Here is a 57,671-nt window from a genome sequence, read left to right as displayed (position 1 = left end):
TGGTCCGGGGCGCCCAGTTGAGGCAATGTGGAATGCTTCTGCAATTGCGCGTGGAATTTCATCAGCGTCACGCACTAAATAATTATGTTTTGTGATTGGCATCGTAATGCCCCGAATATCAGCTTCTTGAAAAGCGTCGGTACCAATTGCTGGCCCAGGCACCTGTCCAGTTATGGCAACGAGTGGAACTGAGTCCATGTGGGCATCGGCGATTGGGGTAACTAGATTAGTTGCTCCCGGCCCACTGGTTGCCATACATACGCCAACGCGACCGGTTACTGATGCGTAACCTTCAGCAGCATGGCCAGCGCCTTGTTCGTGGCGCACCAAAATGTGGCGGACTTTTTTAGAATCCATTAAAGGGTCATAGGCTGGCAAAATTGCCCCGCCTGGAATGCCGAAAACAACATCAACATCGGCATGTTCGAGTGAGCGAACTAGGCTCTGTGCGCCAGTGATTTGTTCAGACATAAGTCTTCTCCATTTCTTCGAAGGATCGCTTCGACGTCTCGCGCAATGCTGGCTGGCTGGATAGTAAATCTCTGCGCCGAATCGACTTGTAACAGAAACCTGCCTGTAGTTCGCTCTTGGCTTGCTACCTGCGTACTATCCCCACCACTGCGGTGTTGATCGTCTTAAAAGTGTATGTGAAAATGCAAAATATGGCTAGATGACAATTTTCGCGTAACAATCTTGCGAAATCGCGTAAGTTTCAATTAATCGCAGACAGCGCCTTGAGCGGCTGAGCCAACAAGTTTTGAGTACTTTGCTAGCACACCACGGTTGAACTTATGTGGAAGTGGCTGCCACTGTGCTCGACGGCTCTCAAGTTCGGTTTCAGAAACAAGCAGATCCAAAGTCTGATTTGGAATGTCAATGCGCACTCGATCGCCATTTTGCACCAGGCCAATCGGGCCGCCAGCCAAGGCTTCTGGAGCTACGTGACCGACGCACAGTCCGGTTGTGCCACCACTGAAGCGGCCGTCAGTAATCAATAGGACATCTTTACCAAGTCCAGCGCCTTTGATTGCTGCAGTAATCATCAACATCTCGCGCATGCCTGGACCACCTTGCGGCCCCTCGTAACGAATGATGACAACATCTCCGGCTTGGATGTCTCCGGTTTCAAGTGCGTCCATGGCCGCCCGCTCGCGTTCAAAAACTTTTGCCGGACCTTCAAAAACATCTACTGGGATACCAGCTGCTTTACAGACAGCGCCGTCTGGGGCCAGCGAGCCTTTCAAAATTCGAATGCCACCGACGCCACCGAGCGGTTCTTTGATTGCATGCAAGATTGCGCCGTCGGGATCTGGTGAATCAAGTTTTTCTAAATTCTCGGCAACGGTCTTTCCAGTAACCGTCATGCAGTCGCCATTGATCAGTCCGGCGTCAAGAAGCGCCTTCATTACAACCGGCACGCCGCCGACTGTGTCGACATCGCTCATCACATAGCGACCAAATGGTTTCACATCAGCAAGTAATGGCACCTTGGCACTTACTCGTTTGAAGTCGTCGAGGTCTAAATCAACGTCTGCTTCGTGGGCAATCGCCAAAAGGTGCAGCACGGCATTTGTTGAGCCGCCGAAAGCCATCACGATTGAAATTGCATTCAGTAAGGATTCACGAGTAATGATGTCTCGGGTAGTAATTCCCTGGCGAATTAATTCAATAACAGCGTGACCCGAAGCAACTGCGAAGCCATCCCGCCGGCGATCAACTGACGGAGGTGAGGCAGAACCTGGAAGTGACATTCCCATCGCTTCCGCAGCTGATGCCATGGTGTTTGCGGTGTACATACCGCCACACGCACCTTCACCTGGGCAAATCGCCCGCTCAATACGATCAACATCATCTTCGCTCATCAAACCTCGAGCACAAGCACCCACAGCTTCAAACGCATCAATGATAGTTACATCTCGATTGCTACCATCACTCAAAGTTACGTTACCCGGCAAGATCGAACCTGCGTAAACAAACACACTGGCTACATCTAGTCGCGCCGCTGACATCAACATTCCTGGGAGCGACTTATCGCAACCGGCGAAAGTCACCATGCCATCAAGGCGCTCTGCCTGCATCACAGCTTCAACTGAGTCGGCAATGATTTCACGACTCACTAACGAAAAGTGCATGCCTTCATGGCCCATAGAAATGCCATCTGAAACTGAAATTGTCCCGAACTGCATTGGAAAGCCGCCTGCTTCAAAGACACCGTCACGAGCTGCTTTTGCCAGACGATCAAGTGACAAGTTGCAAGGCGTAATCTCGTTCCAAGATGAGGCAATACCGATTTGTGGCTTCACCCAATCCTCATCGCCCATGCCGACGGCGCGTAGCATTCCGCGCGCCGCAGTGCGCTCTAGGCCATCAGTAACTTCCCAACTTCTTGGCTTCATATTGCTCATGTGACTAATTTACCTCTCCGAAGTTGGTGCTGATGTTACGCCTGTGACTTTATGGGCGATTCGTTACTTTTCTGAAGTGACACAGACGCACTTATCTGCCACGCTAATCAAATGAGTGACCCAAGTGTTGATACTGCAGATTATGGATTTGCTACCGCTACCGAACTCCTTGCTGATTTGCAGGCGGGTGCCCTATCCAGTGTTGAACTAACTGAGGCACTCATTGTTCGAATCCAAGAGTTAGACGACACTGCTGATGGCCTCAAATCAGTGCTCGCAATTAATCCTGATGCTCTTGCGCAGGCGCAGTATGCGGATGCAAATCCCAGCACAAAGCCACTACATGGTCTGCCGGTTTTAGTAAAAGACAACATTGAAGCGGTTGGCTTGCCAGCAACAGCGGGCTCGCTGGCACTGGCTGGTCGAACAGTTGTTGCTGATGCCCCATTAGTTAAAAACCTTCGTGATGCCGGCGCCATCATCCTTGGGTCTACAAATCTTTCTGAATGGGCCAACATCCGCTCGTTCAAATCAACTAGTGGTTGGTCCGCCGTCAATGGCGTTACTGCCAATCCATGGAAATACCAACACAATGCGGGTGGATCATCATCCGGTTCTGGCGCTGCAATTGCGGCGGGGCTTGCACCACTTGCCGTGGGTACCGAAACTGATGGCTCGATAGTTTGTCCATCTTCGCTCAACGGGGTAGTTGGCATCAAGCCAACGGTTGGCTTGGTATCTCGAGAAGGAGTAATCCCAGTTGCTGGCTCCATGGATTCGCCGGGTCCAATGGGTAGGAATGTGCCAGACATCGCACTCATGCTTGAAGTAATGGCTGGCGTGCGCAACCTTGTTCAGCTTTGTGATGACGAATCTCCACTTCGTATTGGCGTTGTAGACCAATGGCGCACGGGCGAAGAAGAAACCAATGCGGTTTTAGAGCAGGCCCTTAACGCAATCTCGGCGGCCGGCATCGAGTTGGTGCACGTCAAGGTAGCGCCACATACCGAACAAGTTGGCGAAGCAGAACTCACAATTTTGCTCAGCGAACTAAAGGAAGACTTAACCAACTACCTAATTGGTCGTTCCGGTGCTGGGGTACAGTCACTTGCTGATGTTGTGCAATTCAATCTGGATAACGCCGATACCGAGTTGGCACATTTTGATCAGTCGTTATTTGAGTTGGCATTGGCTACTGGCGGTAGGGATGAGAAGTATCGTTCAGCTAAAGAAGTCGCTCTGAATTGGGCAGTTGAACAAGTGCTTGCTCCTGCAATCAGTGATTGTGATGTATTAATCGGCGCTTCCTATGGGCCAGCTTGGAAAAGCACACTAGGTGCGGGCGATGACTATGATGGTGCCAGTCCAATTACCTGTGCTCCAGCTTTGGCCGGTTGGCCAATTGGCTGCTTGCCTATGGGTTTTGTGGATGGACTGCCAGTAGGTCTCGGTGTCGTCGCCCGTCCGCGTAATGAGGCGGGACTGGTTCGAGCAATGGGTCAATTGGAGCGAGTTCTCGGTTTCTCTGACCTGCGACCGTCGTTTATTCGCTAACGCCTAGTCGCTCAAACAACAGTTCTCGCACACGAGCTGCGTCGGCTTGACCCCGAGTTGCTTTCATCACGGCACCAACAACCGCGCCAGCCGCCTGCAATTTACCGCCTTGAATCTTTTCCGCAATGGTTGGGTCAGCGGCGAGTGCTTCATCGATAGCGGCAAGCAATGGGCCATCGTCAGAAACCACAGCAAGACCACGACCAGCAACTACTTCGGCAATACTTCCTTCGCCTGCCAGCACACCTTCGATTGCCTGGCGAGCAAGTTTGTCGTTTAGCGCACCTTCCGCAATTAACTTTTCTAGATCAACTAGATGTTGATGAGTAATCGGCAATCCTGAAAGCTCAATCTCCTGCTCGTTAGCTAAGCGAGCAAGTTCGCCAGTCCACCACTTTCGGGCGGCAGCAGAATCCACACCGGCAGCGATGCTGTCCTGGACCAAATCAAGGGCACCAGAGTTGACTAAGGTTTGCATATCAAAATCGCTGATTCCCCATTCGCTGGCCAATCGAGCGCGTCGAAGTGCTGGATTTTCAGGCAACTCGCTACGAAGTTTTTCTACCCACTCCCGCGAAGGAGCAATTGGAAGCAGATCTGGCTCTGGGAAGTACCGATAATCTTCAGCTTGCTCTTTCGAACGTCCTGATGTTGTTACACCAGTATCTTCATGCCAATGGCGAGTTTCTTGTATGACGCGCTGTCCGTCAGTTAGACGCGCAGCTTGTCGAGAAATTTCATAACGCACTGCGCGTTCTACTGAACGAAGGGAATTAACATTCTTGGTCTCTGAACGGGTACCGAGCTCAGATTCTGGGGTATCCCGAAGCGACAAGTTAACATCGCAACGCAATGAGCCTTGTTCCATCTTGACATCGCTCACTCCAAGGTTTCGTAAAATGTCACGAAGCGCTGCAACATAGGCTTTGGCAACTTCGGGAGCGTACTTCCCAGTACCCGTTATTGGTTTGGTAACAATTTCAATCAACGGAATGCCAGCGCGGTTGTAATCAACCAATGAATAATCGGCACCGTGAATTCGTCCAGTGGCACCACCAACATGTGAGTTCTTTCCGGTGTCCTCTTCCATGTGAGCGCGTTCGATTTCGATTCGGAAGGTTTTGCGACCTTCATCTGTTTCAACATCCACATCAAGGTAACCCTCGAAGCAAATAGGTTCGTCGTACTGCGAAGTCTGGAAATTCTTAGGCATGTCTGGATAGAAATAGTTTTTCCGTGCAAAGCGACACCAATTAGCAATTTCGCAATTTAATGCCAGACCGATGCGGATTGCAGATTCAACGCCAATCTCATTAAGTGCGGGTAGCGCACCTGGCAAACCGAGACATACCGGGCAAACATGGGTATTTGGGGCGGCACCAAACTCAGTACTACAACCACAAAACATTTTGGTTTTGGTGCCCAGCTCAACATGCACCTCGAGCCCAATTACTGGGTCGAACTTTTCAATTGCCTGCTCAAAATTCATAACTTTTTCAGCCATCACGCACCTACCAAATCTGGGGCTTGGCTAAGAATTGGTGCGCCCCAGTTAGCTAACAAGGCCCGCTCAAGGGCCGCGCCAACATTGTAGAGTCGATCATCAGCCATTGCCGGAGCCATAATTTGCAATCCAACTGGCAGGTTATCTTCTGGCGCAAGTCCAATTGGCAAACTCATACCTGGCAAGCCAGCTAAGTTCAATGGAATTGTGGCTACGTCATTGAGGTACATAGCCAATGGGTCATCCAACTTTTCGCCAATCTTGAACGCAGTTGTTGGCGCAGTAGGCGAAATCAGAACATCAACTTTCGCGAATGCATTAGCAAAATCACCAGCGATCAGAGTGCGAACTTTTTGTGCTTGACCATAGTAGGCGTCGTAATATCCCGCCGACAGTGCATAAGTGCCCAGAATCACTCGACGAATAACTTCACTGCCGAATCCAGCAGCACGAGTCAGGCTCATAACCTGCTCGACTGAATGGTTGCCATCATCACCTACCCGAAGACCGAATCGGATTCCATCAAATTTCGCGAGATTACTTGAACATTCACTTGGCAAAATTAGGTAGTAGGCAGCAAGTGCGTATGGGAAGTTAGGGCAAGAAACTTCAACCACATTTGCGCCAAGACTCTCAAGGACAGCGACCGCTTCTTCAAAGCGCTGTTTAACGCCTGCCTGAAAGCCCTCGCCACTTATTTCTTTAACAACACCAATGGTCATGCCCTTAATTTCGCCAAGCTTTGCAGCTGCCACTACATCTGGCACCGGAGCGTTAATTGAAGTTGAGTCCATCGGGTCATGGCCGGCAATAACGCTATGCAATAAAGCAGTGTCGAGCACATTTCGACCACAAGGGCCAACCTGATCAAGAGAAGATGCCAAGGCAACCACACCATAGCGGCTGACCCCGCCGTAAGTTGGCTTTACCCCAACTGTTCCAGTTACTGCTGCTGGTTGCCGAATTGAGCCACCAGTGTCGGAGCCAATGGCCAACGGAGCTTCAAATGCCGAAATGCAAGCAGAGGAACCGCCACCCGAGCCTCCTGGGATGCGGGTCAAATCCCATGGGTTGTGTGATGGTCCGAACGCTGAGTGTTCAGTTGATGAACCCATCGCGAATTCGTCCATGTTGGTTTTGCCAAGTACGACAATGCCCGCTGCGCGCAGTTTTTTAACAACCGTGGCGTCGTATGGTGGCTGCCAACCAGCTAATACTCTGGAGCCACAAGTTGTTGGCATATTTTTTGTTGTGAGAATGTCCTTCAGGCCAAGTGGCACACCGGCAAGCACTGGGAGGCGCTCGCCTGCCGTACGACTTTGATCAATCTCTTTTGCATGCTGCAAAGCGCCTTCGGAATCCACATGCAAGAAGGCGTGGACATCAGCATCTACCTGAGCGATGCGCTCTAAATGTGCAGAAACTACCTCAACCGCGGATACCTCTTTTGCCGCTAATCTGTTGGCTAGCTCTGAGGCTGCAAGTTTTATTAATTCAGACACCGCTTACTCCTCGTCCAGAATGCGTGGCACTCGGAATCGGTCGTCCTCAACGCAGGGGGCACCGGCCAAGGCTTGTTCGGCAGTTAGTGATTGAGCTGGGACATCCGCTCGAAAAACATTGGTCATTGGCACCGGATGGCTCATGGCGGGCACATCTTGCGTTGGCGCCGAAGCTACTTGAGCAACCGCATCCAAAATGGCATCTAATTGCTGGGCGTAATGGGCTAATTGCTCTTCGGGTATCTCTATCCGAGCTAGCTTTGCCAAATGTGAGACATCATCACTGGAAATTTCGGACATGAGCCAATTCTATTGACATCTGGTCATCGGCTAAACCGCAGTAGCGATCGGTAAAAGTCTGCAGAATTAATTGGTTCGCATCGCCAGGGCTGCTTGCGGACCCTGCTCTAAGAGGGCAACAAATCCATCCTCGGCCAAAATTGGTCGTCCAAGCTCGGCAGCTTTGTCTGCCTTTGAACCAGCCCCAGGTCCTACCACTACAAAATCGGTCTTTGCCGAGACGGAGCTTGCGGCCTTGCCACCCCTGCTCGTGATAGCCTCACTTGCTCCTTCACGGGTGAATCCTTCAAGAGTTCCGGTAACCACAATCGTCAGTCCTGCCAATGTCTGAGGTAAGGACTGAGTTTCGGTATTAACCAAAGACAATCCGCCAGCGCGCCACTTTTCGATAATTTCCTGATGCCACGACTCACTAAACCACTCAGCTATTGAGGTTGCTATTACCGCACCAATGCCTTCGACAGCGGCAAGTTCATTCGCATCCGCTTTCGCTAGCTCGTCAATACTGCCAAACTTGCGGGCTAAAGCTTGGGCGGTCGGCGGCCCTACATGACGCATTGACATCGCGGCAATTACTCGCCAAAGCGGCTTAGTGCGAGCTGCTTCAATCTGGGCAAGAAGTAGTTTCGCATTCTCGCCAAGTTCACGGTTAGTCCCTTTTACAAAGAAATCACTGCTTTGCAATTTCTCTTCGGTTAGCAGGAACAAATCCCCTTCATCCTCGATGATGCGATCTTCGAGCAGTGCTCGGGCCGCTTTTTCGCCAAGGCCTTCGATATCCAAAACAGCTCTGGAACCTAGATGCTCGAGGCGACCGCGTAGCTGGGCTGGACAACTTCGTGAGTTTGGACAACGAATGTCAGCATCACTTTCTTTTTCGGGAGCTAGAACACTGCCACATTCGGGACATTTCGTCGGCATGACAAAAGGCTGTTCGGTACCAGTTCGCACCTCAACTACTGGACCAAGGATTTCGGGAATGACATCTCCAGCTTTGCGCAAGAACACCATGTCACCAATTAGCACACCTTTGCGTTCCACTTCAAAGGCATTGTGTAGGGTCGCAAAAGAAACTGTGGAACCAGCAACCAAGACCGGTTCTACCTTGGCACGCGGAGTGATGCGTCCAGTTCGCCCAACCTGGACTCCAACATCTAACAGCTTCGTGCGGACAACTGTCGGCGGATATTTGTACGCAACTGCCCAACGTGGAGCGCGAGCAGTAAACCCAAGTTCTGCTTGTTCGGCCAAATCATCAACTTTAATTACTACCCCGTCGATATCGTGGGCTAAGTCATGTCGGTGTTCACCAAAGTCAGAGATGTAATCAAGGACTTCCTGTGGGGTATTGACAACCTTGACTTTGTCTGAAGTCGGCAAGCCCCATTTCTGTAATAACTCGTAGGCATGAGACTGGGTCTTGATTTCAATGCCTTCGTGCACACCAATTCCGTGCACGATTAGTCCAAGTCGACTTAGAGATCGAACTGCCTCATCAAAATCTTGTTGTTTGCGCTGCACGCTAGCCATGGCTCGAGAATCTGACTCTTTGCCTTTAGCTTTTTGTTTAGCAAGTTCCAAAGCCTCAATGCGCTTATCAATACGCAGGCGCAAAGTTCCTGCCGCTGCATTTCGTGGATTAGCAAATGCAGTTCCACCAGCTGTTGTCACTTCAAGATTTAGCGCATCAAAATCAGCAAGTGAGTAGTACACCTCGCCCCGCACCTCAAGTAGCTCGGGAACTTTATCCTTTGGCCCAAAGTTAAGTTTTAGTGGAATGCATTTCATGTGTGTCACATTCGACATCACATTTTCACCAACAGTGCCACTACCTCGGGTGGCGACAGTTTCTAATTCGCCATTTCGATATACAGCATTGATGGCTAGGCCATCAATCTTTAGTTCGCAGAGGTAGCTATGTTGGCCCACACGATTAAACCAGGCATTTAGTTCCTGATCGTCAAAGACATTATCCAGACTCCACATTCTTGAGGGATGGGTAAATTCGCCAAACTCCTCGGAAACCTCTCCGCCAACGGACTGGGTCGGCGAATCTGAAGTAACAATTTCTGGGTACTTAGTTTCAACTTCTAACAGTTCTTTAAATGCTGCGTCATATTCCGCATCCGAGATCGTCGGCTTATCGTGCTGATAATAATCAGTACGAGCCTGCTCAATCACCGTAACCAGTTCATCCCGACGTTGGCGAACTGCCTTTGGGATACTCACACACTCTCCATGCGCCGTGATCTTGAAATGGTGGCACTTCCAATCACTCGAGTGCCTTCGTAGAGCACAGCTGCCTGACCAGCAGCTACTCCTCGCAAATAATCATCAAGTACTACTTGAATTCCATCGGATGTCAGACTTACTTTTCCTGGCAGGGCTTCACCATGTGCTCGCACCTGAACATGAATCCGCTGACCATTAACTGGTAGTGGTCCGCCCCAACGCGGATTCACTGCTTCAATCAAGTTGATGTCAAGCAGCATTGGTGGTCCGATTAGAACTGTGTTGTTTTTTACATCAACATCGACGACGTAACGCCGTTCGCCATCGCCAGTTGGATTGCCCAGGGCTAATCCACGACGCTGTCCGACCGTGAAAGCTTGTGCGCCTTTATGGGTCCCTACTTTTTGGCCAGTTTCGGCATCAATCACATCGCCTGGCACCGTATCTATCTGGCGAGCAAGCCAGCCAGCAGTGTCACCATCAGGAATGAAACAGATGTCGTGACTGTCCGGCTTTTGTGCTACCAAAATGCCGCGTGCTTGTGCTTCTGCGCGTACTTCGACTTTGGTGCTGTTACCTAGCGGGAACATCGAATGGGAAATTTGTTCTGCAGTCAAGACGCCTAAAACATAAGACTGATCTTTGGTCGGGTCAACTGCTCTATGCAGTTCGTGGCCGTTGGGTCCTTCGATAATTTGTGCGTAGTGCCCGGTGCACACAGCATCGAAGCCTAGGTTCATTGCCCGATCTAATACTGCCTCAAATTTGATGCTCTCGTTGCAGCGCAGGCAAGGATTTGGCGTGCGCCCTTCCGAGTATTCATGAATAAAGTCGGCAATCACTTTCTCTTGAAACTCGGCAGACATATCCCAGACATAAAATGGTGCACCCAACATGTCCGCGGCCCGAAATGCATCGTTGGAATCTTCAATCGTGCAGCAACCACGAGCACCCGATCGATGTGACTGCGGGTTTCGAGATAAGGCCAAGTGCACAGCCGTTACGTCATGACCTGCTTCAACAGCGCGGGCAGCGGCTACTGCCGAATCAACCCCGCCCGAAAGTGCTGCTAGAACTTTCATGCGCTCGCTCCAGCGGTTGCTCGAGGAACCCCGGCACGTCTTGCTCGTTCCAAGGCCGAAGGAAGCGCTGCTATCAGTGCAGCTACATCGGCCTCAGTTGAAGTATGGCCTAGCGAGAAGCGCAATGTGCATCTGGCCAAATCTGGGTCGGCCCCCATTGCAAGTAAGACATGCGATGGCTGTGGAACGCCAGCACTACAAGCGGAGCCTACTGAGCATTCAACATCCTGAGCGTCAAGCAGCATAAGTAGTGAATCACCTAAAGCGCCCGGAAATGAGAAGTGTGCGTTGTTAGCCAGTCGATTCGAGGTTGCACCGTTGAAGTTTGCATCTGGGGCGATTTCTAAAACTTGCTTGACTAAGGAATCACGTAGTTCTTTAACCCGCGCGACAATCTCTGTGCGCTGGTTCGTTGCCTGAGTGAGTGCGCTAGCCAGCCCGACAATGCTTGGCGTATCCAAAGTTCCGGAACGAAGATCCCGTTCTTGGCCCCCACCATGAATAAGTGGAATGGCCTTGCAGTCCCGACTCATTATTAAAGCGCCAGCTCCTGTCGGTCCGCCAAATTTATGTGCTGAAATAGACATGGCACATACGCCAAGCCGAGCAAAATCAACCTCTAACCACATCGGGGCTTGCACTGCGTCGGTATGAAAACCAATCCCCAAGCCACGAGTTACTTCTGTTAACGCAGTCAAGTCGTTAATGGTGCCAACTTCATTATTAGCCAACATCACACTTACTAGCGCAACATCACTTGGATCGGCCCCTAAAGCTTGAGTTAAGGCAGCAGCGGTAATTTCACCGTCAGCAGTGGCCGGTATCCAGGTGACCTCAAACCCCTCATCAGCAACTAACCATTGGATTGGATCGAGAACTGCGTGATGTTCAATGCTGCTCACAACTAAGCGATTTTTCTTCGGGTTATGTTTACGGGCGGCCCAAGCCAGGCCCTTAAGTGCGATATTGTTTGCCTCGGTTCCACCTGCGGTAAAAATAACTTCGGTTGGTCGTGCTCCAACAGCTTTGGCAACTTGTTCCCGAGACTCTTCAACATGGCGTCTGGCTCTGCGGCCAGCGGCATGCAAAGATGACGGGTTGCCAGGGTCGGCTAATAACTCACTCATAGCGGCTACGGCTTCAGAAAACATGGGAGTCGTAGCAGCGTGATCTAAATACGCCACATGCCTAGTCTAAAGCAGTTATCAGACCGAAGTGATGGGATGACTTTGGCGCGAAGAGAGATTTAGCTACCGGCTACAACAGGTTAAATTAAGCGACACGGAGGCCCGAATAAAGTGCGTTTAGCCCCACTGTCCTACACAATTGATGGAATGCGGGTAGATCTAGTTGCTACCAAATTAGACCAAGGAGGCCAGAAGTGAGTTCTGGCATGCAAGCTGGTCTACCAGATCCACTCGGCGCAACAGTTCGCGATGGTGGAACCAACTTCGCCGTTTGGGCACCGGATGCAATTCGAGTTGAGCTTTGTCTAATCAATGAGGATGGTAGCTACTGGTCTTTTGACTTGCCCAGTTTCTCCAAAGGCATCTACTTCGGCTTCTTACCAGAAGTTGGCCACGGGCAACAGTACGGATACCGAGTTCATGGCGAGTGGGCTCCCGAACGTGGGATGCGATTTAATCCAGCGAAGTTGTTGATTGACCCGTACGCAAAAGCGGTGACGGGCGAGCTAGTTTTGCATGAAGCTATTTATGGACATGTTGCCAATGATGATCTAATTTTCAATGACCAGGACAGTCGACCTTATGTACCCCGAAGCGTAGTTGTAGATGGCAGCTACGACTGGGAAGACGATAAACGGCCAAACATCGCACCAGAAAAAACGATTATCTATGAAACACACGTAGCAGGATTAACTGGAAAACACCCATCAATTCCAGAGGAGCAACGTGGCACCTACGCTGGCATGGCACATCCAGACGTGATTGCCTACCTTAAAGATTTGGGTGTGACCACCGTAGAACTCTTACCAGTACAACATTTTGTTAGTGAACCATTTCTGCTGGCCCAAGGTAAAGAAAACTATTGGGGTTACAACACTCTGGCTTTCTTCGCTCCGCACGCGAAATATTCCGCTTCTGGAACTATCGGTCAACAGGTACGCGAATTCAAAGACATGATCAAGGCCTACCATCGAGCGGGCCTAGAGGTTATTTTGGATGTGGTTTACAACCACACTCCCGAACAAAACGAATTAGGTCCGACTTTGTCACTTCGGGGTTTTGACAATAAGGGTTACTACCACTTGACCGCAGATTGCCGACGGTATCTAGACTTCACGGGGTGCGGAAATTCCATTCGCGCATCGCATCAATCAACGCTGCGACTCATCATGGATTCATTGCGATATTGGGTAACTGAGATGCACGTTGATGGGTTTCGTTTTGACTTGACCACCGAACTCACCCGCAACTCACAAAAAGATGTTGACCTTGAGGGTGGATTTATTTCAGCCACCGCTCAGAGTTCGACGCTTCGAAACATTAAGTTAATTGCCGAGCCATGGGATGTTGGCCATAACGGCTATCAGGTCGGCTCGTTCCCGGAACCTTGGAGTGAATGGAACGACCAATTCCGCGATACCGTTCGCGACTTTTGGCGCGGCATGAGTGGCGGAGTTGCTGAACTTGGTTGGCGCCTAACGGGCTCGGCCGACCTTTATTGGGATCAAATGAATGGACCGCGCGCCTCCATTAACTTTGTTACTGCGCACGACGGATTCACACTGCACGACCTTGTCGCGTACAACGACAAACACAACTTGGCCAATGGTGAAGAAAATCGAGATGGTGCCGACACAAACCGATCGTGGAACTGCGGAGTAGAAGGCGCTACTGACGATCCGGCAATCTTGGAATTACGACGTAGGCAAATGCGCAACTTTATTGCCACGACTTTCTTGAGCGCTGGAACTCCGATGCTGCTTGGTGGTGATGAAGTTGGCCGAAGCCAACAAGGTAACAACAATGCATATTGTCAGAACAATGACATCGCCTGGAATCACTGGAAGTTCACGCAAGAGCAGCAAAACATTTATGATTTTGTTCGTCATGTGATTCACATTCGGCAAGAGCATACGGTTTTTCAGCGCAATGGTTACCTCAATGGTGAAAATGTAAATTTCATGAATGTGCCTGATCTTGCGTGGTTCCGTGCGGATGGTCAACTCTTTACTCACGAAGAATGGGCCTGCGTTAACACTAGACAGCTCGGTATGTATTTGGCTGGCGCAGTTAAATCTCATAACCGCCATGACATCGTGGACAACGGCTTCTATTGGTTCCTTAATTCATCTGCCGAAGAGGTTGATGTGACCTTGCCAAATGGTGAATTTGCATCAGAGTATCTCCTGCGGTTCAACACAGCTGATGAATTGCACTGGCAGGCAAGTGAGCCAATCTCGGCAAATTCAGTGGTTACCTTAAAGCCTTGGGCTTGTGCACTCTGGATGGTAACTCGGCGCGACTAAAGCCTCTTGTTTCTCGCGAAATAAACAGGAAATATCCAAGCCTGATGTGCACAATTAGGGCAGTTGTCGCTACGGTTAAGTTATGGCTAGTAAGCATTTGGACGGTGCCAAGCACCAACTAAGCCAGTTACCCAACCTCGAATTTGGTCGAATTCCAGTATTGGATGTCTCCCCTGTAGTAGGTGGCGGTGCCCGCCCAGTCAAAGCGGTCCTGAACGAACGATTTCTAATTAGCGCTCGGGTGTTTCGTGAAGGTCACGATGCGGTTGGCGCTGAGGCAGTATTAATCAATCCTGCTGATCAAGAAACCGCTCGAATCAGCATGGCGCAGCATGGTTTTGAGGCAGAACAAAAAGGTGCGGAAGTTTCGCTCGGTGAGCTCGGACTTTGGCACTACCGCGTCGAAGCATTTAGCGACCCAATTGCTACTTGGATTCATCGGGCCACAGTTAAGATTCCTGCAGGTGTGGATGTAGAAGTGGAATTCCAAGAGGGCATAATTTTGCTCAATGAAGTTTTAAGCCAGTGTCCTAACACAGATAAGCCAGATATCGAAGACCTAATCGCAGTATTACAGGATGGTAAAAAGTCTCTGACTGAGCGGCTCGCTCCCCTACATGACCAGAATGTGCTCGCACTACTAGACCGCAATGTAATCCGCCAGTTTGTCTCCAGTTACGGACCATTTCCGGTTTATGTCGAGCGACCCCGCGCATTATTCGGTAACTGGTACGAATTTTTCCCACGCTCTGAAGGAGCTGTTAAAAAGAAAGATGGCTCTTGGCAGAGCGGAACTTTCAAGACAGCAGGAAAGCGTCTAGCCGCTGTTGCCGCAATGGGCTTTAATGTCCTTTACCTGCCGCCAATTCATCCAATTGGTTACACAAATCGCAAAGGTCCAAACAACACATTAAATCCTGGGCCTAATGATCCTGGCTCCCCTTGGGCAATTGGTAGCAAAGATGGAGGCCATGATGCGATTCATCCTGACCTAGGCACGGAACGCGATTTTAAAAAGTTCGTCAAAGAGGCGAGTGAACTTGGAATTGAAATTGCGCTTGATTTGGCGCTGCAAGCAAGTCCGGATCACCCATGGGTGAAAAGCAATCGGAAGTGGTTTACCGAGCGAGCAGATGGCTCCATTGCATACGCAGAAAACCCACCAAAGAAATATCAGGATATTTATCCAATAAATTTTGATCGTGACCCCGAAGGTATTTTTGCTGAAGTCGAGCGAGTTGTGCGGCACTGGATGAGTTTGGGAGTTCGAATATTCCGAGTCGATAACCCGCACACTAAACCAGTGGCTTTTTGGGAGCGTCTGATTGCCAAGGTAAATGCAACTGACCCTGATGTAATTTTTCTAGCAGAAGCGTTCACAAATCCGTCAATGATGCGCGCATTAGGTGAGGCTGGCTTTCAGCAGAGCTACACCTACTTCACCTGGCGCAGTTTTAAAGGTGAAATCATTGACTACTTAACTGAGTTATCTGGTTCGGCTAGTGCTTATTTCCGCCCAAACTTCTTCGTTAATACTCCAGACATTCTTCCCCAAAATATCCAAACCGGAAGTTATCGCAGCTTCGATATTCGCGCCACACTAGCGGCAACCCTGTCGCCAACTTGGGGTGTTTATGCAGGCTTTGAACTGTACGAGGCCGAACCAACGAAACCTGGTGCGGAAGAATATCTGGATTCAGAAAAATATGAATACCGACCACGCAATTGGGATGACCCGGGTCTACCAACGCTAGCCCCATATCTCACCCAGTTAAATCAAATCCGAGCCAAGAGTCCTGCACTTCACTACCTGCGCAATTTGCGCTTTCACAATATTGATTCGGATGCCATGTTGGCGTACTCCAAGCGCGAAGGCGACAACATTGTTTTAGTTATTGTGAATCTCGATCCACACAGCGCGCAAGAATCTACAGTGCATTTGAACATGCCCGAACTCGGCAAAGACTGGAATGACACCTTCACAGTCAAAGATGAATTGACCGGTCAGACAATGAAGTGGAGTGAACACAATTTTGTTCGTCTTGATCCCTCAATAGGTTGTGCCTTGATTTTGACGGTTTCAGCAAATGCCTAAGCTAACTTTTCCCTTCAAGTTCAGGCCAAAAACTAGAATCCCAAACCCGCCTAACCAATTAGATCGGGTCATTGACGGCTGGCATCACGACCCACACTCTGTGTTAGGGTCACATTCAACTGAAACCTCAACCACAATCACAGTTCTGCGTCCTTGGGCAAACTCAGTTGCCGCAGTGGTTGGTGAAACAGTTATTCCACTGGTGCACCAAGACAGAGGCGCTTGGGCAATCACAATAGAGCAACCAGGACTGTCTGAGTATTCTTTGCAAATAGATTATGGTCAAGGCGTTCTTGACATCCAAGATCCCTATCGATTCTTGCCAACCATCGGCGAGTTAGATTTACACCTGATTTCAGCCGGTCGGCATGAGGACCTCTGGAAAGTTATGGGCGCTCACTATAAAACCATTCAAGATGTAACTGGTGTGGCATTCACCGTATGGGCACCAAGTGCTCAAGGCGTTCGCGTAATTGGCGACTTCAACATGTGGAATGGCGTGGCCCATCCAATGCGTTCTATGGGTAGTTCTGGAGTTTGGGAGTTATTCATTCCAGGTCTTGAACCTGGTACAAAATATAAATTCAGTATTCTGGCACAAAATGGTGCGTGGTTAACCAAGTCAGACCCGATGGCCTTTTATGCCGAAGTTGCTCCAGCCAACGCCTCTATAGTTTTTCAATCTGAGTACCAGTGGAATGACCAAAACTGGCTTGACCAGCGAACAAGCTTTGAGCCCCACAAAGCTCCGATGTCGGTTTACGAAGTGCATCTCGGTTCCTGGCAGCCAGGAAAAAGTTATCGCCAACTTGCTGTTGATCTTGTTAATTACGTAAAAGAGCGTGGGTTCACCCATGTTGAATTTATGCCAGTTGCCGAGCACCCATTCGCTCCTTCCTGGGGATATCAAGTAACTGGCTATTACGCAACAAGTTCTAGATTTGGCACACCTGATGACTTTCGCTACCTAGTGGATGCATTTCATCAGGCAGGCATTGGGGTAATTGTGGATTGGGTTCCGGCTCACTTCCCCAAGGACGAATGGGCTCTTGGTCGATTCGATGGAACAGCCCTTTACGAACACGCCAATCCGCAGTTAGGTGAGCATCCGGACTGGGGCACTTACATCTTTGATTTTGGTCGCAATGAAGTTCGAAACTTTCTGGTTGCCAATGCAGTTTTCTTGCTCAAGGAGTTCCATATAGATGGGCTCAGGGTTGATGCAGTTGCTTCAATGCTCTATTTGGATTACTCACGTGAAGATGGTCAATGGACCCCGAACCGGTTTGGCGGACGGGAAAATCTGGAAGCAGTTGAGTTCTTAAAAGAGATGAACGCTACCGCCTACCGGGCAATGCCTGGCATTGTCACCATTGCCGAAGAGTCAACTGCTTGGCCAGGTGTCACCACGCCAACCGATGCAGGCGGCTTAGGTTTTGGCTTGAAGTGGAATATGGGTTGGATGCACGACTCACTTGAGTATGTAAAACATGAACCAATACATCGGCAATTCCATCACAATGAGATGTCTTTTTCCTTGGTATATGCCTGGAGTGAAAATTATGTGTTGCCGTTAAGTCACGATGAAGTGGTGCACGGAAAAGGCTCGATTTACCAGCGGATGCCTGGCGATGACTGGCAGCGGTTAGCTAATGTGCGCGCCTACTACGGTTTCATGTGGGCACATCCGGGCAAACAACTTTTATTCATGGGGTGTGAATTCGGCCAAGTTGGCGAATGGTCGCAAGCACATGGACTGGAATGGCACCTCTTAGATCATGACCGGCACTTAGGAGTGCGCAAAGCCATCGACGCGATGAATCACGTGTACCAAACCTGGCCGGCGCTCTGGCAAAAGGATGCTGATCCAGCCGGCTTCCAATGGCTGATTAGCGATGATTCTGCAGGCAACATCTTCGCATGGACACGCTGGGATGAAGCGGGTAATCCAATCATTTCCGTCACGAATTTTGCTCCCGTTCCGAGGCATGCTTATAGATTGCCGCTTCCCATCGCTGGAAATTGGGTTGAAATTTTTAATAGTGATGATCTTGCATTCGGCGGAAGTGGGGTTGGCAACCACCATGGAGTAATAGGTGACGGCCCAGCCTATTTTGGCCAGCCAGCCAGCGCTGAAATTACTTTGCCACCGCTTGCGACCGTTTGGTTTGCGCTTAGTTGATTAGAAGAGTGCACTCGTTAAGTCAAGACGGGCCTTAACCACTGAAGCATCATTTGGTCCAGCAATCTCAAAAAGTTCCAGTAAGCGAGATTTTGCTACCTCGCGGGAATCTTCAACATTTTCGCTAACGAGGTTGATGAGTCTAGTAAAAGCGACAGACCAATCACCAAGCATAAATTCAACATCGGCAGCCAAGAGTGCGGCTTCTAATGACATATCAGCACTTCCTAGTGCGTGGTTGTAATCGATACCATCAAGTCGCTTAAACAACTCAACATTGAGCAGCCCAATCCGAGCTAACGAATCATTAGGTTTCGTTGCAAGTATCGATTTATAGGCATCTATTGCTTCATCCCAATTGCCCTCATCGAGAGCGGTCTGCGCTGCTTGTAACTCTGGATCTAGTGGCTCATCCACTACATCTTCTTCGTCTGTAACACTGAGGCCGGGCAGACCAATCTCGGCTGCCTTTGCTAACACAGCATCGATGATGGATCGCATCTGATGTTCAGGATGGGCACCGGGCGGTAGTGGTACGGGCTGTCCACCTAACACAGCAAAAAGACTAGGTATGGACTGGATTTGGAAAGCTGCTGCAATCTGCTGCTCAACGTCAACGTTTACTTTTGCCAGAATCCATCGACCAGAATCTTCGCGCGCCAACTTTTCCAAAATAGGCGATAACTGCTTGCACGGTTCGCACCATTCAGCCCAGAAATCCAAAATCACGGGCACAGTTTGTGATTGCAAAATCACATTTTGTTCAAAGTTCTCAGTAGTCACTTCAAAAATAAAAGTGCTATCCGATTGAGTTGCAGGTGCGTCGGCTATTGCCTGATCTGCCTTGCGCTTTGCTGCTAGTGCGCCAAGATCAACTGCGCCATGAAGATTTAGGTTTTGCGTCACTGTCCTATTGTGCCCTACTGAATCGCCGAGCTGACATAGACTGACGACTATGGATTGGTCATTGCGAGCCTGTGCTCGAGTTGGACATTTGACTTATCGCCCAACAGAATCAGATTTGGCCGCCAAATTGAGAGTTGCCACAAATGTTGGCACTGCCTGGAAATGTTTGCGTTGCGGGGCATTTATTCCCGAAGAACCATTTGCCCACGGACCCGCCGATGAAGCACCTGAAGTAGCACATGCCGGGCAAATCCGAGATCGCTTCATCATCCGATTGCTAGGTTTCGAGCGGGGTGTCCGCGGTCTGATTGTGCTAATAGTGGGCATTGCCGTTTGGCAGTTACAAATATCTCAAGAATCACTTGTCGATCATCTTAACGCCGCACTTCCATTGTTAAAGCCATTTGCTGATCAGATTGGCTGGAATATGAATGACTCGGGCATCATAAATTTCCTCTCGAGTTTGCTGTCTACGTCACCGCATACTCTGAGTTTGATTACTTTGGCCCTAGTTTCATATGGCCTGCTGCAAATTGTTGAAGGAGTCGGGCTTTGGTTTCAAAAGCGATGGGCCGAATACTTGGCCGTTGTTGCAACTAGCGCTTTCATTCCATTGGAACTTTTTGAACTGAGTCACAAAATCACATTTTTACGCGCAGGCGCTTTAATCGTCAACATTGCAGCTGTTATTTGGTTGCTCTGGACTAAACACCTCTTTGGTCTAAATGGTGGCAGTGCGGCCGCTCATGACGAGAGCGTTAAAGGTCGAGCCGCGATTGATTACGCAATTGCCATGCATGACCGTCTTGAAATTCACAATTTAGATTCGGCCGTTGGAAACTAGCTGCTAATTAACCAACTAATAATGGTTGTGGCAGTTTTTTCCGGATCTTCAATTGGTGGTAGGTGACCACAGTTAGGTAGCTCGATGAAGGTTGCTTCTTTTGCTAATTTCTGCATGGTCATAAAATCATCAGGCTTACTCACCACGTCATCAGCACCTCGGATTAATAACGTAGGGCCAGAAAACTCAGCTAGCACTTCGCTACTGTCTGGCCGACCAGCCATTGCATGTTGTAACCAAGCGATTGTGTCAGCCTTGCTGGCGCCAATCCAAGCTTCAACTTGCTTGACAACTTCTGGTCGATTTTCATGCGTGTAATTGGAAAGCAGGGTGGGTAGCAACTGCTTTGCGTAGTCTGTAACAGACAGATCCGATTTAACTTCAGTGGCAATGCGTTGGCGATTTCGAATTGCAGCAGGTGAATCTGCGGTTACTTTTGTATCGATTAGCCCTAACCCCAAAATTTGAGCTGGACGAGATCGAAGCATCGCCAAACTTACATATCCACCAAGCGATACCCCAAGCACATATGCTTGACCAATTCCCTGTTCGGCCAGCATCTTCCAAACATCGGTTGCTAACAAATTAATATCCGGCTGCGCATCATCCATGGGACTGTCTGCGCATCCGCGCAAATTTGGTGCAATGACCAAAAATCCTGAGTCGGAAATTTTAGGCGCAATTTCAGACCAGAATTGGGCTCGAAACGGAAATGGGTGGACCAAGACGACTGCCCGATTGCGTGCATTTCCATACTTATCGAAGGTAAGCGAAACCGTCACTTAATTAACCGCCCTTGTAGGTCATCCCACTTCGCCATTGGTCCATCCCACTGCCATAAAATTGGTGGCAAGTCGGGTGCAATGAAGTTAAGCGCTTTATCCCAAGCAATGCGCACAAACTTCTCTCCCACCCACAGGTGTTTACATTCTGGCACTCCGATAACTTCGGCTTGCGGAACAGTCTTGAACTTTTCGATTGCGGCTGCAGGAACTAGATAGTCATCCAATTGAGGCACTAGTGCTAACAGTGGTCGGCCAGTTTCAGCCCAAGTGGTAAGCGCAGATTCAGAACTCCACTTGAGCGGCGGGCTAAAAAGGACAGCCCCTTGGACTGGCTCAATGTTCCCATGCCTGAGTAAGACGTCTGTGCCAAAGGACCAGCCAACTAACCAAATATTCGGCAAATTTCGTGCGGTAGCAAAATCTAGAGCAGCTCGTAAATCATTACCTTCCAAGTTGCCTTCATCGTAAGCACCTTGGCTGGTTCCCGCCGCACTTGTCGTTCCGCGGAAATTGAATCGCAAAATAGCTACTTGGGCTAGCGCAGGCAGTCGCCATGCTGCTTTACGGAACAAGTGACTGTCCATCATTCCGCCACCAGTTGGATTCGGGTGCAAGCAAATAATGGTCACTAATGGTGCACCGGATTCTGGAAGTGCAAGTTCGCCTACCAGAGTCAAGCCATCTGAAGTAGACAAAGTTATTGGCTCGCGAATTGCAGGTAGCACACTATTGGCTGAAAGGTCTGCCATTGCTATCGACGATTCATTCGATTGGCCCAGCAAGGCTTGTGCCAATGTCGACGTTGCGTGACATTGTCATCCATACTTAGTCCGGAGTACTCCCAAGTCACCAAATGTGCAGTTCCTGGGTTAATCTCTTGATCACAACCTGGACACCTATAAGTTTTATCAAAGCCTGCACCAGAGATGGCCTGAATAACCCAACTACCATCACGGCCAGTTTCTACTTTGCGAGTACCGTTTGGATTGAACTCCCGAGGCTCTGGCTCGGGCTGCCGGCGGTTGTGACGACCCATAACTTAATTCTAAACTGTGCTGCTGAAAAGAGATTTCTTCCGTGCGGCCACTCTCGGTGAATCGGTCGCACGGAAGACTCCTATCGGAATATTGCACCTAGAACATGTTGTCTGAAATATCCAAGCGTTCGATGTAGGAAATTCTGTTGATTGTTCTTTGGTGGCGCAACAGGAACCAGCGAGCCTGGAGCAAACTGCACACATAGCCGCTGCAATGACGAGTCAGTTCCACCCGTCTTGGCTTCACTTCGACCGTTGAGATTCATGTTGATGCAAGTGGTATCGCCATTTGTTGGTAATCCGGTGGTGGTTGCCCAATCGGTAGCCGAACCATCAATTGGCGCGCCCTCCGGCAACTCCATGGCCTTCAGAACGTCTTGACCGCTTGCGAATGAATAACCAGTCTTGTTATACATCTGCATCAAGAAGGCGGCTCGATCTTGGAAACACTTGGCAATGTCCAATGTGAACGTGAGAGTTGAACTCGCTGGCTTTTCAGTCGGTGAGTCAACTACGGCATCTCGAAGTGGTGCCAAGGCGTTAGCACCTGTGTCAAGTGACCCGTTCGTAGTGAAGTCAGCCGAAGTCGGATCGTATGCCGAATCAAATGATGCACCTCCGAAATCGGGGTTTCCACTCGAGGCGCCACAGCCAAGTTGCACATTCTTAATTTCAAATTCCAAACCATAGCTCAGGCCATGCACATCGTGATAGCCGCTGCTTGCATCCTCACCAGGGAATGCTTGGCGTTGTGGTCGATAGAAGGTAACGGTCAACTTCTTACCAGGTTGGATCACAATTGCATTTGGTGCATTATCTTGGGCACCATTTCCGCCAGATCCCAATGCCTTAGCGCCACCGCCACTTATCTGCGAATAGTTAATTAACTCTTCGCTTCCGTTGTAGTCAACACTCTTGACCAGTGGGCCAGTGATTGGGTAGGCACCGAGAGTCGTTGCCACGGACGAAACATTGCCATCCTTATTGAAGTAGTTCAACGTCAAAACATTAAGGGGTGAGAGTACATCCTGTGCCGGTGGTGCACCTTCAATTCGAGCAACTTCAGGATTGATGCCAGCTCCCATAACGCTACGCGACATCGGCATACCAGGCTTACCATCCATCTGGCAGGTTTGACGCCAGAAGAAGTTAGTCGCATCTGCCGGGAATGTCAGTCCAGCAGGCAAACTAAAGTCGGCATTGAACTTGTTAACTTGGCAGTTGGAATTTGCGGAGTTTCCAAAAGTCATTGGTGCCTTGATTTCTGACCAGCAGGGCTGATTGTGGGAGCGATCTGCAGGGTCTGAAACATAGCCACACTTGGAATCTGCAAATCCATTAGCGCCGCCGAAATAATCTGGCTGATTGAATGGGGCGTTACAAGAGTAATCAAAGAATCCTGATGGATTACAACCGCTGGCACCATCGGCATTCGTTTGTTCAACAAAGGTACCAAGTGTTGCACGAGCGGTTTTTGGATCGCACCAAAGTACGCCAGCACAACCAACCCAAACTGCCGGCATTTCGCCAGTGTCAGTTATGTACGCCTCTGGGAAGAAACGATTGCTATAGACGTAATAGCCGATTCCAAATTCAGGACCCGATAGGTAGTCGTTGATGTCACTGGAGAAATCGCTTTCGGTGTAACTTCCAGCAGACATGTTTATAAGTCCGTAGTTCAGCGGTCGCTCAATAGAAGTCCGAATACCCTTCATCGGCTCGATTGAACAGCCATTGTTCGCTGAAGGGTCAGCCGAGTCAATTACTAAATCACCATCATCATCGACATCTAGCGCATTTGGAATACCGTCCGAGTCAGGGTCGGAGCCAGGGCTTACCTTTGCGCAAGGATCTTCTCCGCCACCACTGCCGCCGCCGTTATCGCCACCACTGCCACCGCTATTTCCACCAAAGGCCGCGAAGACTTGCATCAATACATTGAAGCAGTCAGCATCGTTGTCTTTGATCCATCCAAAAGTAGCTCGCGAATCGGTTGCATACTTAGAGCATTTTCCTTCAAAGCTGGATTTGATAGGGGCGAATGCTGGATCCTTACTAAGCATGCCAACGAAGTTGTTAACGCAATCGGTGTTTAGAGTTCCGGAACCCAATTGATCAAAACCTGGGCAGGGACCTTGATCTCCACCCGATCCACCTGAGCCGTTATCACCTGAACCATTACCGCCTCCGTTGGAAGCACTCATGATTTGACCCATTACATCAGCACATTTTGGTGCCGAACTTAGAATCCATTCGTAAGTGGCTTTGCTATTGCCCGCGATTGATTGGCAATTGACTTGGAAGTCATTCTTTATCTGTTCAAATTTAACATCCTGCGAAAGCAAGAAAAGAATTGCTTGGTAGCAGGAAGTGGTCAACGTACCACTTCCACCCTTGCCAAGATTTGGACAAGGGTCGGTATCGCCGCCGGGCGATGAACTCGGGTTTGGATTTGTGCCGGTTGAACCTTGAGTGACCCGACCTTTACCCGTTAACAATGCCCGCAACTTGAATTTTGTAATTGTTGGGTCAGAAACAAAACCAGCCTTACCAGCGCCAGCGGGAGCACTTCCGTTTAATCGAACTTTTAAAGTTCCCGCCATCGAGGAATCGCTTGCCAACTTTCCGAAGGCGGTGCGATTATCAACGGTTGAACTAGGGTCGATATCTACTGAATTTAAATTAATTGCCCCTAGACTAAACGAAACTGTCGTGCCTGCAGTTGAGACCGATATACCGGTATAGCCGCCGGTCTTCACCAAAACTGGGCCCACATACGCGCCATTTGCCCGCACTAGGTGTAACGTCAGATTGCTTTGAGCACTCTTAGACGACCGAACCTGAATTGCAAAATTCTTGCTTCCAGCAGATGCGGTGCTTGTGAACATTTGACCGTTACTCAAAATTGCGGCTACGCGCAAGGTGCAGCTAGGGTCAGTCACTTCTGCATCTAGTGATTCTTGTACCGAGTACTCTGAACAATCATCAGATGAATCTTGTTCGCTGAGGCCTCCGGAAATTGATCCCGTGAAGTTGAGTACCCGCATTGAATCGCTTGCTGAAGGTGTTGGCGTTGGACTCGACTTGCCCTTTTTGGGAGTTCCATAAACGGTTACTTTGGTGCTCTGCCCTGCGGCATTCTTAGCCACAATGCTTACGGAATATTTTTTGCCGTTAATCAACTTTGAAAAAGTTGCCGATGTTTTCTTGGAAGTAGACTTCTTGTTTCCTGGCATTAGCGTCAACAGGTAACTAGTTGGAGTGCCACCGCTACCCTTACTCCAACTAACCGTCAAGGCTTTGTCGGCCGCTACGACCTTGGTCTTGACAACCTTTCCCGGCTTAGTGAGTCTTGCTGCCTGCGCCGGAAGTGCTAGTCCAGACACAGTTAGGGCGACAATGCTCAGCCACAGTGCAAATTTTTTGAAAACAGGTTGCTTGATCATGAAAACCCCAAACCTAGGCATACGGTCTAAGTTTAGAAAGGAGAACTTAGATTTTGCTTACGATTTAGCAGAATTGGCGAAAATTCACGATTTCATTAGGTATCCCTTGGAATGCGAAAGCTTCTTCAGTCAGGCAGACTAGAAATATGCCTGCCTGGGAAGCTTTTTCGTTTGCCTTTGGGCCAATTGTCGGCTTCTTGGGAATTGGGGCTATGGTCCTAGTTCTCATTTGGGCTTTCAGTCGCGGTCATTCAGTAGTTGAACGCCCTGCCAAATCAGGCCGACCCACAGACTATGGTCTGTTGATGCCCATTGCTACACCTAGCGATTACATTCAGGGTGAGATGCTGCGCCGGCGACTTGTTGATTCAGGCATCCAAGCTACGCTGGCCACAACCAACGATGGACCACGGATATTAATTTGGCCCGGGGATGCAGATCAGGCAGAGGCGATACTCAGTCGAGGTCACTAAGTACTTCTCGGGTAATCGGCGCCCCAAGCGAGATTAACTGCTGCTCAAATCCAACATAGCCGCGGTCTATATGTTCGACGCCGTGAATTGTTGTCACTCCTTCAGCAACCAATCCGGCTAAAACAAGGCCAGCGCCGGCTCGAATATCCGTGGCCTCAACTGGCGCACCAGACAGCATCGTCTTTCCACGAACTAGAGCATGATGACCATCAGTTCGTACCTCTGCGCCCAAGCGACTGAGCTCTTGGACAAAACGGAAGCGTGCTTCGAAAAGATTTTCGGTAACCATAGCAGATCCATCCGCTATGGCATTCATTGCTATGAACTGTGGTTGCAAATCAGTTGGAAAGCCTGGGTACGGCAGAGTTACTATGTCGACAGCCGTCGGTCGTCGATGCATTTGAACCCTGATCCAGTCTGACCCAACTTCAAGTTCTGCCCCAGTTGCACTTAATTTCTCCAGAGGTAGACCTAGATGTTCTGGGCGCACATTTTTGATGGTGATATCACCCTGAGTCATGGTCGCTGCTACTGCCCAGGTTGCCGCAACAATTCGGTCAGACACCGTGGCGTGGGTAACCGGACGAAGTGATTTGACGCCAGTCACGGTCAACAGGGAGGTGCCGACACCGGCTATTTCAGCCCCCATTTTTATTAACATTTCGCAGATGTCAACAATTTCAGGTTCCCGCGCTGCATTATCAATAACAGTCTCGCCATTTGCAGTGACCGATGCCATTAATAGCGTTTCAGTTGCGCCAACACTTGGAAAATCAAGATATACATGAGTGCCATTAAGGCCTGATGCGGGTGCTTGCACAACGAGGTAGCCATGTTCACTTGTCACAGATGCGCCCATTCGCTCAAGTCCTGCAATGTGCATATCTAATCCGCGTGAACCAATGTTGTCGCCACCTGGAAGTGCAACATCGGCAGCACCCGTTCGAGCAACCAATGGGCCAAGCACTGCGATTGAGGCCCGCATTCGACGTACAAGGTCATAATCGGCGCGATGTTCAATGGTTTCTGGCACATCTATAACAATGGTCTGCGCTTTCGCATCATAAGAAACTGTGCATCCGAGTCGGCGAAGAAGTTCAGCCATAATCGTTACATCAAGGATGTTGGGCACTTGCTCAATAGTTGTTGTACCTGGCGCTAATAGTGCTACCGCCATCAACTTCAGAGAACTATTTTTAGCTCCTGAAACTGTGACCGTGCCCGAAAGTCGAGCCGCCCCAGCTATGCGAAAAACATCCACGATAACCGAGAATAACGCCTGCTCAGTGAGCAGTGCGCCACAAGGCACTCTAGAGTGGGATTTATGGTTAATTTAACTCGTATTTACACCCGAACCGGTGATGATGGCACTACAAATCTTGGTGACATGAGTCGAACTGGCAAGAACGATCCACGATTAAAGGCTTATGCCGATGTTGACGAGGCAAATAGCTCTATTGGACTGGTGGTTACTGCTCCAGGAATACGAGATGATCTAGCAAAACTATTGGTCGACATTCAAAATGATTTGTTCGACGTTGGTGCAGACTTATGTACACCAGTAATCGACAATCCCCCGCACGAACCGCTTCGGGTAACCACTGATTACATTAATCGTCTTGAAAAAGCCTGCGATTCCTACAATGAAGAGTTAGAGCCACTGCGTTCATTCATTCTGCCTGGTGGCACAGAGGTGGCAGCTCGCTTACATGTTGCGCGAACGATCACTAGACGGGCAGAACGCAGTACGTGGGCAGCAATTGATATGTATCACGGTGGCGTAAATCAGTTGGCCGCAACCTATTTGAATCGGCTAAGTGATTTACTCTTTATCCTGGCCAGGGTGGCAAATAAGGAACTTGGCGATGTGCTTTGGGAGCCAGGGCGCAACCAAAAATAAGGTAAATAAAAACTGGGCAATCCAAACGGATTGCCCAGTTTTTTTTCGGAGGATTTTAGTTTGGCGAAGTGCTTGGCAATGGTAGTGGCATATCATCGCGAGGCGGGAAGATATTAGGGTTACCTTGATCTGGACTGAAGGGACCCTGACCGGGGCCGTTCCTGTCCGGACCAAGACCTGGACCAAACTGACCTTGATCTGGACCAAATTTCGGGCCTCTACCATCGCGGTCGAAATCAAATCCTGATCCCATTTGATGACGACCGAACGGCTCCCTTCCATGTCCGCGATCTAGTGTGTGACCAATGCCGATTCCTAGTAACAGGGCAAATACTGATGCAACTACCACTGACGACAATGGTCGCTCGCCCAACCATGACGAAATGCGAGAGCGCAATGTCGCTTTATCTGCCGCAGTTGAATCGCTAGGAGTAGTGAGCGGTTCAGCTTCAGCATGGGAATTGCTCTGTTCTTCGTTGTTTTCTACTGACATTGTCATTTCCTTTTTAGAGTTACTTACCTTAAGCAACTCTGGCTACTGTTCTTAACGGTACTCGCGCATTATTAAGAAACTACAAGCGCAACATTTAGATTTTGTAAAGAAAGTCAAAAGAATAGAGCCGCTATTTCATTGAAATGGCGGCTCTATTCAAGACTTAATTATGCAAACCGCTCGCTGTTGATTCAGCAGCCGCTTTCAATCGAGTTTCAGCTCGCCGGTAAGCAGCCAACTGCTCCGGGGAATCCGAACCATTTGCACGATCTAATGCGGCTTGAGCGCGAGCGACATCAATTTCGGTATCAAGTTCAGCAATTTCGGCGAGAACTTTAACTTCATTTGAATCAACGGCAAAGAAGCCACCATGAACAGCCACTGCAATCTTCTGACCTTCAACAGTCTCGATGCGCACTACGCCGTCCACGAGCAGTGATAACACTGGCTCGTGACCCGGCAAGATACCAATCTCACCCTCGGGAGTCTTTGCAACAATCGACTTTGCAGCACCTGACCACACTTTGTGATCTACAGCTACAATGGCGACCTGTAGTTCTGACACGATTAGCCCTTTAGTTTCTCGGCATTAGCCTTTACGTCATCGATGCCACCGCACATGAAGAACGCCTGCTCTGGAAGGTGATCAAACTCGCCTTCGGTAAGCGCCTTGAATGATGCGACGGTTTCTTCGACAGGCACGAATGAGCCCTTTTGGCCGGTGAAGGCTTCAGCCACGAACATGTTCTGTGATAGGAAGCGCTCGATACGGCGAGCACGGTTAACCAGAATCTTGTCTTCTTCAGAAAGTTCGTCAATACCGAGAATGGCGATAATGTCCTGAAGCTCCTTGTTGCGCTGCAAGATTTCCTTAACGCGAGCAGCAACTCGGTAGTGCTCGTCACCAACGTAGCGAGCATCCAAGATACGAGAAGTTGAATCCAGTGGATCCACCGCTGGGTAAATACCCTTTTCCGAAATAGGACGAGACAAAACGGTAGTCGCATCTAAGTGGGCGAAGGTGGTAGCTGGAGCCGGGTCAGTCAAGTCGTCCGCAGGAACGTAAATTGCCTGAAGTGAAGTGATTGAGTGACCACGAGTTGAAGTAATGCGCTCCTGGAGCACACCCATCTCGTCAGCCAAAGTTGGCTGGTAACCCACAGCCGAAGGCATGCGACCTAGAAGGGTTGAAACCTCAGAACCTGCCTGGGTGAACCGGAAGATGTTGTCGATGAAGAGCAGAACGTCCTGCTTCTGAACATCACGGAAGTATTCCGCCATGGTCAGCGCTGACAAGGCAACACGAAGACGGGTACCAGGCGGCTCGTCCATCTGACCGAAGACCAGTGCGGTGTCGTTAATAACGCCAGACTCGGTCATTTCAAGGAACAAGTCGTTACCTTCACGAGTACGCTCACCAACACCAGCGAATACTGAAACACCACCGAAGTTCTTAGCAACACGGGTGATCATTTCCTGAATCAGAACGGTCTTACCAACACCAGCACCACCGAATAGACCAATCTTTCCACCCTTTACATAAGGAGTCAGAAGGTCAATAACCTTGATGCCGGTCCAGAAAACTTCAGTCTTTGATTCCAACTGATCGAAAGTTGGTGCCTGACGGTGAATACCCCAACGCTCTTTGATTTCTAGCGAGGATTCAGCAACGTCAAGTGGCTTACCCAAGGTGTTCCATACGTGAGACTTGGTTACGTCACCAACAGGAACTGTGATCGAGTCGCCAGAGTCGCGAACCTCGGCGCCACGAACCAAGCCATCAGTTGGCTGCATGGAGATAGCACGAATCATGTTGTCGCCAATGTGCTGGGCAACCTCAAGTGTCAACGTGCTCTTGTTGCCATCGCCAAAGTCCACATCAACATGCAATGCGTTGTACAACGCTGGCATTGCTTCGACGGGGAATTCCACGTCAACAACTGGCCCAGTTACTCGGGCGACTCGACCGTGTGTCGTTTCTGTCGTGGTTGTCATTTTTCTTAGCTCCCTGATGTTGCGGATGCAAGAGCATCGGCGCCGCCGACAATCTCGCTGATTTCCTGGGTGATTTCTGCCTGACGTGCTTGGTTAGCACGGCGGGCTAGGGTTCGGATAAGTTCTTCGGCATTGTCTGAAGCACTCTTCATGGCGCGGCGGCGAGCAGCATGCTCACTCGCAGCCGAAAGCAACAATGCGGTGTACACCACATTCTCGACAAAGCGAGGAAGTAGTGCTTCGAGCACAGCTTCGGGGCTGGGCTCAAAATCGTAAAGCGGGAACACGGTGGTTTCCAACTTTTCAGAAGCTTGCTCTTGGCTTACTTCTAAAATCTCAACAGGCAGAATTCGACGGACGCGAACTTCCTGGACACCCATGTTGATGAAGTGGGTGTAAACCAAATGGATTTCGTCAACGCCGCCTTCTTCAGGCTTCTTGGCGAAGTATTCCAACACGGACTGAGCAATTTCTTGCGCGTTCTCGTAAGTTGGCTGATCGGTGAATCCGGTCCATGAAGCAGCAATCGGACGTTCGCGGAACTTGTAGAAACCAAGACCCTTGCGACCAATGATGAAGTGAATTGGCTCAACGCCTTCTTCTTTAAGCAAGTTGTTGAGCGCTTCAGTTTCCTTGATTACTGCTGATGAGTAAGCACCAGCCAGACCACGATCGGCAGTTACAAAAATGACGGCTGCACGCTTACGAACCTCTGGAGGTGTAATGAGCGGGTGCTTGCTGTTGCCATGCGAAACCGCGGAAGAAATCGCGCGCATTAATTCAAGGGTGTACGGCAAAGAAGCGTCAACGCGCTGCTGCGCCTTAACGATACGCGAAGACGCGATAAGTTCCATCGCCTTCGTAATCTTCTTTGTGGCTTGCACCGACTTAATGCGTCGGCGGTAGACCCTTAGCTGTGCACCCACGTGTTACGCCTTAACTTTCACAATCTGAGTCGGATCGATTTCTTCCGCCTCAAGTGCCTCAACTGGGGCATCGTTAACTAGCGAATGACCTGCTGAAGTAGTGAACTGCTTCTTGAAGTCTGCGATGACAGTGGTCAAGGTTGCGATGGTCTCATCCGAAAGGTCTGTTGTCTGACGAATCGCGTTGAACACATCTGCATGATTGCGAGCAACGTGATCTAGGAACTCTGAGTCGAAGCGACGGATGTCTTCAACTGGAACTTCGTCTAGCTGGCCTGAAGTTCCGGCCCAAACAGATACGGCTTCGCGTTCCATAGCCTGTGGCTGGTACTGGCCCTGCTTTAGCAGTTCAACCAAACGAGCACCGCGCTCAAGCTGTGCCTTCGACGCGGCATCCAAGTCTGAACCGAATGCTGCGAAAGCCTCGAGTTCACGGTACTGCGCGAGGTCAAGACGCAAACGACCTGCAACCTTCTTCATAGCCTTTGGCTGCGCTGAACCACCAACGCGGGAAACTGAGATACCCACGTTGATTGCTGGGCGAACACCGGAGTTGAAGAGGTCGGATTCCAAGAAGCACTGACCATCGGTAATCGAAATCACGTTAGTTGGGATGTAAGCCGAAACGTCATTCGCCTTGGTCTCAATGATTGGTAGACCAGTCATTGAACCGCCACCGAGTTCGTCAGAAAGCTTTGCGCAACGCTCGAGCAAACGTGAGTGTAAGTAGAAAACGTCACCTGGATAAGCTTCACGACCTGGCGGACGACGAAGCAATAGTGATACGGCACGGTAGGCCTCAGCCTGCTTTGATAGGTCATCAAAAATGATTAGGACATGCTCGCCCTTGTACATCCAGTGCTGACCAATTGCCGAGCCGGTGTAAGGCGCAAGGTACTTGAAACCTGCTGGGTCAGAAGCTGGAGCCGCAACGATGGTTGTGTATTCCATCGCGCCAAACTCTTCCAGAGCACCCTTAACAGCTGCAATCGTTGAACCCTTCTGGCCAACGGCAACATAAATGCACTTAACCTGCTTCTTCGGATCGCCACTGTCCCAGTTTTCTTTCTGGTTCAAGATGGTGTCGATTGCAACAGCAGTCTTTCCGGTCTGACGGTCACCAATGATGAGCTGGCGCTGACCACGACCGATAGCGGTCATAGCGTCAATTGCCTTAAGGCCGGTCAACATTGGCTCTTTAACTGGCTGACGCTGAACAACGGTTGGTGCCTGAAGTTCCAGAGCACGACGACCTTCAGCGGCGATCGGACCTTTGCCGTCAATTGGGTTGCCAAGTGGATCAACAACGCGACCTAGGTAGCCATCACCCACTGGAACCGAAAGAATCTCACCAGTGCGCTTAACGCTCTGACCTTCAGCGATCTTTGAACCATCGCCAAGAAGCACCGCACCGATCTCACGCACATCAAGGTTCAGTGCCAGACCGAGCAGGCCACCTTCGAACTCAAGTAGTTCGTTGGTCATCGCCGAATGAAGACCTTCAACACGTGCAATGCCGTCACCGGTCTCGACTACGTGACCGACTTCTTCACGGGATGTTCCAGGTGCGAAGGATTCAACGTTGCGAGCAATCGCTTCGCGGATTTCCTCTGGCCGAATGGACAGTTCCGTCATGGGGTCCTGCTTTCTCTTTTTCTATAGTTATGCCTGCAGTGACCTGCGAGCACTTTCTAAGCGGGTTGCGACCGAGCCGTCAATGACGTCTTGGCCAATCTTTACTGAGATGCCACCAATAACTGATGGATCGATTGCGACATTTACGCTTACTTGCTTGCCAGTTAGTTTGCTAAGTGCGGTGGCCAAGCGAGTTTTTTGTGTTTCATCGAGTGCGATAACACTGCGCACCTGAGCAACAACCTGATTGCGTTCACCTGCGGCGAGCTCACTGAGTAAGTCAATAACAGCTGCTACGCGACGACCACGCAAGTTGCTTGCGAAGTAAGCAATCACCTGACTTGCCTGGGCATCTACTTTGCCTGCAAGTAGGTCTTTGACGACCGCAGCCTTAACTGCAGCACTCTGTGCTGGATCGGTCAAGGTCATCTGAAGTTGGGCTGAGGCGTCTACTGCTCGACCAAAATGGAAGATGTCACTCTCCACACGGTCAAGAGTTCCGGCACCCGACGCTGCCATGAAGGCTGACTGCGCACCAAGAATTTCAAGGGCATCAACTAAGTCGCTATCGGAAGACCAGCGCTGGCTAACCACAGCGGCAACTACTTCTTTTGTAGTTTGTGCTACTTGGCTACCCAACAGGTCTGAAATCAGAGCGACGCGCGTTGCACTTGGCTGGCCACTATCGGCCAACATCAGACGCAACGACTTTTCGCTCGCAATTACATTAGCGACGGCAAGAAGTTGACTAGACAAGGCGGACAGATCGCCCTGCCCTGCACGGGAGCGCAAAGTCTCCTGCACGATAGTCAAACTTTCGCGTGATGCACCAATCATTTACTTAGCCGCCTGTGCTTCTAGATCGGCAATGAAGCGATCTACAGTTGCGCGGGCCTTCGCATCGTCCTGCAAAGTTTCGCCGACAACTTTGCCGGCCAAATTCAATGCAAGGTCGCTGACATCGCGACGCAGTGAGGCAATTGCCTGTGCCCGCTCTGCTTCGATTGATGCCGAAGCGCGTTCGGTAACTGCTGCGGCAGCCGCAGCAGCTTCAGACTTTGCTTGTTCGATGATTGCTGCCTTCTCTGCCTGAGCCTGATTACGAATTGCAGCTGCCTCGGTACGAGCTTCGGCAAGTTGCGATTTGTACGACTCGAGCAGTGCGGCGGCTTCCTCTTGTGACTCCTGAGCGCGCTTGATGCCACCCTCAATCGCATCAGCACGCTCTTCGAGCGTCTTGTTGATGCGCGGGAAGGCGAATTTAGCCAACGCAAAGAAGACCAATAGGAATGCCACGGTGCCGATGACTAATTCATCGAGTGGAACGCGGAGAATGTTCACCTGTTCCTCAGCACTGGCAAGAATAAAGGTTGTCACTGTATGTCCTTAGTTTTAATTAAGCACCAAAGACGAATGGGACAACGAAGCCGATAAGAGCAAGAGCTTCAGCAAGCGCGAAGCCCAAGATCATGTTCTGACGGATTACACCGTAGGCCTCTGGCTGACGAGCAATAGCCTGCACGCCCTGACCGAAGATGATTCCGATACCAATACCTGGGCCGATTGCTGCTAAACCGTAGCCGATTGAGCCTAATGAGCCGGTAACCTCTGCGAGGATTGACATAACTTGTTCCTTCTGTCGAGAGTCAGTAGCTGTTCTACTAACTCAGGTTTTTGTTATCTATTCAGTTGTCGGTATTAAGTTTTAGTGTTCCGCGTGTAACGATCCGCCGATGTAGACGGCCGTTAGTAGCGTAAAAATGAAAGCCTGCAGTCCTTGAATGAACATTTCAAATCCAGTCAAGACAATAGTTACGCCGAATGAAGTTGCTGAGCCCAAGGCACCAATCAATGAGGGTGATAGTAAGTAGTACGCACCGACTGTAAAAGTAGTGATTAACAAGTGGCCAGCGAACATGTTGGCGAACAGACGGATTGCCTGAGTTACCGGACGAGTGATTAAAAGACCCAGCAGTTCAAGTGGAGTCAGTAAAACGTACATTACCTTGGGCACACCAGGTGGGAAGGCTGCGTCAGTGAAGAATTTGATTGGACCTTGATGCTTCATGCCCAAGTAAACGTAAGTTATGTAAACCATCAGAGTCAATGCGACCGGAAAAGCCAGACTGCTCATCACTGGAAACTGTGCACCGGGAATAACGCCCATCAGGTTGCAAATCCAGATGAAGAAGAAAAGTGACGCCAAGAATGGAACGAACTTATCGCCATCCTTGCCAATAACTTCACGGGCAATCTGATCGCGAACGAAGGTGTAGCCCTGTTCGCCTAGCGACTGCAACTTGCCAGGAACTAGTTTTGGTGACCTAAATGCGGTCATGAAAAAGGCAATCACAATCAGTGCCACAATCAGCGCCAAGATGATGGATTTGGTAACCGTTACTTCAAAACCGAAAAGGCTCAAAGTTACATACGGCTTAAGGAAGAAGATGTGTGCATTCGGAGCTGGAAAACCACATCCTGAATTGAGATGGCATCCTGCCTCGTACGCGATAGTCGCAAAGTTCATTGCTGCGGCTTCCTTAGGTCACTCGTAGTGGCATTTCGATCAGATTGCGAAACGCGTGCGTATGTGAGATAAAGCGCGAGTACGATTCCGGTAATCACACCTGCGGCCATGAATGCTGATTTGTGACCGAAATAATTTCCGAGCAACCACCCGATACCGCCGTAAAACAAGATTCCGGCGGTTAGATAACTAACTGATCGCCATGCCATGTCTGAAGTGGACAGGTCCGTGGCATTGACGGGGGAATCATTGCCACGATCATTCATTGCGTTCTCACATTATCAGCAAACATAAGAGCGTGCGAATTGACCCCTGTCCCTGCTGAACCCGGGAATCTGTTAGATATTCACTGCAGGGAATCAGGCTTTGGCGGCACGATTTCTGGCTTCGAGCCGGGCTCAACATAGAGCACTTTGCCAGTGCTAAAGGCCCACATTTCAGCACCTGTCCAGACCAAAGTGCAGACCAAAATACTCAATGCGAAAACTTTGGTGTCAAAAGCAGTGGTGTTTTTGAACGCCAGCAAGAGGCCAAAAAGGACAGCAACCTTTACTAAATACAGCAACATGGCAACACTCATGGCCATACTCGGATTCTTGCCAATGACCTGATTCAGTACTACCTGGCCGACAGTGAAGAAAGTCAGGACGATTGCCGAGCCAACGAGAGCGCCTACTAAGCCATTGCTTCCTCGCAAGGCGAAAGAAATTCCCGTTATTATTAATCCAGCAATAGCGGTTGGAATTGCTGCCTTGCGAATTAGGTTCAAACTTGAACTATTCAGGTCACTTGACTGTTTGGTCATGCGTTCAGTCTGCCACAAGTGGTGCAATTCTCGATACTTTCCGATCGTACTAACGGCTTCGGTGCAACGTTATTGCACGAGTTAGTCTAAATAAGCTGAGAGTGATGATTCTCCAGACTGCAAAATCTTTGTAGGGAAGTTAATCGTCATTGCCACCCCACCTTCGATGCTGGTGGGACCTGTGCCAGTTAGAAATTTCGATTGTCCAAGGTTGAGGTCATAGTAACTGTATTTATTTGGCGTACACGCCGAATTAGCAGAAGTTTCAGAATCAAGAATTTCAAAACATTTAGCGGCAATTGTCAGGTTGTATTCTCCAACAGGAAGTGAAACACCACTCCAACTAATCGTGCAGTTCATTAAGTTGTTGTTTGTTGACGAAGTGTTCACATCGCCTAGTGAAACGCTGATGGGACTTTCATTAGAGTCAGATGGTTGGAAAGTCAGACTCGTGCCAAGCACTTGTCTATGCCAAGGGTTACAATCCACAAAGTTAAGAGTCACACGCCCACTAACTTCAAGGCTAGGCGTATTGGTTGGCGATGGCGATGGAGTTGCTGTCGCGGTTGTAGTCGGCGATGGGCTCGGCGAAGGGACTAAATTCCTCTGCAGAATCTTGATTGTTACTCGGTTAGCTAGTTTTTGATTACCCACGCCTACTTTCAACAACACAAACTTGGTTGTTGCTGAATTCCGGATGCCTACCCTCTTGAGATAAGCCTTCGTCGCAGAGGCTCGAGCTCGTGCTAGTTGAGTTTGCCTTGCAGAGGAGGGAGTTTTAGGCGCATAGCCAGTAATTGTTAAAACTGATGCTGGTAACGCCTTGCGCTTCAAATTACGCAACGTAGACTTTGCGCTGGTCGTCAATGCGCTCGAGTTCGCTGTGAAATAGATTGTCTCGAGATCAGATCCGTTACCGTTGGCACGCGCAGTCACAGGTGCAGTCGAGCAAAGTACTGAAGCCACAACCAGTGCGGAAGTAAGCCAGCATAAAATTCTGCGAATCACCCTTGAATTTATCGAGTTTTGGACACTCAACCTCACGGTCGTTTTCGGTTGCAGATTTTGGCTTGGATTGACCCGCATTTTTTTAGCCTACCCACCAATCCGCCGTCCAAATGTGCAGTAAGTGAATTACGAGTGAACTGAGATTTAATTTACGACACTATTCTCTGGTGGATTTAGTACCCAGACGATAAGCGCAAAGATGCCAAAAGCAACGCCAACCGCGGTCAGCCAAACGGGAACAAATGCCAAGCTAACGGCGCCAAAGGCAACCACTGCCGTAAAAGTAGACATGATCAACACTGCGCGCTCTTGTCCGTGTCCAAGATCTAGAAGTCGGTGGTGTAAATGCTCCTTATCTGGGGCAAAAGGTGAACGCCCTTTGCGCGTTCTTCGGACAATCGCCAAGAATAAATCGACGAGAGGTACCGACAGAATAATTAAGGGCAATACCACTGGCAAAAAAGCTGGCAACAAGACGCCACCAGTTAAGCCGCCTGGGTCGACTTGTCCGGTGAGCATGATGCTGGAAGCTGCAAAACAGAGTCCAATCAGCATCGAGCCGGTGTCACCCATAAAGATTCGAGCGCGGAACCAATTGTGTGGCAAGAACCCTATACACATGCCAACCACAGCTGCAGAAATTAAAGTTGCTAACGTGGCACGTTGATAGCCGTTCTGCACGCTAAGAAAGTACGAATAGGCAAAAAAGGCTGCAGCACCAATGGCACCAAAACTTGCCGCGAGGCCGTCAAGACCGTCAGTCATATTTACTGCATTGATGCTTACCAAGACCACTAGGACGGTTGCCAACACCGAAGTGGATGGATCGAGAATAAAAATCCCGCCAATTGGAAGCCAGACAAGTGTTACGCCTTTGAGCGAAAGTACCGCAGCCGCCAAAACCTGACCAACTAACTTTGTTGGTGCATCCAAGCCAAAGCGATCATCAAGAATCCCCAGGATCACAATGATTCCGGCACTTAATAGAAGAGCTGTTATCTGTTTTCGATCTTGAAAAATTGTGCCCATTAGCGGCAGATTGCTAGCGAGTAATACGGCAACTAAAAATCCGCCAGCCATCGCCAAGCCACCCCAACGCGCAGTCGGTAGCAGGTGTACGTCTCGGTCACGAACTTCCGCCATTGCGCCAAATCTAATTGCACTAGCACGCACGAGCGGAGTGAGTAAATATGTCACCGCTGCTGCTGCAAACAGGCAAAGTAGGTATTCGCGCATTGGTTATGGCCGTGGGTACGCCGGAAACGCCGAAACTAAATCGTGAACTTCTGCTTTAACTTGTTCGTGAACCTGGGCCGAATCACTCTTAACCGCCCGACCAATTAGTGAGGCAATCGTGCTCATTTGCTCCAAGCCCATACCTTGAGTGGTTACTGCTGGCGTGCCAACGCGAATTCCACTTGCCACACTAGGCGGTGCCGGATCGTATGGAATCGCATTCTTATTTAGAGTAATTCCTGCTGCGCCGCATCGGGCTTCTGCATCTTTGCCCGTTACATTAATCCCTTGCAAATCGAGTAAAGCAAGATGAGTGTCGGTTCCGCCGGTTACTGGGCGCATACCTTCTGCGACCAAACCTTCAGTGAGCGCTTGCGCATTGGCAATTACATCTTTGGCATATTTCTGATACTCGGCGGTAGCACATTCTTTCAAGGCAACCGCCTTGGCCGCGACTAGATGCATCATTGGCCCACCCTGCATCATCGGAAATACTGCTTTGTCGATGGCAGCGGCGTGTTCTGCCTTACACAAAATCATGCCGCCACGTGGTCCACGCAGAACTTTGTGAGTTGTGAAAGTGACAACATCAGCATGTGGAACTGGTGATGGAATCGCCTTTCCAGCTACAAGACCAATGAAGTGGGCCGCATCAACCATGAGGATTGCGCCAACTTCATCAGCAATGTCACGAAAAGCAGCGAAATTGATCAAGCGTGGGATTGCTGAACCACCGCAAATGATCATGCGCGGCTTGTGTTCACGCGCTAATGTGCGAACTTGCTCGTAATCAATATCTTCAGTTCCTTCAGCAACGCCATAGTGCACGACATTGAACCACTTGCCACTAAATGAGACATTGGCACCGTGAGTCAAGTGGCCCCCATGTGGCAGGCTCATCGCCAAAACAGTGTCACCTGGTTGGCAGAAGGCGCCATAAACTGCGATGTTCGCACTAGCGCCTGAATGTGGCTGAAGGTTTGCGTGATCGGCATCGAATAGTTGCTTGGCGCGCTCGATTCCGATATTTTCAGCGATGTCGACAACTTCACAGCCGCCGTAGTACCGCCTACCGGGGTAACCTTCTGCATATTTATTACTAAGAGTTGAGCCAAGAGCAGTTAGTACAGCTGGTGAAGTAAAGTTTTCGCTAGCGATTAGTTGCAGACCGCCACGCAACCGAGCCAATTCGTCAAGTAAGACTTTGGCAATCTCAGGGTCTGTAGTCTGCAGTTCATTGAAATCAGAACCATAAAAAACTTCACTCATTTTTCACCTCAGATTTGGGGGTTACGCTTACTTAGTCTATGGGCAGGCAAATGTTCTCCCCTACGAGCATTGACCATGAAATAGGTCACGGCTGCACTAGAAATTTCCGTTGTTTGTAGCATCAACAACTGCAGGCACTACTGCTCGCAAATCTATCAACGAAACATTGCCAAGCCGAACCAGTCGCAAGCTGTCGCCTATTGCGCTGACCACACTGGAAACCGCCCCAGATAACGGCCCGGCGTCTACATAAATAGTCACAGAATCGCCATGAAGTTCGCGCGCTTGAGACAGGTTGGTCAATGGCGCTTGTCCCGATTTTTGCGCACCTGTCATAGCAGTTGGACCGATGGCATTGAGCACTGAAATTGCGATGTCATTTTTTGGAATTCTGATTGCCAATGCGCTATCACTAGGCTTAACCGCCAATTCAACACTTGGTTGATTTCGAGTTAGCAGGGTTAGCGCGCCAGGCCAAAAAGCTAAAACCAAGTCCCGCGCCAATTCAGTGAATGTTGCTATGCCATCGACGGTTGCCAGATTTCCAGCACCGACTGGAATCGGAGCGTCCTCAGGTTGATTTTTTGCAGCGCGCAATCGTAAAACCGCAGCCGAATTGAATGCATCACAAATGATTGCATAACTAGTATCAGTCGGAATGACAGCTAATTCGCCATTAGCAACTGCTGTGGCTACTGCGGAGGTCGCTTCAGCAAGTGCCTCGACTGTGTAGTCCGTTGAAAGATCAAAAATTTGTGACACAGTCTTATCCTTGCACTTAGCTTTTTCGTTCGGCCCGAATTGCCGTGGTAAAGCGGGGCAGGTTGTTGTAATCCAGGTGATCGGTTACTTCAAGCCAAAGTGGATCTCCATTTTTATCAACCATATTTCGCAGCACCTCTGGGAGTCCATTGTCACCCTCGCCCTGAGTATCGGCATGTTCCATGGCAAAGCACCCGCCAGAAACTAATAACTGGGCGGCCGTTCCTGCAACTGCTGTAGGAATTTCGAGTCCGTCGGTGCCACCGAAAAGTGCAAGATGCGGGTCATGATCTCGAACTTCCGGATCGCGAGGAATCATGTTGTTGGGAATGTACGGTGGATTAGAGACTACGACATCGACTTTATTGAACCAATCCGCGAATTTTTCTACTTCTCCAGCATCTAAAGCGTGCACTGCCACTCGAGAATTCTTTTGTTCGCAAGACTCGCTCCAGCGATCAACATTTGTGAGTAACCAGCCGAGCGCATCATGGGATAGCTCCACGGCATGAACTGAAACATTTGCCACCTCAGTTGCAATACTCAGCGCAACTGCGCCACTACCAGCACACAAATCAAACACTACTGGTTTGCGCACATCCGATTTGATTTCTGCTTTTGCCAGCCGGTTCGAGATGAAATCCTGTGTAAAATCTATCGCTACTTGGGTAAGCAATTCAGTTTCTGGACGAGGCACAAAAACTCCTGGACCCACCTGCAGAGTTAAATATCTGAAGTGAGCCTGACCTATCAGGTGCTGAAGCGGGACCCGCCGGACCCGCTGAACTAACAATTCTGTGAATTGGTTAGTGGTTTTTGCATACTCCATTAATCGCAGTGCATCATTTTGGGCACTGTCAACGCCGGCAGCGCGTAATTGCTGCTCTGCCTGAGCCAGAAGGGTGCGATCTACTTCCATGAGGTTAGGCGGATTTAAGCGCCGACGTCTTTGAGTTTGGCTTGCATGTCAGCTTCAATACACGCCTGAATAACAGGATCTAATTCACCGGCTAGCACTGCGTCTAGGTTGTTAGCTTTAAAGCCAACTCGGTGATCGGCCAGGCGGTTCTCTGGGAAATTGTAAGTTCGAATTCGCTCCGATCTATCAACAGTTCGCACTTGACTCTTGCGAGCATCACTAGCGGCAGCGGCAGCCTCTTCTTCTGCCAATGCCAAAAGTCGAGCGCGAAGGATGCGCATCGCAGATTCTTTGTTCTGCAATTGGCTCTTCTCGTTTTGACATGAGACAACTACTCCAGTCGGTACGTGAGTAATGCGCACCGCTGAATCAGTTGTGTTAACGCTTTGGCCACCTGGGCCACTTGAGCGATACACATCAATGCGCAAATCGCTGGGAAGAATCTGAACATCAATTTCTTCGGCTTCTGGTAACACCAATACGCCTGCCGCTGAGGTATGAATTCGGCCCTGGGATTCAGTAACAGGAACGCGCTGCACCCGATGTACTCCACCTTCATATTTCAGGTTTGCATATGGGGCTTCTTCAGGTGTCACAACGCCTCGAGCTTTTACACTTATGGCAATGTCTTTGTAGCCACCCATGTCAGATTCTTCAGCTTCAAGAACTTGAGTCGCCCAACCACGCTTTTCTGCGTATTTCAAATACATGCGCATCAAGTCCCCAGCGAATAGTGCGGACTCTTCGCCACCGGCGCCAGCTTTGATTTCTAGAATTACGTCACTGCCATCAAGGGGATCGCGCGGAATTAGTAATGCCTGCAATTTTTCGGCCGCCTCATCGCGAGTTCTGGCAAGATCATCGGCTTCAACCAACATGGCCGGGTCTTCGGTGCCCATTTCTCGAGCGACGATCTCGTCTTCACAGAGCTGCTTCCATTCCCGGTACTTTGCTACTACCGGACGCAGTTCCGCATGGCGCTTGCCAATTCGTCGAGCTTCGTTCTGATCTGAATGAGTGGCAGGGTCACTGAGCTTTGCCTCTAACTCGGCATACTCAATAGATAGAGTCTGTGCTTTAGCAAAATCTTGACTCATGTTGACCTTCTAACCTATGAATTTTGACTGGAAATTTAGCGACAAATAAAAAGGTGCCAGCGTCGCCCAAAGGACAACGCAGACACCTTGATATAAAGCTAAGCCTGCTTGCCGAAACGCTTTTCGAATTTAGCAACACGACCACCGGTATCAAGAATCTTCTGCTTGCCGGTGTAGAACGGATGGCATTCACTGCACACGTCTGCATGGATTTGCCCAGTTTTTGCAGTGCTGCGAGTTTCAAATGAGTTACCACATGAACATGTGACTTTGGTCAAAACATATTCTGGATGGATGTCGGCCTTCATTACTATCTCCTTTTCGTGCCCTCGGGTCGCCCAAAATTCTTAACTGGCGTGAACCGAGGTGCTAGATAAGTGTGCCACCTTTAGGGGTTTTTCAGCAAATGGGGCTATTTATTGCAGGTAACTGCCTTAGTGGGCAACTTATCGTCAATGAAATAATCAATAAATAAGCGGTTGAGGCAGGCGTTATCAAAGCGGGCAACTGGTGCGTGCCCTGTGCCATTGAAAGTGACCAATGGAGATTGCAAATCTCTGGCTGTTTGCACGGCAAATGGATACGGAGTCGTTGACTCGTAGCGAGAGCCCACTACTAACACCGCTTTACCCGAGGTATTGGTACGAATTGGCTTAGTATGGGGTGGGTCTGGAATGGCGTCATCAGATTTAGCCAACCCGGTCCAACTAAGAGGTTCTCGCTTTCCCTTATACACGTAGTTACTCGGATCCGAGGTTAGCTGAGTCCAGAATGGAGAGGCATCGCGTATTTGCTTTGCTAGTCGCTTTCGCTGAGCGGAAGTGGTTTTGTCAACTGGATCAAGATCCATTGAATTGACGATATCCAAAACTTCGTAGCTATTGTTTCGCTTAATTTTATCCGGCTGATAACTAGAGCCACCTAGGGAATCTGGATCGTAGCCGTCCATCATCATGGCAAACCATTCAAAAATGCCATTCCACCGATTCTTACCACTGACCTGATCGAGTCCTTGATTGAAGTATTTTTGAACTTCTGCATTGTCGTAATAAGTCATGACGAATATTCCGTGAGTAAACATATATTCATTGCTTTGGTGAATTTCATTTGCCGGATCAATAACTTTCATGCCAGCAAAACCTTTTAACTTGTTGTCATCACCCCACTGCCGAACTTTGAGCATCAACTTCTGTACGGCAGAAACTTTCATCTTCCTGGCTTTGGCGTAACCTTTGACTAATCGCATGACATTAGCCTCTAGGGATTTTGCTTCTGCAATTTGCACGGATGCCTTTGCTGGGTCATTCGTAGTCGGACTATCTAAAGCAATGTGGCCGATATGTTCTGGATACCTTGTTATGTATTGTGATGCGATTGTCGTGCCATATGAAGAGCCAAGAAAGTGCAGCGGCTCATCGTTGGTTACAACTTTGCGCATCAATTCGAGGTCGCTGACCACATTGGCAGTAGTTAAGGTCCACCAAGATGGATTACTTTGACTGCACTGCCGGTAATAATTATCACTTCGGTCAACGCCTGCCAGATACTCCTTATTATTTGATGGAGTAACTTCGCCAACCCAGTAACTTTCGTAATCAAGTTGGGTACTGCATTTAATTTGATTTCCGGAAGCCGGTGCAGACTTATTGACACCTCGGGGATCAAAGCCAACTATGTCATATGCTTGACGTATCTCAGTTGGAAATTCAGTCCACTGTAGCTCCTCGATACCAGATTCACCTGGACCGCCGGGATTGATGAACAATGTTCCTAATTTTGAACTCCCAGTTGCTGGCTGGCGCATCATGGCGATTTTGAAGTCAGGCAGTGATTGAGATCCTGAATACACTGCTGGCACCGAAACTACCGCGCAATCGGCCCGGTCTTTTTGAAAACTCTCGCCTAGGCGGTCGGTGGCCATGAAGTAATCGCTGGGACAATCCCCCCAAGTTACTTCCTGACTAAGGTATGAGCTCAAATTGGTGACCGTATCGGCTTTGATGGCTGACCCGCAGGCGGTCGCACCCAGTAAGGCGACCAAAGCTACGCAAATAATTCGAACTCGCATGACGCTCCAAATTTCAAGCTGATGGATGTTGCTAACTTACAATTACCCGCTGACAAATAGCCATAAACGCATTGAAATTTACAACTTGATTATCTTTGTTCAGAATACTCGCTTGATTCCTATTGGGATAGGGCTGAATTTGGCGAATGAAAATCTGCGGCAGAAGTAGCTATCAATCCCAAACTTTGCGCAATTCTCTGCAAAAATTCCAGTAAGTAACGAAAATGAGGTTAAAAAAATGGCCAACCAAAAAGATTCGGCAAATAAGACCATCCCTGAAGAACTCGAAGCTGACCTGCTCAAAGTTGAGAAGAATGTCGAAAAGGCAGAGCGCGGAGTCCGTGATGCTTTTGAATTACTCAGCGAACGGGCCTTGTTTGGCGCGCGCTGGCTTTTACTCCCTCTTTATCTAGGCTTAGCGGCAAGCCTATTTTTCGTTGTCTACAAATTCGTCTCGACTTTTTACGAAACTGTCAGAGACTTGCCAGAAATGGATCTGCACGGAGCGACGCTTGAAGTGCTACAACTTCTAGATATTACGTTGCTCGGAAACCTAGTGGTAATCATCATCTTTAGCGGATATGAAAACTTTGTCTCCAAGATAAACGTTGCTCAGTCTTCGGTTGACCGGCCAGCCTGGATGGGAAAAGTTGACTATTCGGGACTGAAAATTAAGTTGATTGGCTCTTTGGTTGCTATCTCGGTGATTGAATTGCTCCATGATTTTATGAATGCCGAAAACATTGATGGTGAAGTTGAAAAGTGGCGAATCGGTATTCACTTAACATTCGTAATTTCAGGAGTTCTGTTCGCACTCATGGACTTTATCGCTGACCGGCGCACTGCATTTGAGTTAGATGTCGAGCGCAAAGATTTGGAACTTGAAAAATTACGCTACGAAATTGAACTTTTCCGTCGTGAGCATCGCGATGAACAGTATCGGCGACATGAAAGCGCTAGTGCCGCGGACTAACCGATATCAAGACTTTAAATTGTTCGGGCTTTCTCATCCTCAACATCGTGCATAGTAGACCAGACTTTGGCACAGGCTTGGGCATACTGTTTCCCACGCAATACCTGAACTCGGTCTTTGTAGTTTGTGTAATCAGCTGTGGCCAATTCGTTTAATAAGTAGCCCCCAAGCAGTAACTCATCAACGATTACCCGATACGGGTAGTCGGCGTACGGCGTTGCAATGATCTCAACTTCCGCATATTGAGCCAATCCCTGCAGAGCCTGCCGATCGCGTGACCTTACCTTGAATTCTGGTGAGCCATTTGCAGTTCTTACTGCTGATAGAAATCCATTTTGCGTAAATACCCACATACTTATCCGTCCTAAATCTAGAAGTTTAAATTGAAAATAAATGTTGGTGCCCCTGCTTTATGCAAGGGCACCGTCAAATTCTTATGCAGCCAGAATTAACTCGTGGCGAGCATTTACAACTGCCGTGTGAAGCAGATTGCGTTCGCTGGCTCCAACAAGGCTGCGCATGTCGATTCGTTCACTGCTGCCAATGAGCAGATTCGGAACATGGGCTGATTCTGCCAGTGGCTGATCCATAATGTAATCGGCAAATCGTACTGCTCGACGAGCCGGTGTACTTTCACCGCTTGCATGCGGGGCATCAATTGCCACTGCATCGAGAATTCCTGCTAATTGCTCGCGGAAAGCAGCTTCACTGCTGAATATTTCTAACAACACTGGTTGTCCCGACAGTCCGATGATTAGTCCATTTTGGCCTGGCAACGGATTAGCTGAAAGTTTTTGTAAATCTTTCTTGAGCGTGTTTGCCATTAGCGAGTTGTTCTGGACCTTCGAAGATTCGAATTCATCGTTGATAACTAGCAAGTCATCCGATTTTAGATTTCGAATGCTGTTAAGTGAGGAAGTGCGACGAGTGCCATAGCTCTTTTCATAGAAATTTACCCGCTGCCAAACATCATGCTGATCAGCAAAGTTAGTGCGTGCACCACGACGTAAGCCGCGAAGTGCGCCAACGACAGTAATTGGCGCTCGGCCATCGAATGCAGTTGGTACCTTGCTACCCCATCTGCCTTGCTCAACACAGCGCACATCAAGTAGATCGTTCTGACCGGGCGCTAAGAGCACATCAGAAGTTAGAACTCGGGTCTGCAATCCCCCATGCAAGATCGTACCTTCAGGGATAAGGACGCTAGTTGTTGAAGCATTCTTTGCTAGCAAAGTCTCAACGCTGGCTGATTCGAGTTCACCAATCTCTAGGCCATTTGGCGCAGCGGTGGTGTAGATTTCATCAGTTCGGTTTTCTGACCAGACCGGAAATACTGAGATGGGACCAACATGGGTTCCGGCTCCAACATGGAACCTCGTAGTTAATGTGGGCATGTGACCTACCTTTCGGGTAATTAACTCAATGTTGCGTAAATTGTAGCATACGTTTACGCAAAAATGCGTTAATGTTGAAATATGTCTGAAAATACTGAAGAAAATGAAGATTCATTTACTGTTATTGTTGAAAAATTCTCCAACCTGTTAAGAAAATCCGATTTCCAAGCGCAGCCAAACTTGACTCAGCTAAGGCACTACCTCGCACTACTAAAGGACCGGCCGGAGTTAGGCTGGGCGCCATCTGATTTGGCAGCATATCCTCGACCCAGTGTTGCTGCCGATGTCGCAGTTTTGTCTGTAATTGAGTACCAAGGACACCCCGCATTAGTAGCCCTTGCGCACTTACGTGGCATAGGACACGAAGCAGGCAAATGGGCCCTGCCTGGTCGAATGCTCAGAGAGCATGAGACTTTGGAAAAAACTGCTCATGATGCCGTGAACCTAAAAATCGGCATTGGCGATTTGGAATTGGACCAAATCAAAGTGTTCGATGAACCAGATCGCGATCCGCGAGGTTGGGTGCTTTCTGTTGCACACATGGCTACAGTTCCTGCGCGGGTGGCACAACGTGCTTTAGACAACCCAAATGTTGGTGCAATTTTTATAAGTGGAGATCATTATGAATTTCCAGATGACCAAGATGACTTGCCGTACGAACAGCGACAAATTTTGCGCGAAGCAGTCAAGGAACTACGCCGCAGATATTCACTGCTACCCGATCCTGGCCGAATTCTGGATCACGAGTTCACATTGAGCCAACTCCGAGAGGTACACGAGGCGATTCAAGACACTGAGATTGCGCCAGATACTTTCCGCCGGGAGATGCTTCCCAACCTAAAGGCAACTGGTCATCGAGCCGAAGGATCTGTTGGTAAGCCACCGATGATGTACCAGCGCAAGGAGCGCTTCGAAAGCAAAGTTAGAACAAGCAGATTTCTTGCTGCCCGAATGATTGATGTGGACAATTTTCTCTAAGTACTCCGACTTACGCAGTGTGCAAGGTTGCCTGAATTAGTGAATGGGTTTGCTCTAGACTTAACTAACTACGCTTTCTAGGAGAACAAATGGCGAACTGGGAAACAGTTTCTACCGAGCTGCAATCTGCTTATGCAGTCACGGGCAAAACAGCAAACTCATTAATTTTGGAACTCGATAACTATAGTCGTAAGCAAACCGTTGTAGTCAAGCACATTGATTCGCCCAATGATCCCTGGATCTCGATTTTTTCTAGAATTTGCCAGTTAGACGAAGTTGTTCCCGAGACCGTGTTGATTGAAGCTAGTGAGACTCCCTTCGGCGTCTGGATAGACGATAACTTTTATGGTCTAATCCATTCATTCCCAATCGCTGATTTGGATGAAAATGAATTGACTGCCCCACTGCGCCTAGTGATGGAACATGCAGACAAAATGGAGCGCAAATTAACAGGGCGCGACGAACTGTAGTTCGTTGGCCGCGCCCATTTTTTGCCCTCGATCAGTTAGCTCGAGCGCGATTTTTGTGCTCTGTCCTGTACTAAAGCGAGCACTTTAGCGTTCGCAACGGTTAGCCGGTAAAGATATTCGCGGCCAATTTCTTGAATGAACATATCGCGCGTGTATTTGTGGTCGGGCTTTCCAGCAAGCCAGTCAAGGCAACGCTGGGCATCGACTGAATCTCGAGTTAAATCGATGTCGATTTCCCAGTCTCGATTCTTTTCCAATGTCGACTCATCTGATGTTTCCAAGGTCCACGGTGATTGCCATCTGCGACGAGAAATATTGGCAACTCCTCTAAATGGCGAGAACGAGATTAAGTACTCGTATTCACTCGCAGTTTTTATGTTGGCCAAGAACTCACTCATTTCATTCCAGACTTCAATCTGGGCAGCCAGCCGCTCTCGCTGAAGTTCAGGGTTCTGATACACCCCGCCCCAGTTACTTTGTTGAAAGATCGTAAAACAGCCGATCCGAGCAACAAGACCCATGGCATAGGAATTGAGGCCATGACCAGCATGTGCGAAAACCATGAAGTCGTAGGGCGTCAGTTCAGCTATCTGGGGTACCCAACTTCTTCCTGGCATTAGGTAGGTATCCATGGGATTAGCGCAGTGTTCCGTCGAAATTCCAAACCATTTTGTATTTGCTAAAACTCGTTGCCGTAAATGAGCCGGAACGATCGGCATTTGAAGACCACATTGCTGCAGCTGTAAACCAAAGTCAATGATTGCATCAGTTGACGTGTAATTCTCGGTTTGTTTGCGCCAACCGTAATTTCGAGTTAGGAGCGAGGAGTAGTTTTCCTTGCTGGATATTCCATAGTTCTCAGACATTTGTATGCTCCGACTTGTTGCTAGTTTCTACATCTTTGGCCAACAACCACTGAACATAATCTTTATTGCAAAGCACCAATGGGCTTCGAGTTTGACGAAGATGGTCAATTGTTTCTTGTGCTGAATAGCCATAATTCATTAAGACCATCGTGATTAGCAGTCCCGAACGATTCAATCCAGACAGGCAGCGAACAAGGACGTTCTTTCCTTGCTCTAGTTCGAAGCAGATCAGTCTCACGAGAAACTTTAAATCTTCTTCATTGAACTCACTTACTTCGCCATCTTGAAATGGCTGACGAATCTCGCGGACAAACCAGTCGACCGGATTGCTCCACGCATGCAGTGTTACGACTGTGTCAAAGCTCCTTTTGGTGATGCGCGGTTCGAGTAACTCCGAGCGACCTATTGTGTCGTCATCATCGGTTCCACCCATCCAGAGGTTTGGATACACCTCAGTCCAAACCTCTTTGGGCATCAACTCGGCATATGAGCCAAGTCCTTCACTTTTTGCTGTCATATTTCTCCTTTTCTGTTCATGGCGTTTGGGTCACTACATAGACGGATTAGGCAGCTGAGGGGCTGCCTAATCCCTTTCGATATTTCGGTGCTTCATCGATCAGCCAGTTCACAAAGGACTGATTAAACAATGCGTTTCGTGAACGCTTTGCCCGGATTAATGCAATTGCCTCTTCCGGCTCATGCCCAGCAAGGATTAGCGTTAGCGCAGTAATCAAGCCCGAACGATTTAGGCCAGCCTGACAACGGATGAGCACTCGGTCGCCTTCGCACCAACGCTCAAACGCCCAATTTGCAAGGCGTACGATTCGGGCAACATCAACTCGATCCATGTCACCATCACCGAAACCGTAACGCAGCTCTTCGACTCCCCAGCTAAATGGATTAGCCCAGGCATAGAGAGTGACAACTGCGTCAAACGGTGCACAGTAATCAAGATTTGGTGCATAGACGGCAAAATCAACTGTGTCGTCGTCTGCAGTTCCGCCCATGAAAAGGCCAGGCAGAATTTCATTGAACAGTTCACTTGGGTAAGCAGACTCTTCGTGCCAACGGGGTGCTATTAAGTTATCTGATGAATCTTCGCTCATCGGGTTCCTCCTTTAAGGGTTCTAATTACTTAGACGATTGACTCGGGCAGTTATCAACAAAAAAGTTAAAGATTTTTCAAGAATTGCCAAAATTCCTGATTTTTATGGGCTTTTGTCAGTTCGTACTGGCACAATTACCACTATGAGCGACCAACCAATTAGCGACCACAAGGATCCTGAGCACCTGAAAATGTTGCTTTCCTATGCTTACGACCGAGCCCTTCACCAGACTCGTAACCATGATTGGGCTCAGGAAGCTGCCGCCGAAGTTATGGCCAAACTCGTTGCCCGACCCACCTGGCCTGAGAATGAGCGAGGCTGGATCTCAGCCGCCATTCTCAACTGCATAATTGACCGCACCCGCCTGAAATTTGAACGAGATCGGATACTGCAAGCGCAAATCCCAGTCAAGGAAAATCCCAGTGGTCCAGACGGCGCGTTAGACGAGATTATCGCTGGCTACGTCCAAGCACAGCGCACCAGTGAATACGCATTCCTTCGCCAACTTGCTCGAGATTTAGAAGATCAAGTTAGTGTCAAAGAATGGGCGGTTCTGATGGCTGCTATGGATCAATGCAGTAATCAGGAAATTGCCGACTTACTTGGCTATGCAAGCGCTGCTTCGGTTGCTCAAACCTTGTCAAGGGTTCGCAAAAAAATTCGGCCCTACGTGAGCGACTGGCAATTTAATCGTCTGAGTTAGGTTTATTAAAGCCACTCGGTCTAAAAGGCGACCAGCCAAGATTACGAACACGTTTACGCTCTTTGTCGCGCCACCGATAAATTGTGCGCTCAGTTTTACCATACTTAGCAGCTAGCTCAGCAGCAGGCTTGTCACTCCAAATATCCTGCAGCCACTCGAGGTTTTCTCGGCGCTTTTCCATGGTGACAAACTTGCGCTTGCCCCGGCGTGCTTTGGCCCGATCTTTGTCGTCAAGGCCGCCCCAAATGCCGGCATCTTCATTGTCGATACCCCACTGAGCGCACTGCGCCTTTACCGGACACTTGTCACATATCCTTTTGGCCATGACCGACTTCTTGTGATCTTCGTCGTCAAAAAGTGTGGGATCTTTGCCGATGCAATCCCCTTCTGACAAAAAAGTAGGCCACTTCATGGCGGCAAGTTCGGCTAATAGTTCGTTGTGTTCAGACTGCATTTTTCATCCTTCTTTCTGGTTCATCAATAATTTTCTGGGTCTTACTTCGTTTAGGTTCACATACGTTTGCTGGGAAAACTGCAGACTATGACACGTATCCCACCCTCGTGCGGCACAAAATATTGCTTGATTTTTCAAGGTTTTTCATACTTTGCGCCTCCTTGTCGCGGTTGGGATTCGATTAGAACATCTGTTCGAATTAAGTTAGGACTACCTTTTTACTCTTCTTTTTGTTCCAATGCAAGCCCACAGCGAAATTAAATTGGATACATCGCAAATTGGTCCTAAATTATTCGAATCCTCACAACAAGCCCGCTGCAATTTTTATTCCCGCCAGCCTTTAGCGTGTTGCTAAAAGAGTCCACCGAGCTGACGGGCAAACCGTTTCCACTTTTCGGGCACATCGGGAGCGTCTTGGATCGCTTGACGAACCTCCGGATCGGCCGCCTGGCAAATGGTCCACCAATCTCGTTCTGTTTGGATCAAGTCGACGCGTTTTAGCAACGCCAAGTGCACCCGCGTCGGACCGGACACAACCAGCTCGTTCATATTCCAATCTGGAATTACGGTTCCTTTTGGTAATGCTCGAATTATCGCCGGTCGATAACGGGCAGGATAAAACGGAATTACCGATTTGTAGTCGAACAGCGCAAGCAACCTTTCTAATGGAAGGCTCTTGTACTGGTAACGCATCTGCTTCCAAGCGTGGCCTTCCTGGGGTATGGCCGCAGTGCTCATTTGCCGCATGGCGATGTCGGCGATTGCTTCAGTTGCCATGGGATTGTGAGCCACGCTGTGGCGCACAATCCGTTTCGGATCATGCGCCAACAGTTCGAGTATCCGAATTGGAGTGGTCAGGTCCTGAGCAACCAGACTGCGCATCAACATCAGTTCCTGCTCATATGGCGCAAGGTACTGAGCCAATTCGGCAACCTGCTGTGGGGTTTGATCTGTGCAATCCGGAACTTCATCTGGCAGTAATTTAGGCATTATCACCTGCCAGGCGGGCTCCCATGGCCGCAGTAATAGTTCTGGGTCGAACTGAATCTGCACAATAGACAGACTCGGCCCACATTTCTGGCGTTGCATCGTCAGGGCGATATCCGCCAGCGCCGCCGATCAGCATCGGAAGTGCAGCTAATGAATCGCGGCTGAAGATTGAATCAAAAACTTTAATCAGGATTCCGCTGTAGTACTGCAAGTGACTTAGGGGATCATCGTAGTGTCCGTCCGCGCCAGCGGCAATGAAAATTATATCTGCGCCAAATGCCGAAGCAAGCTCAGCAAACTCCAATGCCGCCTTAACGAGTGCTTCGTCGTGGCGGAAATTGAATCGTCCGTTGCTGAATTCTGCATTCCGTTCATCAACACTCAATGGACAATTGTAAACATGACAAGCGGGGTCGTTACTGTTGCCAGTTCGTGGGAAAAGGCCCTTTTCATGAACCGAATAGGTCAAGATATTCGGGTCTGATGCACACAAATTTTCTGTACCATCCCCGTGATGTGCGTCGTAGTCGAAGATAGCGACTTTGTATCCTCGTGCTACGGCGATTTTGGCCGCAATAGCGAAGTCGGCAAAAACGCAGAAACCCGACGAATGATCCTTCTGGGCATGGTGCTTTGCACCCGGCAAATGAACAGCTAATGGAGATTTTCCCTCAAGCAAATAATTCAGCGCGGTCAATGTGCCGCCAACAAAGGTGCTGGCTAATTCTGACAAATCTGGGCGCTCACCTGTCCACTCGTGACATGAATGATCATCAAGGACCTCGCTAATGTAATCCTGTGTGTGTACTAATGCCAGCTCGCTTCGAGTGGCTTGGCGCGGCTCGACAGTAAGCACCTTGCTACTCGTAAGGCGGTTCATAATTTCGTTGTAGCCATTGATAAATCGGCGACCCTGCGTTGGATGTATTTCATCAAAAACCCAGTTTTCGTATTCTGGGCTGTGCACAATAACCACATCTGGGGTGTCCTTCGGGCTAATTTGTTCGGTCATGATTCTCCTTTTCTGTGGCAGATTTTTCCTCCACACAAGTAGAGACGAATGGGAACGCCCTCATGTCAACATTGCGTAAAAAGTTTTCTCCAGCCCTGCAAATAATGGTTTTTCGCGGGAATCTAAGCGCCCAAAGTAGCATTGTGAAATGACAGCTGAGCGCGACAACGACCAAATTGACCAAAATGAGCTCAACTTGCAGTTTCCAGATTTGGGTGATGCAGAGCTGGAATCGTATGATCTCTGGCAGGAAGCTCAGGAAATCTATTTTGAATCCAAAGCCGAACCAACTGGCGTTATTGATGACTGGCAAGAGGTTTATGAATACACCAGAAAATGTGTCCGTCAGTCAAAGGCGCTTCGCTCAGATGCCGAAGATATCGTGCAATACGTAGTCAAAAGATTGCACCGAGAAAACCTGCAAGTTCGCCACTGGAAGGCTTATGTCCGAATTGCGGTGATAAATCGAGTCATTGACCTTTACCGGAAGCGCAAACGAGAAAATCAGTCATGGCATGGCCTACCTGAACCTGGCGCTGAAGATTGGCAGACAGTTCGCACCATTTTTGACGCGCCTATCTTGGTGATGAAGCCGCAGGAATTGTCGATCGAACTTGCCTCAAATTCAGTGGTCGCACATATTTTGAGCGAGGTTCCGCAGAGCCATCGTGAGCTCTTTATTGATTACCTAGAAGGCGTTCCCTTGGACGATTTGGCTGAAATCTATGGTTACGCATCTGCCCGCTCGGTATCCCAAACAATTAGCCGTATTAAGAACAATCTGCGCAAACGGTTCGCATCGGACCGGGCGTTATTTGGCGAGTTTGATTGAGTCCAGATGTTATTTCCATTTCCTGGCAGATTGGCATCCAGGCTGCCGAATTAGGGGTAATCCGCAAGTTTCGAGGGTAAAGATTTACCTTAGGGTTTTGGTTCACTAACGGCGAAACGCGCAACGTCATCTGAGCGTGCTTTTGTCATACCCCAGGAGTAAGTTAGTCACTCCCGCCAGATTCTCTGGCTCGGTTGCCTGATGACAACAATGACAGATGGAGGCCGCCATGAGCGACAACTACAGCGAAATGTCCGATGACGAATTATGGGATCGCTACCACGAAACTTCGGATTTTGAGAAGGGCCAAATACTCATAAGCCTCCATCATCGCCGTTCCCACGAAGGCGAACACAACACCGCTATGGCAATGGCCGAACAAGCCCTTGAGATTTTCACGCGGATTGATGCCGTCCGCGAGATTTCTATCTCCAATCAACTAATTGGACACTCGCAAATGGCGTTAAAAGAATATTCCGGCGCAATTGATTCCTACGGTCGGGCGGCTGACTTTGCTGTTTCGTGTGGAAGTGACTCCGACACAGCTTGGAGTGAGAACTGGATTGGCGATGCGTATTACCGCTTGCAGGATTATGAAAATGCGGCCAAACACTACGACAGCTCAGAAAAAATCTTTGATTCAATTGACGAACAACGCGGTGTGGCAATGTCTGCTCAAGATAAGGCCGATGCATACATGCGCCTTGGTCAATATGACAAAGCTATTAGGGCTTACGAGCGGGCTCTCGAAAATGCCATCTCTGCCGAAGCCCCGCACCAAATTTATAATGCGCACTTCAACATAACCAATGCCTATGTGGCAATTGGTGATGTGGAAAAAGCTTTTGAATTTGCGGAAAAAGCTCTTGCAATTGGTAAAACCTGTTCATGTCGAAACTGTGAAGTGGATGCCAAGGCACTCATGGGTGAAGTCCTTGCGCTCAATAATGCGATTCCAGAGGCGGTTTCGTACTTGGAAGGTGCTCGCAAAGTTTATTACGAGCGCAATGACTCTAAAATGCAGTTAATCGTTATCACTGAGCTAGGTATGGCCGAACTAGACCGCAACCCGCGCAAGGCTCGCGAGCATCTTGAACACGCCATCACTCTGATCGAGATGTATCCCAATCGTTTACGCGAAAAGACCCGGGCAAATGTTGGACTTGGCTTTTTGGCACTAAATAACGGACGTTTTGAACTAGCAAGCTGTCACTTTGCGATTGCTTACGAAGCAGCGAGTATGCGCAAAAATCTGGATAGCGAGCGGCATCGAATGCTCCCAATGTATTTAGATTCATTGATTAGCAATAAAGAGCCAGAAGTGATTATCGCTCTGTTAGAAAAAATTGAGTCCGAGACAATGCCCTGGTGTGTGAGTGAGGTTGTTCGCCATGCTTACCAAGCAAAGGCGCTTTTGATGTTGAATGAACGCGAGAGCGCTCTTGCCACTTGCACTCAAGGACTGCATCTAGTCAGCACATCCGGAGCAACAGCCGAGAGCAGAGCAATCCTGCATGAAGTGCACGCACGGCTCCTGAAAGAGTCAGATCCGCGCCGGGCAAACCAAGCTTTCCATAAGGCCATGGCCTATTACCTCGAAACTGGCAGGGCAGATTTAGCCGAGGAATTGGGTAAGGAGTCTGTAATTGAGCCCGATACTCGAATCGCAGCTATGGCAGCCCATGAGGATAGTAGGAATACCTATGATCAAGTGTTTGGTGCATCTGATCCAATAAGCGAACAGGTACAAGAACACAATGCACAGATTTATTCGTTCCCAGAAACTCCAGAAAGTGGTGAAGCTTAGCCAGCCAACGGACACTGGCAGAAACAATATCTGTCAGTGTCCTGTGTTAAGTTAGCAACAAACTAAATAATCGATCAAGAAAGTAGCGCTAAGCCTCTCGGCTAGCTACGCGGCAACCGCGCATCGCGCACGGTGCCCCCGAGAGAAGATCAGCCAACTGAAAGTAAGTTGGACGAGCGAAAGGACAGCCACATGAGTGCTGAAAAACCGAAAAAACCTGCCAAAAAGGAAAAGGTAGTAAAACCACGGCCTGATTCCAAGGTTGTTCCCGCAAGAAGCAAAGCCGACAAGGCCCGCCCGGCCCAAAAAGAAAACTTTGTCCAAGTTTCCATTCCCAAATCGTTAGCCACAATGAGTGAAGAAGAAATCATGCAATGGGCAAAAGGGCTTTACAAAGCTGTGGTGGAGCAGCTCGCACCTGCAGTTATTGATCAGGTCGCCCAAAACCCAAAGCCAGAAGCGTCTTTGAGCCCGCGTGCCCGTCGATATCTGCTCACCTCAACAATGCCCGTTGCTGATGTCGAAGGTTCAGAAACTCAGGAAGTGAAGGTTCAGGCACCCAGCGAAGATCTCGATGAATATTTGCGCGACATGGCTGGTGAATATGGAATGAACCCGAGTAGCAATTCAGTCATTGAAGAGCTACGACTTTATCTGTAACCGATCTCATCTAACTTAAAAGGACTTAACATGACAAACCAACCAAGACCCGAAAAAATTGCTCTGGTAAAAGTGCCGAACCTTAAAGACATGACCCCCGAAGAGCTAAGTGAATGGGCCGCCCAGTTACACGCAAAGCTGGTTGCCAAGCTGCAGAAAAGTGTTTCCGACGAGGATGTTGAACCGAAGTGATAGCAAAATATCAGGATTTAAGAATTGGAATTACCGACGCATCACTTATTGCCCTAGCCGCAAGATTTGAAACAAACAAGATTTTGACATTAAATCAAAGGCACTTTAGCGCGATGAAATTACTATCCGGAAAAACAGTTCAGATTATCCCTGGCTAATTTGCTTTGGGTAAATACTAGCGGGGCTGCCATTTACACCGAAGAGATTGGTCCAATAGTTCTTTCTTGTAAGACAAGCCTGAGAGAACGTTGGAAGCAAGCAGAATTTGAAGCTCAGTTGATGAAACGGGATTATCCAAATTCAAGGTCCTTCTTGATAACCATGGACCCCAAAGAGACCAGTGTCGCAAACAAGATAAAGAATGGACCCAAGACTGGCTTAGAAAAAGTGATGAGACCAAATCAACCTGCGTTCGACAGGCTCATAGAAGAAATCAAGAATTACTCCGTAATTCCTGCACCAATCGGAGTTTTTTCTAAACATACTCTCGTAAAGTTATAGCACGAGAGTTTAGATTTTAGAGTGTTGGTGTAATCCTTGAATGCAGACATTACCCTTAGAGAATATCTGGGTTTTCAATCTGATAAAAACATAAGTCATCTCGCGGATGATGAGATAGTCGATCTAGTAATTAGATATGGCATATGGCCTTCGATAAATTCATACAAATTGGCGCCCTGGCTTGCTCGTTACGCATTGCGTCGCCAACGTCACCGGATTGATGATCGAGCCCCTGGAGAGAAGAGAGACCTTTG

56 protein-coding genes and 1 riboswitch (1 of these 57 running past the window's edge) are annotated in these 57,671 nt (G+C 49.1%); of the genes, 15 read left to right on the top strand and 41 right to left on the bottom strand.

The features are described 5' to 3' along the window. Together EBS36_03960 and ilvD are read right to left on the bottom strand one after the other, a co-directional pair. A protein-coding gene (locus EBS36_03960; protein ID NBU32310.1) for an acetolactate synthase large subunit crosses the window boundary here: on the bottom strand, positions 1–471 show its 5' end (the start). It extends 1,275 nt beyond the left edge of the window; the window shows 471 of its 1,746 coding nt (coding positions 1–471); it begins with the start codon at positions 469–471; its stop codon lies off the left edge, out of view. Between the two features lie 245 nt (positions 472–716). Further along, entirely contained in the window at positions 717–2,396 is a 1,680-nt protein-coding gene (ilvD, locus tag EBS36_03955; GenBank protein ID NBU32309.1) for a dihydroxy-acid dehydratase, read from the bottom strand. 120 nt (positions 2,397–2,516) lie between these two features. Here ilvD and EBS36_03950 point away from each other — a divergent pair, with 120 nt between their 5' ends. Then, positions 2,517–3,959, top strand: a complete 1,443-nt coding sequence (locus tag EBS36_03950; protein NBU32308.1) for an amidase — start codon at positions 2,517–2,519, stop codon at positions 3,957–3,959. Here EBS36_03950 and gatB read toward each other — a convergent pair. The 6 genes from gatB to EBS36_03920 form a co-directional block, all read right to left on the bottom strand. Continuing rightward, on the bottom strand, positions 3,949–5,463 hold the full coding sequence (gene gatB, locus EBS36_03945; protein ID NBU32307.1) for an Asp-tRNA(Asn)/Glu-tRNA(Gln) amidotransferase subunit GatB: 1,515 nt from the start codon (positions 5,461–5,463) through the stop codon (positions 3,949–3,951). The two genes, EBS36_03950 and gatB, sit on opposite strands and share 11 nt — an antisense overlap. After that, on the bottom strand, positions 5,463–6,965 hold the full coding sequence (gatA, locus tag EBS36_03940) for an Asp-tRNA(Asn)/Glu-tRNA(Gln) amidotransferase subunit GatA (protein NBU32306.1): 1,503 nt from the start codon (positions 6,963–6,965) through the stop codon (positions 5,463–5,465). The genes gatB and gatA overlap by 1 nt, the downstream gene beginning before the upstream one ends. Before the next feature lie 3 nt (positions 6,966–6,968). After that, the gene (gene gatC / locus EBS36_03935; GenBank protein ID NBU32305.1) at positions 6,969–7,265 is read right to left on the bottom strand and encodes an Asp-tRNA(Asn)/Glu-tRNA(Gln) amidotransferase subunit GatC; all 297 of its coding nucleotides are present in this window, start codon (positions 7,263–7,265) and stop codon (positions 6,969–6,971) included. 66 nt (positions 7,266–7,331) lie between these two features. Further along, positions 7,332–9,488, bottom strand: coding sequence for an NAD-dependent DNA ligase LigA (gene ligA, locus EBS36_03930; GenBank protein NBU32304.1), 2,157 nt, complete (start codon positions 9,486–9,488; stop codon positions 7,332–7,334). A 2-nt stretch (positions 9,489–9,490) separates the two neighbouring features. Further along, a complete protein-coding gene (mnmA, locus tag EBS36_03925; protein ID NBU32303.1) occupies positions 9,491–10,579 on the bottom strand; it encodes a tRNA 2-thiouridine(34) synthase MnmA in 1,089 nt (362 codons plus the stop codon). Further along, positions 10,576–11,763, bottom strand: coding sequence for a cysteine desulfurase (locus EBS36_03920; protein NBU32302.1), 1,188 nt, complete (start codon positions 11,761–11,763; stop codon positions 10,576–10,578). Before EBS36_03920 ends, mnmA begins: the two co-directional genes overlap by 4 nt. A gap of 209 nt (positions 11,764–11,972) precedes the next feature. Here EBS36_03920 and glgX point away from each other — a divergent pair, with 209 nt between their 5' ends. The 3 genes from glgX to glgB all read left to right on the top strand — a co-directional run bounded on the left by glgX (position 11,973) and on the right by glgB (position 18,349). Then, positions 11,973–14,072, top strand: a complete 2,100-nt coding sequence (gene glgX, locus EBS36_03915) for a glycogen debranching enzyme GlgX (GenBank protein NBU32301.1) — start codon at positions 11,973–11,975, stop codon at positions 14,070–14,072. A gap of 82 nt (positions 14,073–14,154) precedes the next feature. Next, positions 14,155–16,167, top strand: a complete 2,013-nt coding sequence (locus EBS36_03910; protein NBU32300.1) for an alpha-1,4-glucan--maltose-1-phosphate maltosyltransferase — start codon at positions 14,155–14,157, stop codon at positions 16,165–16,167. Beyond that, positions 16,160–18,349, top strand: a complete 2,190-nt coding sequence (gene glgB / locus EBS36_03905; protein ID NBU32299.1) for a 1,4-alpha-glucan branching protein GlgB — start codon at positions 16,160–16,162, stop codon at positions 18,347–18,349. The genes EBS36_03910 and glgB overlap by 8 nt, the downstream gene beginning before the upstream one ends. On the opposite strand, the gene EBS36_03900 is transcribed toward glgB, so the two are convergent. Next, a complete protein-coding gene (locus EBS36_03900) occupies positions 18,350–19,255 on the bottom strand; it encodes a co-chaperone YbbN (GenBank protein NBU32298.1) in 906 nt (301 codons plus the stop codon). It lies immediately after the preceding gene. 49 nt (positions 19,256–19,304) lie between these two features. On the opposite strand from EBS36_03900, the gene EBS36_03895 reads away from it, so the two are divergent. After that, a complete protein-coding gene (locus EBS36_03895) occupies positions 19,305–20,099 on the top strand; it encodes a DUF2127 domain-containing protein (protein NBU32297.1) in 795 nt (264 codons plus the stop codon). Here the strand turns inward: EBS36_03895 and EBS36_03890 are convergent. From EBS36_03890 to EBS36_03875, 4 genes are all read right to left on the bottom strand, one after another. Next, the gene (locus EBS36_03890; GenBank protein ID NBU32296.1) at positions 20,096–20,881 is read right to left on the bottom strand and encodes an alpha/beta hydrolase; all 786 of its coding nucleotides are present in this window, start codon (positions 20,879–20,881) and stop codon (positions 20,096–20,098) included. The genes EBS36_03895 and EBS36_03890 overlap by 4 nt on opposite strands. Then, complete coding sequence (locus tag EBS36_03885; protein NBU32295.1) at positions 20,878–21,633, bottom strand: alpha/beta hydrolase; 756 nt, start codon at positions 21,631–21,633, stop codon at positions 20,878–20,880. Before EBS36_03885 ends, EBS36_03890 begins: the two co-directional genes overlap by 4 nt. Before the next feature lie 2 nt (positions 21,634–21,635). Then, complete coding sequence (locus tag EBS36_03880; GenBank protein ID NBU32294.1) at positions 21,636–21,920, bottom strand: hypothetical protein; 285 nt, start codon at positions 21,918–21,920, stop codon at positions 21,636–21,638. Positions 21,921–22,000: 80 nt separating this feature from the next. Beyond that, positions 22,001–25,387 carry a hypothetical protein gene (locus EBS36_03875; GenBank protein ID NBU32293.1) on the bottom strand — a complete coding sequence of 1,129 codons (3,387 nt, stop codon included), beginning with the start codon at positions 25,385–25,387 and terminating at the stop codon, positions 22,001–22,003. Between the two features lie 125 nt (positions 25,388–25,512). Here EBS36_03875 and EBS36_03870 point away from each other — a divergent pair, with 125 nt between their 5' ends. Further along, a complete protein-coding gene (locus EBS36_03870) occupies positions 25,513–25,839 on the top strand; it encodes a hypothetical protein (GenBank protein ID NBU32292.1) in 327 nt (108 codons plus the stop codon). On the opposite strand, the gene murA is transcribed toward EBS36_03870, so the two are convergent. Next, positions 25,823–27,100 (bottom strand): UDP-N-acetylglucosamine 1-carboxyvinyltransferase, encoded by a 1,278-nt coding sequence (gene murA / locus EBS36_03865; protein ID NBU32291.1) that lies wholly within the window; start codon positions 27,098–27,100, stop codon positions 25,823–25,825. The two genes, EBS36_03870 and murA, sit on opposite strands and share 17 nt — an antisense overlap. A 63-nt stretch (positions 27,101–27,163) precedes the next feature. Between murA and EBS36_03860 the strand changes: the two genes are divergently transcribed. After that, positions 27,164–27,739 carry a cob(I)yrinic acid a,c-diamide adenosyltransferase gene (locus tag EBS36_03860; GenBank protein NBU32290.1) on the top strand — a complete coding sequence of 192 codons (576 nt, stop codon included), beginning with the start codon at positions 27,164–27,166 and terminating at the stop codon, positions 27,737–27,739. Positions 27,740–27,794: 55 nt separating this feature from the next. Here the strand turns inward: EBS36_03860 and EBS36_03855 are convergent, their stop codons facing one another. The 19 genes from EBS36_03855 to EBS36_03765 all read right to left on the bottom strand — a co-directional run bounded on the left by EBS36_03855 (position 27,795) and on the right by EBS36_03765 (position 44,479). Beyond that, entirely contained in the window at positions 27,795–28,232 is a 438-nt protein-coding gene (locus EBS36_03855) for a hypothetical protein (GenBank protein ID NBU32289.1), read from the bottom strand. Between the two features lie 163 nt (positions 28,233–28,395). Next, the gene (locus EBS36_03850) at positions 28,396–28,800 is read right to left on the bottom strand and encodes a F0F1 ATP synthase subunit epsilon (protein ID NBU32288.1); all 405 of its coding nucleotides are present in this window, start codon (positions 28,798–28,800) and stop codon (positions 28,396–28,398) included. Next, the gene (gene atpD, locus EBS36_03845; GenBank protein ID NBU32287.1) at positions 28,800–30,227 is read right to left on the bottom strand and encodes a F0F1 ATP synthase subunit beta; all 1,428 of its coding nucleotides are present in this window, start codon (positions 30,225–30,227) and stop codon (positions 28,800–28,802) included. The genes EBS36_03850 and atpD overlap by 1 nt, the downstream gene beginning before the upstream one ends. Before the next feature lie 5 nt (positions 30,228–30,232). Continuing rightward, positions 30,233–31,153, bottom strand: coding sequence for a F0F1 ATP synthase subunit gamma (locus EBS36_03840; protein ID NBU32286.1), 921 nt, complete (start codon positions 31,151–31,153; stop codon positions 30,233–30,235). A gap of 3 nt (positions 31,154–31,156) precedes the next feature. After that, positions 31,157–32,788 carry a F0F1 ATP synthase subunit alpha gene (locus EBS36_03835; protein ID NBU32285.1) on the bottom strand — a complete coding sequence of 544 codons (1,632 nt, stop codon included), beginning with the start codon at positions 32,786–32,788 and terminating at the stop codon, positions 31,157–31,159. 27 nt (positions 32,789–32,815) lie between these two features. Continuing rightward, positions 32,816–33,625: a F0F1 ATP synthase subunit delta gene (locus EBS36_03830; protein NBU32284.1), complete on the bottom strand. Its 810-nt coding sequence runs from the start codon at positions 33,623–33,625 to the stop codon at positions 32,816–32,818. Then, positions 33,626–34,165 carry a F0F1 ATP synthase subunit B gene (locus EBS36_03825; protein NBU32283.1) on the bottom strand — a complete coding sequence of 180 codons (540 nt, stop codon included), beginning with the start codon at positions 34,163–34,165 and terminating at the stop codon, positions 33,626–33,628. A 19-nt stretch (positions 34,166–34,184) separates the two neighbouring features. After that, positions 34,185–34,412, bottom strand: a complete 228-nt coding sequence (gene atpE, locus EBS36_03820) for an ATP synthase F0 subunit C (protein ID NBU32282.1) — start codon at positions 34,410–34,412, stop codon at positions 34,185–34,187. An 81-nt stretch (positions 34,413–34,493) separates the two neighbouring features. Then, on the bottom strand, positions 34,494–35,315 hold the full coding sequence (gene atpB, locus EBS36_03815) for an ATP synthase F0 subunit A (GenBank protein NBU32281.1): 822 nt from the start codon (positions 35,313–35,315) through the stop codon (positions 34,494–34,496). Next, positions 35,312–35,524: an AtpZ/AtpI family protein gene (locus EBS36_03810; GenBank protein NBU32280.1), complete on the bottom strand. Its 213-nt coding sequence runs from the start codon at positions 35,522–35,524 to the stop codon at positions 35,312–35,314. The genes atpB and EBS36_03810 overlap by 4 nt, the downstream gene beginning before the upstream one ends. A 137-nt stretch (positions 35,525–35,661) precedes the next feature. Further along, positions 35,662–36,120 (bottom strand): hypothetical protein, encoded by a 459-nt coding sequence (locus EBS36_03805; GenBank protein NBU32279.1) that lies wholly within the window; start codon positions 36,118–36,120, stop codon positions 35,662–35,664. Positions 36,121–36,201: 81 nt separating this feature from the next. Beyond that, positions 36,202–37,206: a hypothetical protein gene (locus tag EBS36_03800; protein ID NBU32278.1), complete on the bottom strand. Its 1,005-nt coding sequence runs from the start codon at positions 37,204–37,206 to the stop codon at positions 36,202–36,204. Between the two features lie 66 nt (positions 37,207–37,272). Further along, the gene (locus EBS36_03795) at positions 37,273–38,364 is read right to left on the bottom strand and encodes an undecaprenyl/decaprenyl-phosphate alpha-N-acetylglucosaminyl 1-phosphate transferase (GenBank protein NBU32277.1); all 1,092 of its coding nucleotides are present in this window, start codon (positions 38,362–38,364) and stop codon (positions 37,273–37,275) included. Positions 38,365–38,367: 3 nt separating this feature from the next. After that, positions 38,368–39,633 (bottom strand): serine hydroxymethyltransferase, encoded by a 1,266-nt coding sequence (locus EBS36_03790; GenBank protein NBU32276.1) that lies wholly within the window; start codon positions 39,631–39,633, stop codon positions 38,368–38,370. Between the two features lie 96 nt (positions 39,634–39,729). After that, a complete protein-coding gene (locus tag EBS36_03785; protein NBU32275.1) occupies positions 39,730–40,476 on the bottom strand; it encodes a Sua5/YciO/YrdC/YwlC family protein in 747 nt (248 codons plus the stop codon). Further along, positions 40,412–41,314 (bottom strand): peptide chain release factor N(5)-glutamine methyltransferase, encoded by a 903-nt coding sequence (locus EBS36_03780; GenBank protein NBU32274.1) that lies wholly within the window; start codon positions 41,312–41,314, stop codon positions 40,412–40,414. The genes EBS36_03785 and EBS36_03780 overlap by 65 nt, the downstream gene beginning before the upstream one ends. Before the next feature lie 14 nt (positions 41,315–41,328). Further along, on the bottom strand, positions 41,329–42,411 hold the full coding sequence (gene prfA, locus EBS36_03775) for a peptide chain release factor 1 (GenBank protein ID NBU32273.1): 1,083 nt from the start codon (positions 42,409–42,411) through the stop codon (positions 41,329–41,331). A gap of 98 nt (positions 42,412–42,509) precedes the next feature. Then, positions 42,510–42,719: a 50S ribosomal protein L31 gene (locus tag EBS36_03770; GenBank protein ID NBU32272.1), complete on the bottom strand. Its 210-nt coding sequence runs from the start codon at positions 42,717–42,719 to the stop codon at positions 42,510–42,512. 104 nt (positions 42,720–42,823) lie between these two features. Continuing rightward, positions 42,824–44,479: an alpha/beta fold hydrolase gene (locus EBS36_03765; protein ID NBU32271.1), complete on the bottom strand. Its 1,656-nt coding sequence runs from the start codon at positions 44,477–44,479 to the stop codon at positions 42,824–42,826. 238 nt (positions 44,480–44,717) lie between these two features. On the opposite strand from EBS36_03765, the gene EBS36_03760 reads away from it, so the two are divergent. Further along, positions 44,718–45,452 (top strand): hypothetical protein, encoded by a 735-nt coding sequence (locus EBS36_03760; protein NBU32270.1) that lies wholly within the window; start codon positions 44,718–44,720, stop codon positions 45,450–45,452. A 14-nt stretch (positions 45,453–45,466) separates the two neighbouring features. Here the strand turns inward: EBS36_03760 and EBS36_03755 are convergent, their stop codons facing one another. Next, a complete protein-coding gene (locus EBS36_03755) occupies positions 45,467–45,805 on the bottom strand; it encodes a hypothetical protein (GenBank protein ID NBU32269.1) in 339 nt (112 codons plus the stop codon). Between the two features lie 81 nt (positions 45,806–45,886). Further along, positions 45,887–46,846, bottom strand: a complete 960-nt coding sequence (locus EBS36_03750; protein ID NBU32268.1) for a hypothetical protein — start codon at positions 46,844–46,846, stop codon at positions 45,887–45,889. Between the two features lie 81 nt (positions 46,847–46,927). Between EBS36_03750 and EBS36_03745 the strand changes: the two genes are divergently transcribed. Together EBS36_03745 and EBS36_03740 are read left to right on the top strand one after the other, a co-directional pair. Further along, positions 46,928–47,824, top strand: a complete 897-nt coding sequence (locus EBS36_03745; protein ID NBU32267.1) for an NUDIX hydrolase — start codon at positions 46,928–46,930, stop codon at positions 47,822–47,824. A gap of 89 nt (positions 47,825–47,913) precedes the next feature. Next, the gene (locus EBS36_03740; protein ID NBU32266.1) at positions 47,914–48,294 is read left to right on the top strand and encodes a hypothetical protein; all 381 of its coding nucleotides are present in this window, start codon (positions 47,914–47,916) and stop codon (positions 48,292–48,294) included. Positions 48,295–48,329: 35 nt separating this feature from the next. Here EBS36_03740 and EBS36_03735 read toward each other — a convergent pair whose 3' ends face one another. The 3 genes from EBS36_03735 to EBS36_03725 are packed head-to-tail and all read right to left on the bottom strand — an operon-like array spanning position 48,330 to position 50,266. Further along, positions 48,330–49,160 (bottom strand): hypothetical protein, encoded by an 831-nt coding sequence (locus EBS36_03735; protein ID NBU32265.1) that lies wholly within the window; start codon positions 49,158–49,160, stop codon positions 48,330–48,332. Continuing rightward, a complete protein-coding gene (locus tag EBS36_03730; protein NBU32264.1) occupies positions 49,153–49,677 on the bottom strand; it encodes a hypothetical protein in 525 nt (174 codons plus the stop codon). Before EBS36_03730 ends, EBS36_03735 begins: the two co-directional genes overlap by 8 nt. A 46-nt stretch (positions 49,678–49,723) precedes the next feature. Continuing rightward, positions 49,724–50,266, bottom strand: coding sequence for a protein phosphatase (locus EBS36_03725; GenBank protein NBU32263.1), 543 nt, complete (start codon positions 50,264–50,266; stop codon positions 49,724–49,726). A 37-nt stretch (positions 50,267–50,303) separates the two neighbouring features. Between EBS36_03725 and EBS36_03720 the strand changes: the two genes are divergently transcribed. Beyond that, positions 50,304–50,969, top strand: a complete 666-nt coding sequence (locus EBS36_03720) for a sigma-70 family RNA polymerase sigma factor (GenBank protein ID NBU32262.1) — start codon at positions 50,304–50,306, stop codon at positions 50,967–50,969. On the opposite strand, the gene EBS36_03715 is transcribed toward EBS36_03720, so the two are convergent. The 3 genes from EBS36_03715 to EBS36_03705 form a co-directional block, all read right to left on the bottom strand. After that, complete coding sequence (locus EBS36_03715; GenBank protein ID NBU32261.1) at positions 50,953–51,423, bottom strand: hypothetical protein; 471 nt, start codon at positions 51,421–51,423, stop codon at positions 50,953–50,955. The two genes, EBS36_03720 and EBS36_03715, sit on opposite strands and share 17 nt — an antisense overlap. A gap of 351 nt (positions 51,424–51,774) precedes the next feature. Further along, positions 51,775–52,413 carry a hypothetical protein gene (locus EBS36_03710; protein NBU32260.1) on the bottom strand — a complete coding sequence of 213 codons (639 nt, stop codon included), beginning with the start codon at positions 52,411–52,413 and terminating at the stop codon, positions 51,775–51,777. After that, positions 52,406–53,425, bottom strand: a complete 1,020-nt coding sequence (locus tag EBS36_03705) for a hypothetical protein (GenBank protein ID NBU32259.1) — start codon at positions 53,423–53,425, stop codon at positions 52,406–52,408. The genes EBS36_03710 and EBS36_03705 overlap by 8 nt, the downstream gene beginning before the upstream one ends. Positions 53,426–53,573: 148 nt before the next feature. Here EBS36_03705 and EBS36_03700 point away from each other — a divergent pair, with 148 nt between their 5' ends. The 4 genes from EBS36_03700 to EBS36_03685 all read left to right on the top strand — a co-directional run bounded on the left by EBS36_03700 (position 53,574) and on the right by EBS36_03685 (position 57,417). Further along, entirely contained in the window at positions 53,574–54,257 is a 684-nt protein-coding gene (locus EBS36_03700) for a sigma-70 family RNA polymerase sigma factor (protein ID NBU32258.1), read from the top strand. 217 nt (positions 54,258–54,474) lie between these two features. Then, positions 54,475–56,064, top strand: a complete 1,590-nt coding sequence (locus EBS36_03695; GenBank protein NBU32257.1) for a tetratricopeptide repeat protein — start codon at positions 54,475–54,477, stop codon at positions 56,062–56,064. Positions 56,065–56,136: 72 nt separating this feature from the next. Further along, positions 56,137–56,247: riboswitch (SAM riboswitch) on the top strand. Between the two features lie 9 nt (positions 56,248–56,256). After that, positions 56,257–56,724, top strand: coding sequence for a hypothetical protein (locus EBS36_03690; GenBank protein ID NBU32256.1), 468 nt, complete (start codon positions 56,257–56,259; stop codon positions 56,722–56,724). A 471-nt stretch (positions 56,725–57,195) separates the two neighbouring features. After that, positions 57,196–57,417 (top strand): hypothetical protein, encoded by a 222-nt coding sequence (locus EBS36_03685; protein ID NBU32255.1) that lies wholly within the window; start codon positions 57,196–57,198, stop codon positions 57,415–57,417. Positions 57,418–57,671: the final 254 nt, after the last annotated feature.

This window comes from Actinomycetota bacterium (genome assembly GCA_009923495.1).
In the GTDB taxonomy this organism is placed as follows: Bacteria; Actinomycetota; Actinomycetes; order S36-B12; family UBA5976; genus UBA5976.
Note: the sequence above shows the minus strand (reverse complement) of the source record. Positions and strands in the feature narration are given on the sequence as shown.

Excerpts from the sequence above, each read along its gene's own strand:
- EBS36_03870 (NBU32292.1), top strand. The coding sequence starts at position 25,513 with ATGCCTGCCTGGGAAGCTTTTTCGTTTGCCTTTGGGCCAATTGTCGGC.
- EBS36_03885 (NBU32295.1), bottom strand. The coding sequence starts at position 21,633 with ATGGCAGACCTTTCAGCCAATAGTGTGCTACCTGCAATTCGCGAGCCA.
- EBS36_03910 (NBU32300.1), top strand. The coding sequence starts at position 14,155 with ATGGCTAGTAAGCATTTGGACGGTGCCAAGCACCAACTAAGCCAGTTA.
- atpD (NBU32287.1), bottom strand. The coding sequence starts at position 30,227 with ATGACAACCACGACAGAAACGACACACGGTCGAGTCGCCCGAGTAACT.
- EBS36_03780 (NBU32274.1), bottom strand. The coding sequence starts at position 41,314 with ATGGAAGTAGATCGCACCCTTCTGGCTCAGGCAGAGCAGCAATTACGC.
- EBS36_03685 (NBU32255.1), top strand. The coding sequence starts at position 57,196 with ATGAAACGGGATTATCCAAATTCAAGGTCCTTCTTGATAACCATGGAC.
- EBS36_03740 (NBU32266.1), top strand. The coding sequence starts at position 47,914 with ATGGCGAACTGGGAAACAGTTTCTACCGAGCTGCAATCTGCTTATGCA.
- gatB (NBU32307.1), bottom strand. The coding sequence starts at position 5,463 with ATGGCTGAAAAAGTTATGAATTTTGAGCAGGCAATTGAAAAGTTCGAC.
- glgB (NBU32299.1), top strand. The coding sequence starts at position 16,160 with ATGCCTAAGCTAACTTTTCCCTTCAAGTTCAGGCCAAAAACTAGAATC.
- EBS36_03950 (NBU32308.1), top strand. The coding sequence starts at position 2,517 with ATGAGTGACCCAAGTGTTGATACTGCAGATTATGGATTTGCTACCGCT.
- EBS36_03895 (NBU32297.1), top strand. The coding sequence starts at position 19,305 with ATGGATTGGTCATTGCGAGCCTGTGCTCGAGTTGGACATTTGACTTAT.
- ilvD (NBU32309.1), bottom strand. The coding sequence starts at position 2,396 with ATGAAGCCAAGAAGTTGGGAAGTTACTGATGGCCTAGAGCGCACTGCG.
- EBS36_03695 (NBU32257.1), top strand. The coding sequence starts at position 54,475 with ATGGAGGCCGCCATGAGCGACAACTACAGCGAAATGTCCGATGACGAA.
- EBS36_03760 (NBU32270.1), top strand. The coding sequence starts at position 44,718 with ATGGCCAACCAAAAAGATTCGGCAAATAAGACCATCCCTGAAGAACTC.
- EBS36_03790 (NBU32276.1), bottom strand. The coding sequence starts at position 39,633 with ATGAGTGAAGTTTTTTATGGTTCTGATTTCAATGAACTGCAGACTACA.
- atpB (NBU32281.1), bottom strand. The coding sequence starts at position 35,315 with ATGAACTTTGCGACTATCGCGTACGAGGCAGGATGCCATCTCAATTCA.
- EBS36_03750 (NBU32268.1), bottom strand. The coding sequence starts at position 46,846 with ATGCCCACATTAACTACGAGGTTCCATGTTGGAGCCGGAACCCATGTT.
- EBS36_03710 (NBU32260.1), bottom strand. The coding sequence starts at position 52,413 with ATGCCTAAATTACTGCCAGATGAAGTTCCGGATTGCACAGATCAAACC.
- EBS36_03880 (NBU32294.1), bottom strand. The coding sequence starts at position 21,920 with ATGGGTCGTCACAACCGCCGGCAGCCCGAGCCAGAGCCTCGGGAGTTC.
- EBS36_03860 (NBU32290.1), top strand. The coding sequence starts at position 27,164 with ATGGTTAATTTAACTCGTATTTACACCCGAACCGGTGATGATGGCACT.
- EBS36_03800 (NBU32278.1), bottom strand. The coding sequence starts at position 37,206 with ATGCGGGTCAATCCAAGCCAAAATCTGCAACCGAAAACGACCGTGAGG.
- EBS36_03855 (NBU32289.1), bottom strand. The coding sequence starts at position 28,232 with ATGTCAGTAGAAAACAACGAAGAACAGAGCAATTCCCATGCTGAAGCT.
- prfA (NBU32273.1), bottom strand. The coding sequence starts at position 42,411 with ATGAGTCAAGATTTTGCTAAAGCACAGACTCTATCTATTGAGTATGCC.
- atpE (NBU32282.1), bottom strand. The coding sequence starts at position 34,412 with ATGTCAATCCTCGCAGAGGTTACCGGCTCATTAGGCTCAATCGGCTAC.
- EBS36_03690 (NBU32256.1), top strand. The coding sequence starts at position 56,257 with ATGAGTGCTGAAAAACCGAAAAAACCTGCCAAAAAGGAAAAGGTAGTA.
- EBS36_03745 (NBU32267.1), top strand. The coding sequence starts at position 46,928 with ATGTCTGAAAATACTGAAGAAAATGAAGATTCATTTACTGTTATTGTT.
- mnmA (NBU32303.1), bottom strand. The coding sequence starts at position 10,579 with ATGAAAGTTCTAGCAGCACTTTCGGGCGGGGTTGATTCGGCAGTAGCC.
- EBS36_03765 (NBU32271.1), bottom strand. The coding sequence starts at position 44,479 with ATGCGAGTTCGAATTATTTGCGTAGCTTTGGTCGCCTTACTGGGTGCG.
- EBS36_03810 (NBU32280.1), bottom strand. The coding sequence starts at position 35,524 with ATGGCATGGCGATCAGTTAGTTATCTAACCGCCGGAATCTTGTTTTAC.
- EBS36_03835 (NBU32285.1), bottom strand. The coding sequence starts at position 32,788 with ATGACGGAACTGTCCATTCGGCCAGAGGAAATCCGCGAAGCGATTGCT.
- glgX (NBU32301.1), top strand. The coding sequence starts at position 11,973 with ATGCAAGCTGGTCTACCAGATCCACTCGGCGCAACAGTTCGCGATGGT.
- EBS36_03795 (NBU32277.1), bottom strand. The coding sequence starts at position 38,364 with ATGCGCGAATACCTACTTTGCCTGTTTGCAGCAGCAGCGGTGACATAT.
- EBS36_03830 (NBU32284.1), bottom strand. The coding sequence starts at position 33,625 with ATGATTGGTGCATCACGCGAAAGTTTGACTATCGTGCAGGAGACTTTG.
- EBS36_03725 (NBU32263.1), bottom strand. The coding sequence starts at position 50,266 with ATGAGCGAAGATTCATCAGATAACTTAATAGCACCCCGTTGGCACGAA.
- EBS36_03755 (NBU32269.1), bottom strand. The coding sequence starts at position 45,805 with ATGTGGGTATTTACGCAAAATGGATTTCTATCAGCAGTAAGAACTGCA.
- EBS36_03805 (NBU32279.1), bottom strand. The coding sequence starts at position 36,120 with ATGACCAAACAGTCAAGTGACCTGAATAGTTCAAGTTTGAACCTAATT.
- EBS36_03735 (NBU32265.1), bottom strand. The coding sequence starts at position 49,160 with ATGTCTGAGAACTATGGAATATCCAGCAAGGAAAACTACTCCTCGCTC.
- EBS36_03715 (NBU32261.1), bottom strand. The coding sequence starts at position 51,423 with ATGCAGTCTGAACACAACGAACTATTAGCCGAACTTGCCGCCATGAAG.
- EBS36_03770 (NBU32272.1), bottom strand. The coding sequence starts at position 42,719 with ATGAAGGCCGACATCCATCCAGAATATGTTTTGACCAAAGTCACATGT.
- EBS36_03730 (NBU32264.1), bottom strand. The coding sequence starts at position 49,677 with ATGACAGCAAAAAGTGAAGGACTTGGCTCATATGCCGAGTTGATGCCC.
- EBS36_03700 (NBU32258.1), top strand. The coding sequence starts at position 53,574 with ATGACAGCTGAGCGCGACAACGACCAAATTGACCAAAATGAGCTCAAC.
- EBS36_03875 (NBU32293.1), bottom strand. The coding sequence starts at position 25,387 with ATGCCTAGGTTTGGGGTTTTCATGATCAAGCAACCTGTTTTCAAAAAA.
- gatC (NBU32305.1), bottom strand. The coding sequence starts at position 7,265 with ATGTCCGAAATTTCCAGTGATGATGTCTCACATTTGGCAAAGCTAGCT.
- EBS36_03705 (NBU32259.1), bottom strand. The coding sequence starts at position 53,425 with ATGACCGAACAAATTAGCCCGAAGGACACCCCAGATGTGGTTATTGTG.